Origin of the sequence: Abyssibacter sp. (assembly GCF_964229365.1) — a bacterium.
GTDB lineage: Bacteria > Pseudomonadota > Gammaproteobacteria > Nevskiales > OUC007 > Abyssibacter.
On sequence record NZ_CAXRDQ010000028.1, the window covers coordinates 1 to 44137 of the forward strand.

45 protein-coding genes are annotated in these 44137 nt (G+C 63.9%); 27 read left to right on the forward strand and 18 right to left on the reverse strand.

The genetic code is table 11. The features are described 5' to 3' along the window. Positions 1–392: AraC family transcriptional regulator ligand-binding domain-containing protein (locus tag ACE1EY_RS04055; protein WP_370299552.1), on the reverse strand; the 392-nt coding region annotated here is incomplete at its 3' end. A gap of 351 nt (positions 393–743) precedes the next feature. Here ACE1EY_RS04055 and ACE1EY_RS04060 point away from each other — a divergent pair. From ACE1EY_RS04060 to ACE1EY_RS04070, 3 genes are read left to right on the forward strand one after another with little or no spacing between them, the layout of a single operon-like run. Continuing rightward, positions 744–2798, forward strand: a complete 2055-nt coding sequence (locus ACE1EY_RS04060) for a DUF1302 domain-containing protein (RefSeq protein WP_370299553.1) — start codon at positions 744–746, stop codon at positions 2796–2798. Between the two features lie 24 nt (positions 2799–2822). Further along, complete coding sequence (locus ACE1EY_RS04065; RefSeq protein WP_291512264.1) at positions 2823–3044, forward strand: hypothetical protein; 222 nt, start codon at positions 2823–2825, stop codon at positions 3042–3044. Beyond that, positions 3041–3955, forward strand: coding sequence for a hypothetical protein (locus ACE1EY_RS04070; protein ID WP_291512265.1), 915 nt, complete (start codon positions 3041–3043; stop codon positions 3953–3955). The genes ACE1EY_RS04065 and ACE1EY_RS04070 overlap by 4 nt, the downstream gene beginning before the upstream one ends. Positions 3956–3959: 4 nt before the next feature. Here ACE1EY_RS04070 and ACE1EY_RS04075 read toward each other — a convergent pair whose 3' ends face one another. From ACE1EY_RS04075 to ACE1EY_RS04090, 4 genes are all read right to left on the reverse strand, one after another. After that, the gene (locus tag ACE1EY_RS04075; RefSeq protein ID WP_291512266.1) at positions 3960–4796 is read right to left on the reverse strand and encodes a DUF3014 domain-containing protein; all 837 of its coding nucleotides are present in this window, start codon (positions 4794–4796) and stop codon (positions 3960–3962) included. 123 nt (positions 4797–4919) lie between these two features. Next, entirely contained in the window at positions 4920–7205 is a 2286-nt protein-coding gene (locus tag ACE1EY_RS04080) for an acyl-CoA dehydrogenase (protein ID WP_370299554.1), read from the reverse strand. Positions 7206–7253: 48 nt separating this feature from the next. Then, positions 7254–9428, reverse strand: coding sequence for a 3-hydroxyacyl-CoA dehydrogenase NAD-binding domain-containing protein (locus ACE1EY_RS04085; RefSeq protein ID WP_370299555.1), 2175 nt, complete (start codon positions 9426–9428; stop codon positions 7254–7256). Positions 9429–9512: 84 nt separating this feature from the next. Continuing rightward, positions 9513–10718: an acetyl-CoA C-acetyltransferase gene (locus ACE1EY_RS04090; RefSeq protein ID WP_291512269.1), complete on the reverse strand. Its 1206-nt coding sequence runs from the start codon at positions 10716–10718 to the stop codon at positions 9513–9515. Between the two features lie 181 nt (positions 10719–10899). Here ACE1EY_RS04090 and ACE1EY_RS04095 point away from each other — a divergent pair, with 181 nt between their 5' ends. From ACE1EY_RS04095 to ACE1EY_RS04105, 3 genes are all read left to right on the forward strand, one after another. Continuing rightward, on the forward strand, positions 10900–11526 hold the full coding sequence (locus ACE1EY_RS04095; RefSeq protein ID WP_291512270.1) for a TetR/AcrR family transcriptional regulator: 627 nt from the start codon (positions 10900–10902) through the stop codon (positions 11524–11526). 90 nt (positions 11527–11616) lie between these two features. Beyond that, complete coding sequence (locus ACE1EY_RS04100; RefSeq protein ID WP_291512271.1) at positions 11617–13386, forward strand: AMP-binding protein; 1770 nt, start codon at positions 11617–11619, stop codon at positions 13384–13386. Between the two features lie 107 nt (positions 13387–13493). Further along, entirely contained in the window at positions 13494–15434 is a 1941-nt protein-coding gene (locus tag ACE1EY_RS04105) for an amidohydrolase family protein (RefSeq protein ID WP_370299556.1), read from the forward strand. Positions 15435–15452: 18 nt separating this feature from the next. Here ACE1EY_RS04105 and ACE1EY_RS04110 read toward each other — a convergent pair whose 3' ends face one another. From ACE1EY_RS04110 to cutA, 10 genes are all read right to left on the reverse strand, one after another. After that, entirely contained in the window at positions 15453–15734 is a 282-nt protein-coding gene (locus tag ACE1EY_RS04110) for a hypothetical protein (protein ID WP_291512273.1), read from the reverse strand. Positions 15735–15835: 101 nt separating this feature from the next. Continuing rightward, positions 15836–17407, reverse strand: coding sequence for a bifunctional phosphoribosylaminoimidazolecarboxamide formyltransferase/IMP cyclohydrolase (gene purH / locus ACE1EY_RS04115; protein WP_291512274.1), 1572 nt, complete (start codon positions 17405–17407; stop codon positions 15836–15838). Continuing rightward, entirely contained in the window at positions 17404–17655 is a 252-nt protein-coding gene (fis, locus tag ACE1EY_RS04120) for a DNA-binding transcriptional regulator Fis (RefSeq protein ID WP_291512275.1), read from the reverse strand. The genes purH and fis overlap by 4 nt, the downstream gene beginning before the upstream one ends. A gap of 220 nt (positions 17656–17875) precedes the next feature. After that, positions 17876–18772, reverse strand: a complete 897-nt coding sequence (prmA, locus tag ACE1EY_RS04125) for a 50S ribosomal protein L11 methyltransferase (RefSeq protein WP_291512276.1) — start codon at positions 18770–18772, stop codon at positions 17876–17878. Beyond that, positions 18760–20109: an acetyl-CoA carboxylase biotin carboxylase subunit gene (gene accC / locus ACE1EY_RS04130; protein WP_291512277.1), complete on the reverse strand. Its 1350-nt coding sequence runs from the start codon at positions 20107–20109 to the stop codon at positions 18760–18762. The genes prmA and accC overlap by 13 nt, the downstream gene beginning before the upstream one ends. Further along, entirely contained in the window at positions 20109–20564 is a 456-nt protein-coding gene (gene accB, locus ACE1EY_RS04135) for an acetyl-CoA carboxylase biotin carboxyl carrier protein (protein ID WP_291512278.1), read from the reverse strand. The genes accC and accB overlap by 1 nt, the downstream gene beginning before the upstream one ends. A gap of 1 nt (position 20565) precedes the next feature. Next, entirely contained in the window at positions 20566–21021 is a 456-nt protein-coding gene (gene aroQ, locus ACE1EY_RS04140) for a type II 3-dehydroquinate dehydratase (protein ID WP_291512279.1), read from the reverse strand. Positions 21022–21125: 104 nt separating this feature from the next. Next, positions 21126–21650, reverse strand: a complete 525-nt coding sequence (locus tag ACE1EY_RS04145; RefSeq protein ID WP_291512280.1) for a TlpA disulfide reductase family protein — start codon at positions 21648–21650, stop codon at positions 21126–21128. Further along, positions 21647–22066: a protein-disulfide reductase DsbD domain-containing protein gene (locus ACE1EY_RS04150; RefSeq protein WP_291512281.1), complete on the reverse strand. Its 420-nt coding sequence runs from the start codon at positions 22064–22066 to the stop codon at positions 21647–21649. Before ACE1EY_RS04150 ends, ACE1EY_RS04145 begins: the two co-directional genes overlap by 4 nt. Then, positions 22033–22362: a divalent-cation tolerance protein CutA gene (gene cutA / locus ACE1EY_RS04155; RefSeq protein WP_291512282.1), complete on the reverse strand. Its 330-nt coding sequence runs from the start codon at positions 22360–22362 to the stop codon at positions 22033–22035. Before cutA ends, ACE1EY_RS04150 begins: the two co-directional genes overlap by 34 nt. Positions 22363–22430: 68 nt before the next feature. Between cutA and yajC the strand changes: the two genes are divergently transcribed. The 5 genes from yajC to ACE1EY_RS04180 all read left to right on the forward strand — a co-directional run bounded on the left by yajC (position 22431) and on the right by ACE1EY_RS04180 (position 27640). Then, positions 22431–22760: a preprotein translocase subunit YajC gene (gene yajC / locus ACE1EY_RS04160; protein ID WP_291512283.1), complete on the forward strand. Its 330-nt coding sequence runs from the start codon at positions 22431–22433 to the stop codon at positions 22758–22760. Beyond that, positions 22760–24616, forward strand: a complete 1857-nt coding sequence (gene secD, locus ACE1EY_RS04165; protein ID WP_291512284.1) for a protein translocase subunit SecD — start codon at positions 22760–22762, stop codon at positions 24614–24616. Before yajC ends, secD begins: the two co-directional genes overlap by 1 nt. 3 nt (positions 24617–24619) lie before the next feature. After that, on the forward strand, positions 24620–25561 hold the full coding sequence (gene secF / locus ACE1EY_RS04170; protein WP_291512285.1) for a protein translocase subunit SecF: 942 nt from the start codon (positions 24620–24622) through the stop codon (positions 25559–25561). 151 nt (positions 25562–25712) lie between these two features. Continuing rightward, positions 25713–26855 carry an acyl-CoA dehydrogenase family protein gene (locus tag ACE1EY_RS04175; RefSeq protein WP_291512286.1) on the forward strand — a complete coding sequence of 381 codons (1143 nt, stop codon included), beginning with the start codon at positions 25713–25715 and terminating at the stop codon, positions 26853–26855. 98 nt (positions 26856–26953) lie between these two features. Then, on the forward strand, positions 26954–27640 hold the full coding sequence (locus tag ACE1EY_RS04180; RefSeq protein WP_291512287.1) for a hypothetical protein: 687 nt from the start codon (positions 26954–26956) through the stop codon (positions 27638–27640). Positions 27641–27674: 34 nt separating this feature from the next. On the opposite strand, the gene ACE1EY_RS04185 is transcribed toward ACE1EY_RS04180, so the two are convergent. Beyond that, the gene (locus ACE1EY_RS04185) at positions 27675–28472 is read right to left on the reverse strand and encodes an inositol monophosphatase family protein (protein WP_291512288.1); all 798 of its coding nucleotides are present in this window, start codon (positions 28470–28472) and stop codon (positions 27675–27677) included. Between the two features lie 79 nt (positions 28473–28551). Between ACE1EY_RS04185 and ACE1EY_RS04190 the strand changes: the two genes are divergently transcribed. Further along, positions 28552–29283, forward strand: a complete 732-nt coding sequence (locus ACE1EY_RS04190; RefSeq protein WP_291512289.1) for an RNA methyltransferase — start codon at positions 28552–28554, stop codon at positions 29281–29283. Here ACE1EY_RS04190 and ACE1EY_RS04195 read toward each other — a convergent pair. Continuing rightward, a complete protein-coding gene (locus tag ACE1EY_RS04195) occupies positions 29280–29594 on the reverse strand; it encodes a hypothetical protein (protein ID WP_291512290.1) in 315 nt (104 codons plus the stop codon). The two genes, ACE1EY_RS04190 and ACE1EY_RS04195, sit on opposite strands and share 4 nt — an antisense overlap. A gap of 49 nt (positions 29595–29643) precedes the next feature. Between ACE1EY_RS04195 and cysE the strand changes: the two genes are divergently transcribed. The 15 genes from cysE to der all read left to right on the forward strand — a co-directional run bounded on the left by cysE (position 29644) and on the right by der (position 43049). After that, a complete protein-coding gene (gene cysE / locus ACE1EY_RS04200) occupies positions 29644–30447 on the forward strand; it encodes a serine O-acetyltransferase (RefSeq protein ID WP_291512291.1) in 804 nt (267 codons plus the stop codon). Then, on the forward strand, positions 30444–30884 hold the full coding sequence (locus ACE1EY_RS04205) for an Rrf2 family transcriptional regulator (protein ID WP_291512292.1): 441 nt from the start codon (positions 30444–30446) through the stop codon (positions 30882–30884). The genes cysE and ACE1EY_RS04205 overlap by 4 nt, the downstream gene beginning before the upstream one ends. A 9-nt stretch (positions 30885–30893) precedes the next feature. Then, the gene (locus ACE1EY_RS04210; RefSeq protein ID WP_291512293.1) at positions 30894–32051 is read left to right on the forward strand and encodes a cysteine desulfurase family protein; all 1158 of its coding nucleotides are present in this window, start codon (positions 30894–30896) and stop codon (positions 32049–32051) included. Continuing rightward, entirely contained in the window at positions 32048–33190 is a 1143-nt protein-coding gene (locus ACE1EY_RS04215; protein WP_291512294.1) for a cysteine desulfurase family protein, read from the forward strand. Before ACE1EY_RS04210 ends, ACE1EY_RS04215 begins: the two co-directional genes overlap by 4 nt. Next, positions 33190–33588: a hypothetical protein gene (locus tag ACE1EY_RS04220; protein WP_291512295.1), complete on the forward strand. Its 399-nt coding sequence runs from the start codon at positions 33190–33192 to the stop codon at positions 33586–33588. The genes ACE1EY_RS04215 and ACE1EY_RS04220 overlap by 1 nt, the downstream gene beginning before the upstream one ends. Continuing rightward, positions 33585–33926 carry an iron-sulfur cluster assembly accessory protein gene (locus ACE1EY_RS04225; RefSeq protein ID WP_291512296.1) on the forward strand — a complete coding sequence of 114 codons (342 nt, stop codon included), beginning with the start codon at positions 33585–33587 and terminating at the stop codon, positions 33924–33926. The genes ACE1EY_RS04220 and ACE1EY_RS04225 overlap by 4 nt, the downstream gene beginning before the upstream one ends. Before the next feature lie 174 nt (positions 33927–34100). Then, positions 34101–34532 (forward strand): nucleoside-diphosphate kinase, encoded by a 432-nt coding sequence (ndk, locus tag ACE1EY_RS04230; RefSeq protein ID WP_291512297.1) that lies wholly within the window; start codon positions 34101–34103, stop codon positions 34530–34532. Between the two features lie 3 nt (positions 34533–34535). Then, the gene (rlmN, locus tag ACE1EY_RS04235; protein WP_291512298.1) at positions 34536–35642 is read left to right on the forward strand and encodes a 23S rRNA (adenine(2503)-C(2))-methyltransferase RlmN; all 1107 of its coding nucleotides are present in this window, start codon (positions 34536–34538) and stop codon (positions 35640–35642) included. Next, positions 35639–36427, forward strand: a complete 789-nt coding sequence (pilW, locus tag ACE1EY_RS04240) for a type IV pilus biogenesis/stability protein PilW (RefSeq protein ID WP_291512299.1) — start codon at positions 35639–35641, stop codon at positions 36425–36427. The genes rlmN and pilW overlap by 4 nt, the downstream gene beginning before the upstream one ends. Next, positions 36420–37364, forward strand: coding sequence for a helix-turn-helix domain-containing protein (locus ACE1EY_RS04245; protein WP_370299558.1), 945 nt, complete (start codon positions 36420–36422; stop codon positions 37362–37364). The genes pilW and ACE1EY_RS04245 overlap by 8 nt, the downstream gene beginning before the upstream one ends. Positions 37365–37407: 43 nt before the next feature. Then, entirely contained in the window at positions 37408–38490 is a 1083-nt protein-coding gene (gene ispG / locus ACE1EY_RS04250) for a flavodoxin-dependent (E)-4-hydroxy-3-methylbut-2-enyl-diphosphate synthase (RefSeq protein WP_291512309.1), read from the forward strand. Beyond that, a complete protein-coding gene (hisS, locus tag ACE1EY_RS04255; RefSeq protein ID WP_370299560.1) occupies positions 38484–39770 on the forward strand; it encodes a histidine--tRNA ligase in 1287 nt (428 codons plus the stop codon). The genes ispG and hisS overlap by 7 nt, the downstream gene beginning before the upstream one ends. 24 nt (positions 39771–39794) lie before the next feature. After that, complete coding sequence (locus ACE1EY_RS04260) at positions 39795–40451, forward strand: tetratricopeptide repeat protein (RefSeq protein ID WP_291512302.1); 657 nt, start codon at positions 39795–39797, stop codon at positions 40449–40451. Continuing rightward, on the forward strand, positions 40451–41596 hold the full coding sequence (bamB, locus tag ACE1EY_RS04265; RefSeq protein WP_291512310.1) for an outer membrane protein assembly factor BamB: 1146 nt from the start codon (positions 40451–40453) through the stop codon (positions 41594–41596). The genes ACE1EY_RS04260 and bamB overlap by 1 nt, the downstream gene beginning before the upstream one ends. A 22-nt stretch (positions 41597–41618) precedes the next feature. Then, positions 41619–43049, forward strand: coding sequence for a ribosome biogenesis GTPase Der (der, locus tag ACE1EY_RS04270; protein WP_291512303.1), 1431 nt, complete (start codon positions 41619–41621; stop codon positions 43047–43049). 10 nt (positions 43050–43059) lie between these two features. Here the strand turns inward: der and ACE1EY_RS04275 are convergent. Continuing rightward, on the reverse strand, positions 43060–44137 hold a 1078-nt coding region (locus ACE1EY_RS04275; RefSeq protein ID WP_370299559.1), incomplete at its 5' end, for a hypothetical protein.

A 44137-nucleotide genomic window follows, 5' to 3' on the forward strand; every position in this document is an offset into this window, starting at 1 on the left:
GAATCGATGGTCAGACTCGCGGTTTCACCGTCCAGGGAGAGACTTCCCATTGCGGCGCCGGACAGCAGCGCCTGATAACGCAACGCGCGATCCAGCCCCTCGCCGAAGGTCATGCTCGACAGAAACAAATACTCCAGCACCTCGCCGCCAAAGGTCGGCAGAAACCGGCCGACATGTAGCCCGATGTTGGTGTCGCCGGTTTCCTGCTCCAGGCGTTCCCAGAAGTGGGGAATGCGTTCGTGCAGGGTTCGGCGGTCGCGCTGCTCGATGGCTTCGGGGCTTAGCCCCAGTTCTGCCATGAAGGCCTCGGCATCAATGCCGGCGCGCTCCATGGCCTGGTAGACCTGGCGCGTCAGGGCATTCGAGTCGTGGTAGCTAGGATCTGTTGACATTTATTTCGCCGCAGTGCCGCCTGCCATGGTGACGCAGCTGGCAGCCCTTAGGGGCCGCACCGGCCCCCTGCTGCGCAGAGTCACAGAGAATTGCCCCATCGTTCTCCTTGTCCCAGATCCGATAGCAACCGGAGCGCAATGCGAATGCGCTGTTTGTTGTCGGGCTTTGCTGGTTGAGCGGCACGTCAAAATGGCGAATTGATCAGAGTGTCCTGTCACCCGCGTCGGCAAAGCCATTGCGGTGCGTTGGTTTTCAAAGCCAATATTACCGGCTTGAGCGAACGGGCTGCGTACTTGTTCGCCGATTACGCCACCGCGACCACAGGGATGCGGACAAAGTTGGAGGAGAAGATGCTTAGACGGTTGGTGTTATTCACCCTGATTTTCAGTGGTGGCGCTGCACATGCGGTGAGCGGGGAGATAGGTCCGGTCGAGTTCGACCTGAATACTCGGCTGACCAGCGGGTTGGTGTGGCGTGCCCAGGAACGAGACCCGGGATTAATCTCCAAGCTCGCCAACAACCCGGAGCTCTGCGTCGAGCATGACTGCATGTCATTCGCCGGAGACCCCGAGCCAAACCAGGAGCTTGTCGATGCGCGTGGCCTGTATTCAGGTGTGAACCTGGACGACGGCAACATCAACTACGACAAGGGCGATATCGTCTCGGCGACTACCTACGCCACACCGGAACTCACGGCCTACTGGGCCGGTTTCAAGTTCAAGGCGTCGGCGTTGGCGTTCTACGATCCCGAGAACGTCGATTTTGACGAGACACATTTTGACGACCGTTGGCAGGAAGCGTCCGTGCCGCGACCGGCGTACGTGGAACGCGATTTTGCATCGGATATCGAACTGCGCGAACTGTATATCCAACGCTACTTCAATATTTTCGACCGCGAGATCTCAGTGCAGATCGGCCGCCAGGTCGTACCCTGGGGCGAAGCTACACTGACCCTGTTCAACAGCGTCAATGAGCTCAACCCGCTGGATGCCACCATCGCCGGGTTTCCGGGTTTCGAACTCGGGCAGGTGAACCAGCCCGCCGGCATGGCCGTGTTCCAGACCGCATTGACCGACAGCCTCGCCGCGGAATTCGTCTACCAGTTCGAACACGTGCCGGTGCGCATCCAGTCGCCCGGCAGCTTTCTATCGACCAACGATCTGATCGGCGGGACCGACTACGCGATGATCACGCTGGGTCAGTTCAACGACGATCCGGATCGGCAGTACACACCTCCGGCGACGGGCGCGGGGTTGGTCTCCAGTTCGACGCGAACCGCGGCCGTGCGTCCGGAGAACGAGGCACGCAACCAGGGGCAGTTCGGCCTGCGCCTGTCGTACTTCGCCAGCAACCTGAACAACGGCACCGAACTGGGTTTTTACTACCTGCATTACCACAGCCGCCTGCCGGTTGTGAGCGCCTACGCGGCCGACCAGTCCTGCACGCGGGATGCGGCTGTGCCCGGCAATGTCGCAACCGCGCTGGTGGCCTGTAACGGCTTCAATGGCTCGATCAATGTCACCGGGCTTGGGCTGGAACCGCTGCCGGTCGACACCATGGCGCTACAGGTGGAGTACCCCGAAGACATCGACATGTTCGGCCTGTCATTCAATCCGAACATCGGAAACTGGGCCTTCTCCGGCGAGTTGTCCCACCGCCGGAATTTGCCCGTGCAGGTGAACCTGGCGGACGTGGTGTTTGCGGCATTGCAGCCGGCCTTTCCCGAAGAAGACATTCCGATCGGAGTCGGCGGCATCGGTCTGACCGTACCGGGCGCGAGATCGGCGGTGCCGGATCTGCTCACCCAGTACCGCGACATCACGGTGCAACCGAATCAGTACATTGCCGGCTACGAGCGGATCGACGCGTCGCAGCTATCGCTGGCAGGCCTGCGGATCTGGTCGAGCAACCCGTTCGGTGCGGATTCTGTGCTGTTCCTGCTGGAAGGCGGATTCTGGTATCACCACGACATGCCGGATCCCAGCGAACTGGCGTTTCTGGGCACGGGTGACTTCACCCACCCCACCTGGGGCGCAGACGGCACTGGCGAGGTGCCTGACGGCGTGGATCGCACGCTCACGTTGAACCCGACGCAGATGCGCGATGGCATACCCACGGAGTTCGCCTGGGGTTATCGCTCACTGCTGAGGCTGACGTACAACGAAGTGCTCCGGGGCGTGACCTATGAACCACAGCTGTTGTGGTTCCATGACGTGAAGGGCCAGACGCCGTCACCGATTCTGAATTTCACGGAACGGCGCAAGGCACTCACGTTCAACAACCTGTTCAAGATCGGGCAAAGCCTGTCGCTGGGCGCAACCTACCAGTGGTACATGGGCGGCGGCGATTACAACCTGGAACAGGACCGTGACTTCTACAACGTCTACGCCGTGTTCAATTTCTAATACACCGACTGATTCAGTGATTGCATGAACGAGACAACCCGAAACGCGCTGATGGCAGCCTCGGTCAGCGAGCCCGATCTCGATCGGCTGGCTGGTCTTGGTGCCGATGCGCAGCAGACCCTGGCGAGCCTGTTGCAGGCTGCCCAGGCGCAACAGGCACGTCAGCTCCAGCAGGCGATGGAGGGCATGTTGGATGCCATGCCAAGGCTGCTGCGCGGGCCGGTGAAAAAGCTGTTTGAACGATGAGTACGCTGCTACAGCAAGCCGAGCGCATCAAGCTCGCCCGGGTGCTCGGTTGTGATGCCTCGGATCTCGGTGCATTGGCCGCCTGCGAAGAATCCGAACTGCGTGCGGCACGCGCTGTCGCCTCCAACGCCTTGTTCGGCCGGCACCGGGGTCTGTTCGCCAAGCTGGCCAGCGCCACGCGCTTGTTGCCTACAGGGTTGTCAGCCCAGTTCACACAGAAATTCATCGGTCCGACCTTGTCCGGGCGAGTGGCCAGTGAAATGGAACCGAAGCAGGCGCTGGCACTGGCCGACAAACTGCCGGTGCCGTTTCTCGCGTCCGTCTGCCTGTCGCTGGACCCCGGCCGGAGCGGGCCGATTATTCGCGCCATGCCCGCAGCCCGGGTGGTCGACGTGGCCAAAGAACTGCAGCGCAATGGCGAACACATCGTCATGGCGCAGTTCGCCGATGCGCTGAGCGATGCTGTCGTCGCGGCGGTTATGGATGCGATCGATGCGCCCTCCGACCTGCTACGCATCGGGTTTTATATTGAAAGCAAGACGCGGCTGGAGACCATCATCGCCGGTATGGACGATGAGCGCCTGGGCCAGGCGCTCGTTGCGGCTCAGGCCGAATCGCTTTGGCCCCAGGCCCTGGCGATGGTGGACGGCACATCCGACACCTTGCGCGGGCGTATGGCGAACCTGATCGCGGCCCAATCTGAGGATGTCATCCGAGGTGCGTTCTCGGCCGCCCAGCAACAGGCGCTATGGCCGATGATGGCCGATGCGGTGATGTTGATGTCGCCCGACAGCCGCCAGCGCATCGCTTCGGTGCTGGAAGATGCCAACGCCGAGTGGAAAGAGGCACTCCAGTCGGCGCTTTCGGCTCAGGGGGCCAGCGACGAGTTGATCGCCGAACTGGCCGCCTGACGGCTCACTCGCCGCTGGCGCGAGACAGCAGTTCGTCGCGAATCGCGCGCAGCTGTTTTTTGACGGCATCGGCGTTGTCCGGCCCCATCCGAATCAAGGCCTTCTGACCCCAGGACAGCCGTTCCAGTCTCGGATCGGCGAACTCGAAGAACACCTTTGGCTGCTTGAGCGTGATCGGGCCATCGATGTCCGGTGTGGCGAGCAGGTGGTCGATCACCTGCACCACGCGGTCGTTGAAATAGCCGTCCGGATAGCCCAGGTCCTGGTAGCTTTCCTGGAACAGCGGGTAATAGCGTGAGTAGGTGTCGACGAGCGTGTCTGGTGCCAGGCTGATAAAGCCGCTGACCCAGGGCTCGTAGCGTTTGAAGTTGGCCGGATCGAGATGGATGGAGTCGCCGCTACGGACCACCGGCACGCTGCCTTCCACCTCCACCACCGGACGAAAGCGGCGTGAGACCGGATCGCTGTCCAGATTGTCGATGCTGACCACGGCCTTGCGGATCACCGAGTCCGGAACGAGAAAGCGTTCGATGGCCGTCGGGCCTGCGGCTTCGTCGACCGCGTCGCGGAATGCCTGGTCGCTGTCCGCCAGCGTGGGCAGAGGTGGTGGCTCGGACGCAGCCTCGTCGGTACCGGCCGCGGTGTCGGTGGTGGTGTCGCGCGCCGGCTGTCTCGGCTCATCGATTGGATACTTAGGCTCCGGTGGTTTCGGGGCCGGGGCTTCGGCGATGGTTTCTTCAGGTGCTCCCTTGCTCAGCTTGGCGCCGAACTGAACCAGCACCAGAATGGCGATCAGGGCTGTCGCCCCGAGGCCGATGGCTATCCATGCTCCGCGTTTCATCGCTAGTCCCAAGTGATCACGAGTTGCTGAGCGTAGCGAACCCGCACCGGAATGAAAACGCGCAGGCAACGAAAAGCGCCCCGGCCTGACAGGGCAGGCCGGGGCGCAGGACCAACGATCAGGCTAGGCCTGGCCGGAGGCCACCAACTTCGGGCGAGGGGCTTCCTTGCCGATGAAGCCTTCGGTGACATCGGTTGACGAGCCGATGCGCACATACTCCTCCGGCGTGAACTCATCGACCGCCCAGGAATTCAGCTGAACGCGGCGTGCGGTGCGGGCCTGCTCGGCCTCGTCGGCGGAGATCACCTGTTTTTCCAGCGCGAGGTCGATTAGCTCAGCCGGGTGACCCTTGGGCAGCGTCTTGGCCTTGCTCGCCGCGATGATCTTGGCGTGAACGGGCCGAACGGCGTGCAGCAGACGGAACGCGTGATAAAGCCGGCCGGCGCCGCGCTCAATATCCTGCGGCACGAACAACCCCGCCTGCTGGGCATCCAGACGTGCATCGGGGGTCTGCACGACCGCGGCTGCCGGCGCCAGCAGGTTGTCTGTCACGCCTTTGCCAATCGGGTTCAGCCGCAACAACCAGCCACCCACCGACTTGAACCACCAGCCCACGACCGGGGCTTCGAAGTTGGCGTAAACGCCTTCAAAACCGTCCTGAATCTCCTTGAGCCCGTAGTTCAGCGCGTAGTGCACCATGGGCAGGTCTTCGGCGCGTCGGCCCTCGGCCTCGAAGCGGCGCAAGGTCGCGGTGCAGAGGAATATCCACGACAGCACATCGGCCAGGCGACCGGTGAAGTTGCCCTTGGCCTTGAGCTTGGCGCCCATGAAGATCATCGCCAGATCGGACAGGATCGCGAACCGGGTGGAAGCCCAACCGAGCCGGCGATAGTAGGTCGCCGTTTCGCCGGAGACCGGTGAGCCGGCGGTAAAGCCACGGGTCAGGTAGCGGGCGATGCTGCGGCCGAAGTTGACGACCATGCCGCCCACCCAGCCGACCAGTGCGCTGCGAAAGCGGGTGGTGTCTTCCGTCTCCACCGACTCGACCAGCTTGCGGGCATAGGGATGCGAGCGATTCGCGCCCTGGCCGTAGATGATCAGCGTGCGGGTCAGGATATTGGCGCCCTCGACGGTGATGTTGATCGGCGCGGCGATGTAGGCATCGGAGACGATATTGTTCGGTCCCCGCTGTATGGCCGCGCCTGCCATGACATCCATCGCATCGATGGACAGCGAGCGCATCAATTCCGTGAGTTGCTGTTTCAGAATGGCCGAGACCACCGGTGGCTCATGTCCCGCGTCCACCGCGGAGCAGGAATACACGCGGGCCGCCTCCATTAGATATTGCAGGCCGGCGAGTCGCGCGACCTTGGCCTGCGGGCCTTCCATCAGGCCAATCGGCATATTGAACTGTTCACGGACCATGGAGTAGGCGCCGGTCACGGAGGCCAGCATGCGCGCGCCGCCCACGGCAGACGCCGGCAGCGAGATCGCCCGCCCACCGGCCAGCGATTCCATCAGCATCTTCCAGCCCTTGCCGACGTAGTCGATGCCGCCGATGGTGTTGGCCAGCGGGGCGACGACGTTCTCGCCGTAAATTGGGCCGTTGTGAAAGCTCACGCCCATCGGATCGTGGCGCAGCCCAATGGACAAACCGTCCATGCCCTTGTGCAGCAACATGACCGTGATGCCCAGATCCTCGCCTTTGCCGAGCAGATTGTCGGGGTCGCGCAGGCGTACAGCCAGCGAGATCAGGTTGGCGATGGGTGCCAGCGTGATATAGCGCTTGGAGAAACTCATCCGCGCCTTCAGATGACCATCGTCGTCGCGGAAAACCACGCCGTCGGCCTTGATCGAGGCGGCGTCGGAACCTGCGGTGAGTTCGGTCAGGCCGAAGCAGGGGATGTATTCACCCTTGGCCAGACGGGGCAGGTAGTGGTCCTTCTGCTCCTGGGTGCCGTATTTCTCGGTGAGTTCGGCAGCCCCGAGCGAGTTGGGAATCACCACAATGGCCGCGACGGCGCCGCCGGCGGCCTGGATCTTGGCCATGATCGTCGAGCGGGCAAGCACGGAAAAACCCTTGCCGCCGTACTTTTTCGGGATGAGCAGGGCGAAGAAACCGTTGTCCGCCATGTAGTTGAAGATGGCATCCGGAACCTGCCGGGTGCGTGACATCTCCCAGGGGTCACACATCTGGATCAGCTCTTCGCAGGGGCCATCCATGAACGCCTGCTCTTCCGCGGTGAGCTGGTTATAGGCCTCGCTCATCAATTTCTTGAAGTCCGGATTTCCGCCGAAGAATTCGCCTTCTGCCCAGACATCGCCGGCTTCCAGCGCCTGGCGTTCGGTGTCCGACAGCCGAGGCAGCATCCCGGCATTCTTCATGCCCATCATGATCGAGTGGAACATTGTTAACTCCTTGGTGAGAACACCAACGCAGAGGTTTAGGGAATGGGGCTAGCCGGGGACGCGCTCGAAGCTCTGGCCGGCATCGGCCATTGCGACCAGCCGTTCGGCCGGTGTGAACCGTTCGCCATATCGCTCGGCGAACTCGCGCAGGCGTACCACCGCCTTGTCCAGGCCATAGGCATTGAGGTATTGCAGCGGGCCGCCCTGGAATGGCGCGAAACCCCAGCCGAAGATGGCGCCGATGTTGGCGTCCCAGACCGACTCGAGCACGCCTTCCTCCAGGCAGCGAACAGTCTCGTTGGCCTGGGTTAGCAGCATGCGCTCGATGATCTCGGATTCAGGGATCTGCTCGGCCGCCACCGGCCAGTGTTCTGCGAGTCCTGACCAGAGCTGCTTTTTGCCACCGTCGGGATAATCGTAAAAGCCGCGGCCGGCCTTTTTGCCGGGGCGATCCAGTTCCGAAACCATCTTGCGGATCAGCGCATAGCCGGGTTGCTCCGGCACAGGCTTGCCGGCGGCCTCCAGGTCCTTGCGCGTCTGATCCATGATGTGCAGCGACAGCGAGAGCGAGACCTCATCGTGCAAGGCCAGCGGGCCGACCGGCATACCGGACTTGAGCCCGGCGACCTCGATGCGGCGTGGATGTTGGCCATCGGTCAGTAACGCGATGCCTTCCATGATGTAGGTGGAGAACACGCGCGAGGTGTAAAAGCCGCGCGAATCGTTGACCACGATCGGGGTCTTCTTGATCTGCTGGACGTAGTCGAAGGCGCGGGCCAGTGTCTCGGGGCTGGTCTGTTCACCCTTGATGATCTCCACCAGCGGCATCTTGTCGGCGGGCGAGAAGAAGTGCAGCCCGACGAACTGATCCGGGCGCGCCGATGGCTCCGCCAGGCCGGTGATCGGTAAGGTGGAGGTGTTGGACGCGAACACACCGCTCGCGTCCATCACCGCCTCCGTCTCCTGCGTCACCTTGGCTTTCAGCCCCCGGTCCTCGAACACGGCTTCGACGATCAGGTCGCAGCCGGTCAGGTCTTGCACATCGCCGGTGGGGAGGATCTTGTCCAGCAGTGTTGCGCCGTCCTCCTTGCTCATGCGGCCTTTGGAGACCGCTTTTTTCACCAGTGATTCGGAGTACGCCTTGCCCTTGTCCGCGCCGTCTTGCGACACGTCCTTGAGCACGACATCAAAGCCGGCCTTGGCGCTGACGAAGGCGATGGCCGAGCCCATCATCCCCGCGCCGAGAATGCCGACCTTGGAGAAGCGCGCGCGGTCATAACCGTCGGGTCGTGAGCCGCCTTTGTTGATGTGATTGAGCTGATACCACAGCGTGGTGATCATGTTTTTCGCTTCCGGCGACACGACGCAGGCCGCGAAATAGCGGGATTCGATCTTGAGTGCGTTTTCGAAATCGACCAGCGAGCCTTCGACGACGCTGGCCATGATGTGCAGCGTGGCGGGGAAGTTGCCGTGGGTTTTGGCCCGCAGCATCGACGGTGCGATCGCCAGCATCTGCGCCACGGCGGGATGCTTGGCGTCCCCGCCGGGGTATTTGAACTTCTTCTCATCCCAGGGTTGCGCTGCCTTCGGATTAACCTTCGCCCAGGCCTTGGCCTTGGTGATCAGGTCGTCCGGGGTGTCGGCCACTTCATCGATCAGGCCCTGTGCCTTGGCGGCATCGACACGCAACTCCTTGCCTTCCATCAGCAGGGGCAGGGCGGTTTGAATGCCGATCAGGCGCGGCAGCCGCTGGGTGCCGCCACCGCCGGGCAGTAGCCCCAGCTTGACTTCGACCAAGCCGAACTTCGCCTTGGGATTGTTCAGCGCAATGCGGTGATGGCAGGCCAGGGCCATCTCCAGGCCGCCGCCCAGCGCCGAGCCATTGAGCGCGCAGACCACCGGCTTGCCACCGGTCTCCAGCTGTCGTAGCAGCGCCTTGAAGCCGTCGGACATGGCCACGACCTCGGCTGGGTCGGTCATCTGGTACAGCCCGTCGATGTCGGCGCCGGCGAGAAAATCCCGCTTGCCTGACGTGATCACCAAACCTTTGACGGTGTCGTCGCCGTAGGCCTGCTCGACAACCGCCTGGAACGGTTCGGTCAGCGTCTCGTTGAGTACGTTCTGCGAGCGGCCGGGCATGTCCAGCGTGATCACGGCGATGCCATCGGCATCGACCTCATAGCGGATGGGGGACTCGGGATTGTCGTTCAGGTTGGCCACCATGACGGTTCGCCTCCGTTGGATGCTTTTATGGGGTCGGTCGAAGTCACGCCGTCCGCGCGACGCACGGCGTGGTCGGCAATCGGATCAGACGCGTTCAATGACGGTGGCGATGCCCATGCCGCCGCCGACGCACAAGGTGATCAGCCCCGTGGACTTGTCTTGCCGCTCCAGTTCGTCGATGAGCGTGCCCAGCAGAATCGCGCCGGTGGCACCCAAGGGATGGCCCATGGCGATGGAGCCGCCATTGACATTGACGGTCGCCGGGTCGATGTCCAGATCGCGAATGGCGCGCAGCACGACCGCAGCAAAGGCTTCGTTGATCTCGTACAGGTCAATGTCCTGCGGGGTCATGCCGGCCTTCTTCAGCGCCTTCAGTGATGCCGGGCCAGGGCCGGTCAGCATGATGGTCGGTTCGGTGCCGACCACCGCGGTGGAGACAATGCGGGCGCGGGGTTTCAATCCGAGTTCGCTGCCCTTGTCTTTGGAGCCGATCAGCACCACCGAGGCGCCGTCGACAATGCCCGACGAATTGCCGGCGTGGTGCACGTGCCGAATGGACTCGATGGTCGGGTACTTGCGCAGCGCCGTGGCGTCGAAACCCATCACCCCCATTTGCTGGAAGGACGGTTTCAGGCCGGAGAGGGTGTCGACCGTCGTGGTGCCGCGGATGGTTTCATCGTGATCCAGTACGGTCAGGCCCACATCGTCCGTGACCGGCACGACCGACCGCTTGAAGTGGCCGGCCTCCTGGGCGGCGGCCGCGCGACGCTGGGATTCAACCGCGAAGGCATCGACGTCCTCCCTTGAAAAGTCCTCCAGCGTGGCGATTAGATCGGCGCTAATGCCCTGCGGCACGAAATCCATCTTGGCGTTGACGCGTGGGTCCATGACCATGGCGCCGCCATCGGAACCCATCGGCCAGCGGCTCATCGATTCAACGCCGCCGGCGACGACCAGATGCTCCTCGCCTGATTTCACCTTCATCGCGGCCAGATTCACCGATTCGAGGCCCGAAGCGCAGAAGCGGGATTGGGTGACACCGGGCACTGATTCGTCCCAACCGGCGTAGATCACCGCGGTGCGGGCAATGTCGGCGCCCTGTTCGCCCACCGGGGTGACGCAGCCCAGCACCACATCGTCGACCTGGCTGGTGTCCAGCGCATGGCGGTCACGCAACTCCACCATCACGTTCTTGAGCAGATCGACAGGTGCGATCTGGTGCAGGGAGCCGTCTTTCTTGCCTTTGCCGCGAGGCGTGCGCAAGGCGTCGAACACGTAGGCGTCGGTCATGGGGATCTCCACGAGCTATGCTCGGCCGAATGGTAATATTGATTACCCATGTGGCTCGTCGCGAGTTGGCGCCAGCCGCATAGATGAGCTGGGCGAAAGCTATGCCATACGCTAGCGAATTGCAATGCGCGACAAGCGCGTATCTGGTGTCGCCAGGGTCAATCAGGTAATGTTTATTACCATGACGCCAGATAATGCGATTCCAGATCTCAGCGGCCTGGCCCCCAGGACACGCGAACGTATCGAAGAGGCCCTGCTCAACGTCTTTTCCACGCGGGAATTTCACAAGGTCGGCATGGCCGAAATCGCCCGCGAGGCGCGGGTGAGCCTGCAGACCCTCTACAAGTATTACGGCAGCAAGGAGGCGCTGCTGTACTCGGGACTGGATCACTGGATGGCGCAGGTGACCGAGCGCATGCTGGACCACCTGCAGGGCATCCAGACTTACAAGGACCGGTTGCGCAAGGTGTTCTGGGTGCTGCTGGACTTCTACGACCGCAATCCCAAGGTCGGCCTGTTGATGCAGAACGCGATTTACTTCAACGCCTGGAGCCGGGAGCCAGCGCTACGCCAGCCGCAGTTCACGCACGTATTCATCCAGGTGCTGACGGAGGGGCGGGCGGCCGGCGTGCTGACCGACGAAGTGGACGAGCGGGATTTGCTGGATGTTTTTTACGGGGTGGCCGCGCGGGTGATTTCACAATGGCTGAGTCGCGGCATGCGAGAACCCTTGGCGGCGCGGGCCGATGCCCTGTTCGAGTTGATCTGGCGGGCGATCGCCAAGCCGGGGGCCGAGGCGCCGGAATAATCCGCCAGGATTGACCCCGCCCAAGGCTCGGGTGACATTGCACAATAAGGCGGCATGCACGACCGCCAACAACTAGAGGTGGAGACAAGCATGAGTCGAACCGTGATGCAGGTGTTCGAGGAGACCGCCGCCCGTTGTGGCGATCTTCCGGCGCTCAAAACCAAGGTGAATGGCGTCTGGCAGGCCACATCGTGGACCGAATATCGCCGGAATGTGCGCCGCACGGCCCGGGCCCTGATCGGCGCCGGGTTGGAGCCTGGCGACGGCTTCGCGCTGCTGGCGGGTAACAGCGAGCACTGGGTGACGGCCTACCTGGGTGCTGTCGCGGCGGGGGCGGTGCCGGCCGGACTTTACGTGACGTCCAGCCCCGAGCAATGCGCCTACGTCATCGACCACAGCGACTCGTCCATGGTTCTGGTCGACTCCGAAGCGCAGCTGGCGAAAGTGCTGGCAGTCCGTGACCAATTGCCGAAGCTGAAGACGATCGTGCTGATCGGTGGCGAATCCGACGCGCCGGGCGTGCTGACCTGGGGGGCGCTGCAGACCTATGCCGATCAGGTCACCGAAGACAGCTTGCAACACCGGATCAATGCGTTGAAGCCCAACGACCTGGCCACGCTGATCTACACCTCGGGAACCACCGGGAATCCCAAGGGCGTGATGATGTCGCATCGCAACCTGACCTTTACCGGCGAGGCCGCGCGCGACGCCGTGGGCATCGAGCGGGGTCATGAGGTCATCAGTTATCTGCCGCTCTGCCACATCGCCGAGCAGAACGTGACCCTGCATGTCTCGCTTGCTGCCGGTCAGACCGTGTGGTTCGCCGAATCGCTGGATGCGCTGGGCGACAATCTCAAGGAGGTGCGACCGCATTTCTTTGTCGCCGTCCCACGGGTCTGGGAGAAGATCCAGGCCAAGCTGGAGGCCGGCATGGCCGAGGCGACCGGCGTCAAGAAGCACCTGTTGCAATGGGCTCGGGGGGTTGGGCGCGCATCGGCTCAGGCTGATCAGACGGGCGCACGCAGACCCTGGACCTATCCGCTGGCTGAACGGCTGATCTTCTCCAAGCTCAAGGCGGCGCTGGGCCTGGATCGATGCTTTTATGCGATGACCGGCGCAGCGCCCATCGCGCAGAGCACCGTCGATTTTTTTGCATCGCTCGGCATCACCATTCTCGAGGTCTACGGGCAGTCGGAATCCACCGGTGGCGGTACCTTGTCCATGCCGGGGTCGAACCGCTCCGGCTCGATCGGCCGGGCGCTGCCGGGGACGGAAGTGTCCATTGCGGAGGACGGCGAGATCCTGCTGCGCGGTCCGCAGGTGGCGTTGGGCTACTACAAGAATCCCGAGGCCACGGCTGAGACCATCGACGGCGATGGCTGGCTGCACACGGGCGACGTGGGTCACATGGACGATGACGGCTTCGTCTACATCACCGATCGCAAGAAGGAGCTGATCATCACGGCCGGGGGTGAGAATGTGAGCCCGCAGATGCTGGAGGGCCAGCTCGCCGGCATCCCGGGCGTCAGCCAGGTGGCGGTCATTGGTGACCGCCGCAAGTTCATGTCCGCCTTGTTCACACTCAATCCGGAAACGCTGGGCACGGCGACGCGTGCGGCGGGCAGCCCGGCCCGAACGCCGGCCGAGGCTACGGCCTGTCCGTTGTTCGTCAGCTGGTTCCGCAGTCAGATCGATGACGCGAATACGCGACTGGCGCGGGTGCAGGGGATCAAGCAGTTCACCCTGTTGGCGGAGGACTTTTCCGTTGAAGGCGGCGAGTTGACGCCGACAATGAAGAAAAAGCGCCGCGTGATTACGGAAAAATATGCTGCTGAGATCGAGGCGATGTATGCCGGCTGACGGTCAGCGTGCACGGGGTCGCTGGGCCGAATCTACGACAGCAGCCCAGGCATGGGGGCGCTAGAGTGCATTCCGTACCTTCAGCAGTCTGAGGCAAGGAGACCCTCATGAGTGAGACGGCACGCTGGGATACCCTGATTCGCAATGCGCTGGTGTTTGACGGCACTGGTGTTGCGCCCACACGCGAAGATCTGGCCATCCTCAATGGGCGCATCGCCGCCCGCGGTGCGGAACTGCCAGCCGAGCAGGCCGAGGTGGTCATCGACGCCGACGGCCGGTGGCTGATGCCGGGTCTGCTGGATATCCACACGCATTTTGACCTGGAGGTCGAGCTCGCGCCCGGCTTGCCGGAAGCCGTCCGCCATGGCACGACGACCGTGGTCTTCGGTAACTGTTCGCTGGGGCTGGCCTTCGGTTCGCAGCGGCGCAATGGCGAGGATCCGATTGTCGACTGCTTTGCGCGTGTCGAGAACATTCCCAAGTCGGTGTTAACCCGGGTGGTCGATCAGGTGCGTTGGAGCGATTCCGCGGGCTACCTGTCGCACTTCGATGCCCTGCCGCTGGGTCCCAATGTGGTTCCGTTGCTGCCGCACTCGATGCTGCGCGCCGAGGTCATGGGGCTGCGCGAGTCGGTCACGCGTTACCCGACGGAGGCTGAACTCGCGCGCATGGAGTCGCTGATCGAGCGGGCGATGCACGAGGGTTATCCGGGCTTTTCCACGGACGCGCTACCGTTTCACTACCTCGCCAACGACCCGCATCGACGGACGAAGATCCCGCGCCAGTGGGGCAGCTACAAGGAGCTGAAACGACTCACGCATGTCGTGCGCCGTCATGACCGCGTCTGGCAGGCGACGCCGCCCAAGGACAGCCCGCCACAGGTGCTGCGTAACTTCCTGCTGACCAGCGGCCGCTTGTTCGGGAAACCGTTAAAGATCACCGCCGTGGCGGCCTTGGACATCGCCACCAACAAAGGCATCGCCAAGCTCGGGCGTTTGCTGAGCCGGCTGCTCAACTCCAGGTTGCTGAAGGGGCACTTCCGCTTTCAGGCGCTGGCGGCACCGTTCAAGGTCTACTGGGATGGTCCGATCAATCCGCTGGCGGAAGAAATCGACGAGCTGCGCGAGCTCAACGAGCCGGATCTGGATGATCGTGACGCGCGCATGCGGCTGCTGAACGATCCCGCGTTTCAGGGTCGCTTCCGCAAGATGTGGAACTACGGCAAGTCCGGTTTCAACCTCGCGAATCTCGCGCGCCGTCTCCAGCGCGAACGCATGGCCTTCGGGCGCCGCCTGGAAGACATGGTGTTCGTGCAGGTGCCCGGCGATGTCGACGCCCTGTGGAAGGGCACGACATTTCAGGAGGTCTTTGACCGCCTAGCGCGCTGGCAAGCCAGCCAGGAAGGTGCGCGGTCTCAGGCCGAGGCCGATGTGTTCGCAGCCTTTCCGGCGCCCATCGGCAGCGAAGCCGACTTCATGTTGCATCTGTTCCGCACATACGACCTCGACCTGCGCTGGTACGTGGTTTCGGCCAATCGTGACCCCGCCGTGGTCAAGGACTTGCTGTTCAATCCGCTGGTGCTGCCCGGCTTCAACGATTCGGGCGCGCATCTGACCAACATGGCCTTTTACGACGCCAACCTGCGGGGGCTGCAAATGGCTCAGCAAGATGGGCTGGATCGGGTCGCCTGGCATGTTAAACGGCTGACGCGGGACCCGGCTGATTTCTTCGGGGTGCGCGCCGGCCGGCTGGACGTCGGCGAGCAGGCGGACGTGATTCTGGTCGATCCCGCGGCGCTGCAGGCCTATGACTCCGACGCGCATACGCGCCGCATTCATCGCGATGCCTTCCAGAACGACCAGATGGTCAATCGCTCCGACGGCGTCGTGACGCTTACGCTCATCGCCGGCAAGGTGGCCTGGTCCGGTGCTCAGCACGGCGACACGCTCGGCCTGGAGCAGATGGGGCGTGTCCTGCGCCATACCTCCTGCGAGCCGGAAGCCAAGGCGGGTTCGAAGGCCGGCGCCTCGCTGGCGACCGCTGCCTGAGCTAGGCCGCCGGCCTGTTCAGCCGGTGGCCGCCTCGGCGTCCGTTGCGTCGCTTTTCGGCTTGTCCCGGCATTCCGGCAGCGCCGTATCGGCGCGGCGCGGCGCGCGCTGGATGGCTTGAGCCACGGTGAGGGCGCCCGAACGTTCGAGATCATCTCGAGTGATGACCTTGACGTTGTGTGCGCCACAGGCCTCGCCGGACTCACGGTCGATACGCGAGCCGGTGGTCGTGGCGGCGAATGAGGCGGTACAGGCAACGGCCAGCACGCTGCCGATCAGAAGGGTGTGCAATCGAGCCATGGGGGGCCTCGCTAGGGTGACAGTCACCGTTCAGGCTACGCCACCACCCCGGTGGTTGTCAGTCCCCGTTCAGCGCGCATGACGCCGGTGCTCCGAATGCGTCAGTGACGGAAGTGACGACGCCCCGTGAGCACCATGGCGATGCCGTGCTCGTTGGCCGCGCCGATGACTTCATCGTCCCGGATCGAGCCACCCGGCTGGATGATCGCCTGGACGCCTGCGGCTGCCGCCGCGTCGATGCTGTCGCGAAATGGGAAGAAGGCATCGGAGGCCATCACCGCACCTTGCACGGTCAGTTCGGCGCGGGCGGCCTTGTCCACGCCCAACCGCGCGCTGTCGACCCGACTCATCTGCCCCGCGCCGATGCCGATGGTCCGGGCGCCGCGCGCGTAGACAATGGCGTTGGATTTCACGAACCGGGCCACGGTCCAGGCGAAGCCGAGATCCCGGAAGGTGTCGGCGTCGGGCTGTAGATCGGTGGCGACGCTCCAGTCAGTCTGCGAGCCGGCGCTGTCCAGGCTTTGCACCAGCAATCCGCCGGCCACGCGCTTGTAGTCCATGGCGGCGGCTTGGGGTGCGGCCTCGCCCAGCGCCAGCGCGCGAACATTCTTCTTGCGCGTGAGTACGTCCACTGCTGCGGCGGTGAAGCCTGGCGCGGCAATGACTTCGACGAACTGGCGGTCGAGGATGGTCTCGATCATCGGCGCGTCGACGGTTTGATTGAACGCGATGATCCCGCCGAAGGCCGAGGTGCTGTCGGTGGCATACGCTGCCTCGTACGCGTCTGCCTGTGTTCCCGCCACGGCCACCCCGCAGGGGTTGGCGTGCTTGACGATGACGCAGGCCGGCGTCGCGCTGTCGAACGCCTGTACACAGGCGACAGCCGCGTCGCAGTCGGCGACGTTGTTGAAGGACAGGGGCTTGCCCTGGAGTTGCTTGGCCGTGGCGAGCGTGCCGCCCGGTGCATGGCGCTCGCGGTAAAACGCCGCGAACTGGTGCGGGTTCTCGCCGTAGCGCATCGGTTGCACGCGCTCGAACTGCAGCGTCAGCGTGCTCGGCAGTTCGGTCTGGGCATCGTCGCCCGCGTCGCGGGTCAGGTACCCGGCGATCGCGCCGTCGTAGCGCGCCGTCAGGGCGAAGGCCTTGGCGGCCAGAGCGCGGCGCATGGCTTGGTCGGGTCCGCCCGCAGGCAGGGATTCGATTAATGCCGCGTAGTCGGCAGGGTCGACGACCACGGTGACATGCGCATGGTTCTTGGCGGCCGCGCGCAGCATGGCGGGCCCCCCGATGTCGATGTTCTCGATGGCATCGACATCGCTAACGCCCGGTCGCGCGATCGTCTGCTCGAAGGGGTAGAGGTTCAGCACGACCAGATCGATGCCGGTGATGCCGTGCTCCGCCATGACGGCGTCATCCTGACCACGCCGGCCGAGAATGCCGCCGTGAATCTTGGGATGCAGCGTCTTGACGCGGCCATCCATGATCTCGGGGAACCCGGTGACCTCGGACACGTCGGTCACCGGCAAGCCGGCCTCCCGAATCGTCCGGGCGGTACCGCCGGTGCTGAGGATTTGGATATCGCGCGCTGCGAGTTCCCGGGCCAGATCGACGATGCCGGTCTTGTCGGAAACACTGAGCAGGGCGCGCCGCACAACAGTGGGCGCTAAGGTCATTGATGGAGTCCGTGTGCCTTGAGTTTTTTGCGCAGGGTGCCCCGATTCAGGCCGAGGATTTCGGCTGCACGCGACTGATTGCCCTCGGAGTATTCGAGCACGGCCTGGAGCAGGGGTGCCTCCACCTGGTCGAGTACGATCTGGTAGAGGTCGCAAGGCGCGTGGCCGTTCAACTGGCCCAGGTAGTGAGCCAGGCTATCCGCCACGTGTTCACGCAGCGGTCGGAGAGGTGCGGAGCCGTTTTTCATGGAGCCAAAGCGGTCGGGCAGTTCTCAGCAGGCGATGAATCAAGGAGTGCAACAACCCGCAAAGGGCGTGCCGAACTCCCCGCTCGGCATCTGAGGGTCATTGCGGAAAAGACGGCGGATCATAGCGCTGCAGATGGTGAGCGCAAGCGTGATCCGGCCAGTGGTTTTTACAGGGCGAGGCCCATGCGAAGAATGCGTAGGCAGGTCAGCGTCTTGGCGCTCATTTGTCGATGTGACCTTGCAAGCGCGCCCAGCCATCGTGCACCGCACCAATGCGCAGCGGCAGGTAGGGCGCATAGGCCGCGATGACATCCTCGGCCTGGGATTCGAGCAAACCAGCCAGCACCAGGTGTCCCCCAGGGCGGAGGCGTGCGGCCAACGCGGGCGCCATGGTGATCAGTGGCGCCGCCAGAATATTGGCGATCACGATGTCGTAGCGGCTGTCCGTCGGGGCATCCTTAGGCAACCAGGCCTGCACCGTCACCGCATTGCGCTGCGCGTTGTCGCGGGTGGCCTGCACGGCCTGAGGATCGATATCCACGCCATCGATACGGGAGGCACCCAGCCGTGCCGCGGCGACGGCCAGCACGCCGGACCCACACCCCATGTCCAGCACACTCGTGCCTTCGCAAGCCATGCCGTCCAGCCAGCGCAGACACAGGGCGGTCGTGGAATGCGTGCCGGTGCCGAAGGCCAAGCCAGGATCCAGGTGGACCGCGACGGCGTCGGCCGGGATATCCGCTTCGCGGCCGGTGGGGCAAATCCACAGGCGTTCGCCGAACGTCATCGGGTGGTAGTGATCCAGCCAGGCGCGGACCCATTGCCGATCTTCCAATCGGGAGGCCGACCAGGGGCCGATCTCGGTCTCGGGGATCAGCGTGCGCACACTCTCCAGCACTTGGCTTTCGTCGGCGTCGGCGCCGAACAGGCCGGTCACGCAGGTGCTTGGCCAGGTGGGATGGGTGCCCAACTCGGGTTCCAGAATCGGCACATCAGCCGCATCCGTCAGCGTGACGGCCAGCGCGCCGGCGTCCAGTAACGCATCTTCCAGGGCTTCGGCGTCGGCGCCGGTTGCGGTGATCTCCAGCCAGCCGCGCGACGTGCCTAGTCCTGCCACTGGCGCAACAGCGTTTCGAGGTGGTGGATGTGGACGCCGCCAGCGACGAAGCCGGGATCGCGCATGATCTGCTCATGCAGTTCGAGGTTGGTCTGGATTCCTTCCACGACCATCTCGGATAGCGCCTGACGCACGCGGGCGAGGGCGGATTCACGCGAGTCACCATGCGCGATCAGCTTGCCGACCATGGAATCGTAATGCGGAGGTACGCGATACCCCGAGTACAGATGCGAGTCGACGCGGATCCCGGGACCGCCGGGCGGGTGGTACATCCGAATCTCGCCGGGCGAGGGCACGAAGGATCGCGGGTGTTCGGCGTTGACTCGGCATTCGATGGCATGCCCGCGCATGCGGATGTCGTCCTGGGTGAAGCCCAGCGGTTCGCCGGAGGCCACGCGTAACTGTGCGCGGACCAAGTCCACGCCCGACACCATTTCGGTGACCGGATGCTCGACCTGAATGCGGGTGTTCATCTCGATGAAGTAGAACGACCCGTTCTCGTAGAGAAACTCGAAGGTGCCCGCGCCCCGATAACCGATGCGCTTGCAGGCCTCGGTGCAAAGAAAGCCGATCTCCTTGCGTTGGGCGTCGGTGATGCCGGGTGCCGGGCATTCTTCGACCACCTTCTGGTGGCGGCGCTGCAGCGAACAGTCGCGTTCACCGAGATGCACGACGTTGCCATGATTGTCTGCCAGCACCTGAAACTCGATGTGACGGGGTGTCTGCAGGAATTTCTCCAGGAACACCGCGCCATTGCCGAACGCCGCCTGGGCTTCCTGGCGGGCCAGGTTTACTGAGGAGATCAGCGCCGCCTCACTCTGCACCACGTGCATGCCACGACCGCCGCCACCTGCGGCGGCCTTGATCAACACCGGGTAGCCCACGCGCTCCGCGATCGTCTTGATCTGGTCCTCGTCCTCCGGCAGCACGCCATCAGAGCCCGGCACGCAAGGCACGCCTGCCGCCTGCATCTCGGCGATGGCCGCCGTCTTGTCGCCCATCGTGCGGATGACGTCAGCGGTCGGCCCGACGAAGATGAACCCGGAGCGTTCGACGGATTCGGCGAAATCCGCATTCTCCGACAGGAACCCATAGCCGGGGTGGATGGCCGTGCAATTGGTGACTTCGGCGGCGCTCATCAGCGCAGCCATGTTCAGATAGCTCCCGGTCGCACTGGCCGGGCCAATGCAGACCGCTTCATCGGCGAGCAGCACATGCTTGAGATCCCGGTCGGCCGTGGAATAGGCGGCCACCGGCTGGATGCCGAGCTCGCGGCACGCGCGCAAGATGCGCAGCGCGATTTCCCCGCGGTTGGCGATCAGTAGCTTCTCTATCATTACTCGATGACGAACAGAGGCTGGTCGAACTCCACCGGCTGCTCGTTCTCGGCCAGCGCTTCACGGATCACGCCGGACCGGTCCGCCTCGATCTGATTCATCATCTTCATCGCCTCAATGATGCAGAGCGTCTGCCCAACCTGCACCGTTTGCCCGACCTCGACAAAGGACGGGGCGCTGGGTGATGGGGAGCGGTAGAACGTGCCGACCATCGGGGCCTTGACCATGTGGCCGGTGGCCACGGCGGGCTCCGCGGCCGGCGCTGAAGCGGCTTCAGGCGCGGCTGCTGGCGCGACCGGGGCGGCCTGCATCGCCGGCATATGCACGGCAGGCGCGGCCTGGGTGGTGGAGTAGCGGCTAATGCGCACCGACTCTTCACCTTCGGTGATTTCCAGCTCGGCGAGGTTGGATTCCTCCAACAACTCGATCAGTTTCTTGACCTTGCGAATATCCATGTCAGCCCTTGGGGTTGGCAGTCTTCAACTGGACGATGGCGGCGCGCAGCGCCAGGCTGTAGCCAATCGGCCCCAGCCCGGCGATCACACCAACCGCGATATCGGAAAGAAAGCTTGTATGCCGGAACGCTTCACGGGCGTGAACGTTCGACAGGTGTATCTCGATGAACGGAATGCCCACGGCGAGCAAGGCGTCGCGCAACGCGATGCTGGTATGGGTCAGCGCCGCGGGGTTGATCAGGAGGAAGTCGACCCCCTCGCGCACGGCGGCATGGATGCGGTCGATGAGCTCGCCTTCGTGGTTGCTCTGGAACGTCGCCAGGGCGTGCCCAGCCTGCGTCGCCTCATCAATCAGCGAGGCTTCCAGCTGATCAAGGGACTGGTCACCATAAATCCCAGGCTCGCGAGAGCCGAGCAGATTCAGATTTGGACCATTAAGCAGTAGCAACGTGGCCACGTGCACCCCCGAGCAATTTGCATCGAGTGTGCCTGAGCGGGAATGCGATGTGAACCCTTTTCAGGGAGATATGGCGAATTTCGCAGACAATCGCCGCAAATTTCCTACATGCCGGTGGGCAGTTTCAGTCGTGACTCGATCTCGTCGCCGGTGACGGCCCCTTCATGGCGCAAGGCCACGCGGCCATCGGGGTGAATCATGACATTGAACGGCAAGCCGCCGATCTGCGCCCCGTAGGCATCCATCAGGTCGAAGCCGTCTGCCCCTTCGACCACCAGCACCGGGTAGTTCATGCCGATCCGGGCTGCATATTCGGCAACGCGCGCTCGGTCGTCCAGCGCAATACCCAGGATCTGCAAATGATCCTCGCCGTACTTGTCCTGAAGTGCAATGAGTTCGGGAATCTCGTCTCGGCAGGGTGGGCACCAGGTGGCCCAGAAGTTGATCAGCACCGTTTTACCCGGAAAGTCGTCTGGCGTGACCGGCTCGCCGCCAAGGTCGGCAATGCTGAAACTGGGTAGGGCGGCCTGTGCTGGCAGGGCGTCGGGCGCCTGCATGGATTGTTGCAGCGCGAAGCCGCCAGCAGCAGCGATGACCGCGATCACGAGCAGGACGATCCAGGTTTTCATGGTGGCGGCAAAGTGAAACTGCGTTGCGTGGGGGGATAGCACAGGCCGGCATCGGCGCAGCCCTGATAGTGAACTGTCAGGGTGCCGCGCGCAGCCTCCGGCGGCAGCGCCACGAACAATTGGTCGCGGTAGATTGAGACATCACCAAAGTGTTCATCCCGGTAGGGTTCGCCGGCCGGGATGCTGGCCTGCAAGGTCGCCCCATCCAGCTCGAACGCCAGGGCATGACCGTAGAGATAGTAGCCGGGCGCGATCTGCCAGGCGACGGTCGCTTGCTCGCCGTCCATCCAGACGTCTGCCACGAATGCCTGATCTGCGGACAGAAACGCAGCCTGGCTGTCCGCGCCAAAGTCATTCGCCGCCGACAGCGCGCTGAAGCTGATCAACGCGATGCTGATGAAGAGTCGTGAACCCATTGCAGATAGTCAGGAAGGCCGCGGGCCGATTCGACCGCGATGATTTCGGGGAGTTCGTACGGATGAATCTGACGGATGGTGGATTCTAGCGCCGAGTAGGCGGCTTGTGTGGTCTTGATCCAGAGCAGGGCCTCGTCGTCGCATTCGACTTGTCCTGCCCAGCGATAGACCGAGCGGATGGCGGGCAACACATTGACGCAGGCAGCGAGATGTTCGCCCACCAGTTGCCGCGCGATGGCCTCGGCACTGGCGGAGTCGGGGCAGGTGCAGAACACGATGAGGACGGGTTCGGTCACGGGGCAGGAGCATGGTTGGGTGTTCTGGCATACTACGCCGCCTTTCGCCTACCCAAGAACTCGGAAATATGGATTTTCTGATCTCCGCCGCACACGCCCAGCAGGGCGCCGGTGCCGGCCCCAACGCCTTCGTTCAGCTGCTCCCGCTGGTCGGTCTGATCGTGTTGTTCTACTTCATGCTGATACGTCCTCAGATGAAGCGAAACAAAGAGCACAAGCAACTGATCGCCAGCCTGTCCAAGGGCGATGAGGTCATCACCGCAGGCGGTGTTGCCGGCGCCGTGGCCGAAATGGGCGATGAGTACATCAAGCTGCAGGTGTCCGAGGGTGTGGTCATCACGGTGCAGCGCCAGTCTGTCTCCAGCGTGTTGCCCAAGGGCTCGCTGAAGTCCGTCTGATGAATCGAAACAGCCTGTGGCGGTGGTTGCTGCTCACCGCCGTTGTGGTGGTGGGCGTGCTGTTCGCGCTGCCGAATCTCTTCGGCGAGGATCCGGCAATCCAGGTGTCTTCGGATTCCGGGGACGTGCTGGACGAGTCCTTCGTGTCTCGCGTGGATGCCATCCTCTCCCGAGCCGATATCGAAGCGCTGTCGGTCGCCATCGTCGACGGGCAGCTGCTGGCCCGCATGCCCGACGACACCGCTCAGCTTGCGGCGGCCGAAAGTCTGCGAGAGGTGCTGGGGCGTGACTACGTGGTCGCTCTCAGCTTGGCGCCGCGCACACCTGGCTGGCTCGTCGGCCTGGGCGCCGAGCCGATGTCGCTAGGGCTGGATCTGCGTGGTGGCGTGCACTTCCTGCTGGAAGTCGATGCCCAGTCGGTCCGCGAGACCGCGATGGAGCGTTATCTGCAGGAAATACCGGCGTTCTTGCGGGCGCGTGACCTGCGCTACACCTCGCGCAAGATCGAGGATGGCTCGCTGATCATCGCGTTTCGAGATGCCGCAACCCTGGACGAGGCCCAGTCGACGCTGAACCGAGAGTATCGGGAGCTGTCGGTCGAAGATGCCAATCAGTCGAGCAACGCACTGGTGCTGGCCCTGACCGAGGAAGAAGAACAGCGAATTCTGGACTTCGCGGTCAAGCAAAACCTCACCACCTTGCGCAGTCGTGTCAACCAGCTGGGCGTCGCCGAGCCTGTGGTGCAGCGCCAGGGCGCCAGCCGCATTCTGGTGCAGCTGCCGGGCGTGCAGGACACCACACGCATCAAGGACGTGCTCGGTGCGACAGCGACGCTGGAATACCGGGCTGTCGCGCTGGAAGGCGACCCGGATCGCGCAGCCCGCACCGGCATCGCCCCGGCGGGCACGCAGCTGTTCTTCGAGCGTGACACCGACCGGCCCTATTTGCTCAAGCGCGACATCATTGCCACCGGCAACGAGTTGGTGGACGCGGCAGCGACTGTGGATCAGGAAAGCGGCACGCCGGCCGTGTCGGTGACGCTCGATGGTCGCGCGGCCAAGCGCATGTTCGAATTCACCGAAAAGAACGTGGGCAACCCGATGGCCGTGCTCTACAAAGAGACGATCATCACGACAACCTACGACGAGAACGGTGAGCCGCAGTTCGATCGCGAGCAGATCGAGGAAATCATTTCCGTGGCGACGATTCGCGGCGTGTTCGGTAAGCGCTTCCAGACGACCGGCCTGACCAGCAAGGAAGCCCACGACCTGGCGCTGCTGCTGCGTGCCGGCGCGCTGGCCGCTCCGATTGCCATCGTCGAGGAACGGACCATCGGACCCAGCCTCGGACAGGACAACGTGGAGCAGGGCCGTAACGCGACCATTCTCGGATTCGCCCTGGTCGTGTTGTTCATGGCCATGTACTACAAAGTGTTCGGCCTGATCGCCAACGCTGCGCTACTGCTCAACGTTGTGATGATCGTCGCCGTGTTGTCCATGCTGCAGGCCACGCTGACCTTGCCCGGCATCGCCGGTATGTTGCTGACGGTGGGCATGGCGGTGGATGCCAACGTGCTGATCTTTCAGCGCATCCGCGAGGAACTGAAAGCGGGCGCCAAGCCGCAGGAAGCCATTGCCGGCGGTTACGACAAGGCGTTCTCGACCATCGCCGATGCCAACATCACCACGTTGATCGCGGCTGTGGTGCTGTTCATCTTCGGCACCGGGCCGGTTAAGGGCTTCGCGGTGACATTGTCGATCGGCATCATCTCGTCCATGTTCACGGCAATCTTCGGCACACGCGTGCTGGTCAATGCACTGTTCGGCGGTCGCCGACTCTCCAAGCTCCCGATCTAAGCCATGAAATTTTTCAGCCAAACGCCGAATTTCGACTTCATGGCCCAGCGCAAGCTTGCGCTGCTGATCTCGGCCGTACTGATCATCGCCTCCATCGTCTCGCTGGCGACACGCCAGCTGAATTTCGGTATCGATTTCACCGGTGGCGTCATCGTCGAAGTCGGTTATCCCGAAGCGGCGGATCTGGATGCGATTCGTGGTCAGCTGGCCGATGGCGGTTTTGGTGACGCTATCGTGCAGTACTTCGGTGCCCGCAATGATGTGATGATCCGCCTCGCCCCGCGCGACGGGGAGAGCAACGCTGACCTGTCGACAGAGGTGCTCAAGGCGCTGCGGGCGGACGGCGCGCGACCGGACCTGCGCCGGGTGGAGTTTGTCGGCCCGCAGGTGGGTGAGGAGCTCACCGTCGATGGTTCGTTGGCAACCATCATCGCGTTGCTGCTGATCTTTGCCTATGTCTGGTTCCGGTTTCACTGGAAGTTCTCGACCGGCGCCGTGGCTGCGCTGGGGCATGACGTGATCATCACGCTGGGATTCTTCTCTTTCCTCCATCTGGAATTCGACCTGACCGTGCTCGCGGCGGTGTTGGCCGTGATCGGCTACTCGCTCAACGACACCATCGTCGTGTTCGACCGCTGCCGTGAGAATTTCCGGCGTGCTGCCGCGGGTGATGCCAAGGCGACGATTAATCGCTCGGTGAACGAGAACCTGTCACGGACGCTGGTGACCAGCCTGACGACGCTGCTGGCCCTGATCGCACTGCGCTTGATTGGCGGTGAGGTCATGGCCGGATTCTCGACCGCGTTGATCGTGGGTGTGGTGGTCGGCACCTACTCGTCGGTTTACGTCGCGAGCCCGGTGTCCATTGCCCTGGGCGTATCGCGTGAGGACGTGATGCCGCCCAGCGATGACGATGACCGCCCGGCGGATGGCGCGGTGGTCTAGTCGCGGCAGTCTTAGGTGGCGCACCGTCGCCGCCACACCGCGAGCCGGTGGTCTGTCTGGACCATCGGCTCGCGTTCGTTATAGGCGCATGCTCGAATATCGATCACCATAACTGGCCGACCGCACGCGGTCGCCGCGATCGAGAGGAGACATGATGTCCGCATTCTGGGAGACCGACGAGCACCGGGCGTTCCGCGAGCAGGTCCGGCGCTTCACCGCCGAGCAGATCGTTCCGCAAATCGATGCGTGGGAGGCTGACGGCGAACTGCCGCTGTCGTTGCACGAGCAGGCCGCGGATGTTGGCTTGCTCGGCGTCGGCTTTCCCGAAGCCTATGGCGGTTTGGAAACGCCCGACAGCTTTTATCCCCTGATCGTCATCGATGAGCTGTGCCGTGCCGGCTCCGGGGGCTTGATCGCGTCGCTGCTATCGCTGGGCATTGGTTTGCCGCCGATCGTGGCGCTGGGCAGCGACGCGCTCAAGCGGCGTGTATTGCCCGACGTGCTGGCAGGCCGCAAGGTCTCGGCCCTGGCCATCACCGAACCTTCGGGCGGCTCTGACGTGGCGAACCTGAAAACCCACGCCCGGCGTGATGGCGACCACTACGTGCTCAACGGTAGCAAGACGTTCATCACCAGCGGTATGCGGGCCCACTGGATGACCGTGGCCGCGCGAACGGGTGACGCAGGCATGCAGGGCATTTCGCTGTTTGCCGTTCCCGGCGATGTGCCGGGGCTCGGCCGCACGTCGCTGGACAAGATGGGCTGGCGCTGCTCGGATACCGCGACACTTTATTTCGAGGATTGCCGGGTGCCGGCCGATTGCCTGATCGGTCAGGAAAACGCCGGCTTTCTCGGCATCATGCGCAACTTCAACGGTGAGCGGCTGGCGCTTGCAGCGCAGGCGGTAGGGCTGGCGCAGTGCGCCTACGACGAGGCCCTCGACTGGGCGCGGCAACGCGAGACCTTTGGCCGGCCGCTAAGCCAGCGACAGGTGATTCGGCACAAGCTCGTTGACATGCTCACCGCGATCGCCAGCCAGCGGGCGCATCTGAATGAACTCGCCTGGCGTTGTGAGCAGGGTGAGGCACCCATTGCCGAGCTTTGCATGCTCAAGAATGGCGCGACGGCGATGCTGGAGCAGGTCGCCGGCGAGGCGGTGCAGATTCTTGGGGGTGCCGGTTACCTGCGTGGGTGCCGGTCCGAGCGCATTTTTCGCGAGACCAAAGTCTTGTCGATAGGTGGCGGGGCGTCGGAAGTGATGAAAGACCTCGCTGCCCGGCAACTTGGCTTGTAGGGTCCGTGATGCAGGTGATGCAGCGGCTCCAACGGGGCGGTATGCTCACCCGCATCGGCCGGCGGAGACCGGCTGTTCACGTGCGTCAGGGAGACACCATGCGATCGATTATCTTGCCGGCCCTGCTGGCCACTGTGGCAAGCCTCACGGCGCTGCCAGCGGCAGCGGAGACCTCCATCGTCTACACCACGGTCGGCGTCAGCTACACCCAACTGGATTTCGAGACCTCCGGTTCCGGCCTGGATCAGCCCGAAGCCGTGGACCTGACGGGTGACGCAGACGGTGTGACCTACGATGTGTCTCTGGCCGTTCGCAAGTTCGGTCCGGTCGAGGCGATGTTCATTGCAGGGCGCTACACCGATGGCGAGTACGACGACGGCGGCGTGGGCGTGTCGTCAACCCGTATCGGACTGGGCAAATATTTTATCGGCGAGAGTGGGGTGGGGCGTCTGTCGTTCAACGGCCGTCTCAACTACGAGGAATACACCTTCGGGGACGACGACGAGATCACCGAAGACGGCTACTCGATCACCGGCGAGTTGCGGGCGTACATCGACGAATACTGGGAAATCGGCATCGGCGCCGGCTGGATCGATCTCGGCGAGCCGCAGGGCTTCCGGGCCACGCTCAGCACCGCGATCGAACTGCCATGGCAGTTCTTCCTGACCGCGGAATGGGAAACCCAGTCACTGAATCAGGACTTCGATCGCCGCACCAGCGACGATCTGCAGCATGATCAGTCGAATGTCCGGATCGGCCTGCGCAAGGACTTCAACCTGTTCTGAACCGGGCCCGGTCTCCAGCGCGTTCCGACGGCGCTCAGCTCGGCTTCTTGGTGCGCAGATGGCGCATGATGGTGCCGCCCAGCGCCTCGTAGACCTTGGGGTTGCCAACGACAATGTTGCCGCTGTTCATGGGGTCGCCGCGCCCGGACATCTCGCCGACCATGCCGCCGGCTTCACGCACCAGCACAATGCCGGCGGCCATGTCCCAGGGCTTCAGCCCCAGTTCCCAGAAACCGTCGAGCCGGCCGGCGGCCACAAAGGCCAGGTCTAGCGCGGCGGCGCCGGCGCGGCGTACGCCGGCGGTCTTGCGCATGATCTCCGAGAACATCGCGATGTAGCCGTCGACGTCCTGATCGTCGCGAAACGGAAAGCCGGTGCCGATCAGGGCGCCTTCCAGGCTGTTGGCGCGGCTCACGCGAATGCGGCGGCCGTCAAGGGCCGCGCCGGCACCGCGCGAGGCGGTGTACAGCTCCTGCGAATACGGGTTGTAGACCACGCCGTGTTCCAGCTTGCCGCGGACCTGAATGCCGATGGACACCGCGAACTGCGGAAACTGGTGCAGAAAATTGGTCGTTCCGTCTAGCGGATCGATGATCCAGACGACTTCATCGTCACCACTGGCGCCGGTTTCCTCGCCGAGAATGGCGTGGTTGGGGTTTGCCCGGTGAATATGCTCGATAATGCGCGCCTCGGCGGAGCGATCGACCTCGGTCACGAAATCGTTACGCTGCTTGGTGTGCACACGTAATTCGTCCACGCGATCGTAGTGCCGCATGATCAGGTTGCCGGCCGAACGGGCCGCGCCAACTGCAATGTTTAGCAATGGGTGCATCGTTAGTGTCTTGTAAAGAACGGAAAACGACCCGAAAACCGGGGACGCTGGGCGGCGCGAGATTATCACGGGAACAGCCATGCGAGACCTGAGCGCCATTCGCATCGTCCTGGTCGGCACCACTGATTCCGGCAATATCGGCGCCGCGGCGCGTGCGATGAAAACCATGGGCCTGTCCGATCTGGCACTGGTGGACCCGCGAGAGTTCCCCAGCGACAAGGCCGTGGCGAGGGCTTCCGGTGCCGGCGATGTGCTGGAGCGGGCACTGGTGGTCGAGCGGGTCGAAGACGCCATCGCCGACTGCAATCTGGTGATGGGCGCCAGTGCGCGCCTGCGGGCGATCACGGTGCCGGCCGACACGCCACGAGAGACCGCCACGCGCATCGCGACCCTGCCGGATGACAGCCGTATCGCCTTGCTCTTCGGGCGGGAAAAGACCGGATTGACCAACGCCGAGCTGGATCTTTGCCAGCGGCTGATTCACGTGCCGGCGAATCCCGAATACAGCTCGCTGAATCTCGCGATGGCCGTGCAGGTGATGGCATACGAGCTGCGCCAAACGCTGCTGGCCCCCGGCGTGGAGACCCCATCCGATGTGCCGCCGGCCACCCAGGCAGCCATGGATGGGTTGTTCGAGCATCTAGAGCGTGCGCTCATCCACCTGCGGTACCTCAACCCGGACAATCCACGGCTGCTGATGCGGCGTCTGCGCCGATTATTTCACCGAGCCACGCCGGATTCCGATGAGGTGAATCTCCTGCGCGGAGTGCTGACCAAGATCGAGCGCTGCACGCCTCCGCAACGCGATTAGTCGTCGCTTCCGTCGGATTGGAGCTTGTCCAGCGTCTCGGCCCAGTGGCGCTGATTGTCGGGATGCGTGGCCTGGATGCCGTCACCGGTCAGGCCCAGCGCTTCCAGGGTCTCGTCCACGGCGGTGGGCCGCTCGTTGGCGCGGGTGTCGAGTTGCGGCAGCGTCTTGCCGATTTCGCGGATGCGGCGCTCGGCTTCGTACATGGGGTCGGTTTCGCCGTAGATCGTCAGCGGGTCGAGTTCCAGCAGGTCCTCGTCGTCGGCCGCTTGCAGGCTGCCGATAACCCCTGCGAGCAGGAGCGTCTGTGCCACCCGTGATCGACGGCGTATAATCCCTAGTAGTTCAGTCGGAATAAACAGCATGTTCCAACGCCTGCGTGAAGACATCCGCATCGTGTTCGACCGAGACCCGGCCGCACGCCATGCGCTCGAGGTTTTGACAGCCTACCCCGGCTTGCATGCCATTTGGGGGCATCGGCTTGCGCACTGGTGCTGGCGGCATGGCCTGAAATGGCTGGCCCGCGTGTTGTCGCATCTCGGTCGCTGGTTCACCGGTATCGAGATTCATCCCGGTGCGCGGATCGGTCGCCGCTTTTTTATCGACCATGGCATGGGCATCGTCATCGGTGAAACCGCGGTGGTCGGAGACGACTGCACGCTTTATCACGGTGTCACGCTGGGTGGCACGTCCTGGTCGCCGGGCAAGCGGCATCCGTCATTGGGCAACAACGTGGTGATCGGCGCCGGCGCCAAGGTGTTGGGACCGTTGAACGTGGGTGACGGTGCGCGCATCGGCTCCAATGCCGTGGTCGTGTCAGACGTGCCAGACGGCGCGACGGTGGTCGGCATCCCCGGCCGCGTGGTCAGCGAGCGCAAGCAGCCATCGCGCGAAATGCTGGCCATGGCGGAGAAGATGGGCTTTGACGCCTACGGCATGACCCGTGAGATGCCGGACCCGGTGTCCAAGGCCATCGGGTCGATGTTGCACCACATTCACGTGCTGGACGGACGCGTCGAACAGCTTTGCAAGGCCTTGCGCGAGCATGTCGACGCCCAGGATTTGCCGCGGCTGGACGTGCCGGAATTCGCTCGGGATGAAGCCGAGCAGGCGGCCGAGACCATCGTCGAAGCGTCCAAGCAGCGGGCGGCGAACAAGCCATCATGAAACTCACGACGCGCGGCCGCTACGCGGTCATGGCCATGGTGGATCTGGCCGAGCATGGCGGCGAGGAACCCGTCTGTATCGGTGACATCGCCGAGCGGCAGAATCTGTCCGTCGCCTATCTGGAGCAGTTGTTCGCGGCGCTGCGCCGCGCCGAACTGCTGTCCGCCCGCCGCGGTCGTTGTGGTGGCTATGCGCTGACCCGTCCGGCTGACCAGATTTCCGTGGCGGCCGTAATGGCCGCGCTGGACGAGGACATGGATGCCACGCGCTGCGGGGGGCAGACTGCCTGCACCGGCAACGGTGAGCGGTGCCGCACGCACGGTCTTTGGATGGCCTTGTCGGAACAGGTGCAGGGCTTTCTGGCCGACGTCTCGCTGGACGATGTGGTCGCCGGCCGGCTCGACGTGCGTGAATCCGTCGTGACCTTCGCAGCCTGATTCGGGACGATGACGCTTTACTTCGACTACAACGCCACGACGCCGCTGGACCCGCGGGTGCTGGAGCGGATGCTGCCAACCTACGCTGCGACGTACGCCAACGCGTCCAGCTTGCACCGCAGCGGTCGTAACGCCCGCGATGTGGTCGAACAGGCTCGGGCTCAGGTTGCCGCACTGGTCGGCGCGCGGGCCGAGGCCGTGGTGTTCACCACCGGCGGCACCGAGGCCGACAACCTCGCGCTGCGCGGGGTCATGGCCGGCCAACCGGGTCGCAAGCTGTTGATCGGCGCAACCGAACACCCCGCGGTGCTGGAATGTGCTGAGGCGCTCCAGCGCGAAGGGGTGCCGATGGAGCGCATTCCGGCGGGTCGGGACGGCCTGCTGGATCTGGCCTGGCTGGACGGTCGACTGGGGGGCGGCGACGTGGCGCTGGTTTCGGTCATGTTGGCCAATAACGAAACGGGCGTGATCCAGGACATTCCCGCCATCGCGAAGCAGGTGCATGCCGCCGGCGCGTGGCTGCATTGCGATGCGGTTCAGGCGGCCGGCAAGCTCCCGCTGGTCTGGAACGATTTGGGTGTGGATCTGCTGTCGCTGTCCTCGCACAAGCTCTACGGTCCCAAGGGTGTGGGCGCCCTGGTGCTGGGCGAACGGGTGGTGCTGCACCGGCAAATGCACGGTGGCGGGCAGGAGGCCGGCTTGCGTGGCGGCACCGAGAATGTGCCCGCTATCGCCGGTTTCGGTGCGGCGGCGGTGTTGGCCGCAGACGAGCTGGCGACCCGTATCGCAACCCTGCAGCAGCTGCGCGAGCAACTGGATGCCGGGCTGGACCAGATTCCCGGTGTCACCCGCTTTGCCGCGGCTGCGCCGCGTCTATGCAACACCACCCAGTTCCGACTGGCCGGCTTCGACGGCGAAAGCCTGCTGATGGCGCTGGATCAGGCCGGCTGTGCGGTGTCTTCCGGCTCGGCCTGTGCCAGCGGCAAGGGTGAACCCAGTCATGTCCTGCTCGCAATGCATATTCCGCCCGACGAGGCCAAGGGCGCGATTCGTGTCAGCCTGGGTGTTGGAAATACGGCGGAGGACATCGAGACACTGCTGGCCGAGCTGCAGCGCCTGAATCCGGCGACCTCCCGGCTGATGCGTTCGGTGGGGTTGGGCGCATGAGCGATCAATCGATTTATCTGGACCATGCGGCGACGACGCCAATCGATCCGGTGGTCGCGGAGCAGATGGCTCAGGCCCTGCATCTGGCCAATCCGGCATCGGCACATTCAGCCGGCCGCCTGGCTGCAGAACGGGTCGAGCAGGCGCGAGCCACAGTGGCCGGCCATGTAGGCGCCGCCTCGGAGCAGCTGATCTGGACGAGTGGCGCGACCGAGGCCGACAACCTCGCGATCCTCGGCGGGCTTGCGCAGCAGGCTCCGGCACATATCGTCACGGCCCGCACCGAGCACAAGGCCGTGCTCGACCCGATTCGGCAGTTGGAGCGCGGCGGCTGGCGCGTGACCTGGCTCAAGCCTGGCGCGGACGGTGTGGTTGCGGCGGCCGATGTGCTTGCTCCGGTGCAGGCCGATACGCGGTTGGTGTCGGTGATGCATGTCAACAATGAGACCGGCGCCGTGCAGGACATTGCCGCGATCGGCCGACAGCTGGCCGATCACCCGGCGCTGTTTCACGTTGACGCCGCCCAGTCGCTGGCTTGGTTGCCCATCGACATCAACGCCATGGGTATCGATCTGCTAGCCCTGTCCGCGCATAAGTGCCACGGGCCGCCAGGCATCGGTGCCCTGGTGATGCGCCGGGGGCTTGTTCGCCTCCGGCCGCTCATGCATGGAGGCGGTCAGGAGCGCGGGTTGCGCCCGGGCACGCTTGCGCCGCACCAGATTGTCGGCTTTGCAGCCGCCGTGCGCCGCCTGCAGGTTTGTGCGGATGCGCCGGACCGGGTCCGCGCACTGCGCGAACATCTGTGGGCGGGGTTGTCACGGATTTCGGGCGTGATCCGCAACGGTCAGCCACAGAGCACGGCGCCGCATATTCTCAATGCGACCTTCGCGGGTCTGAACGGTGAGAGCCTGCTGTTCGGTCTGCCAGGGTTGATGGTGTCGCAGGGCTCGGCCTGCACGTCGGGCGGGCAGGAGTCTTCCTATGTCCTGCGTGCCCTGGGGCGCAGCGACGCCGAGGCGCGTGCCAGCCTGCGCCTGAGCCTGGGGCGCACCACCACAGTCGCCGAGATCGACGCCGCGGTGGCGCAGATCAGCAACGCGGCCGCGCGGCTGACGGCGCTGCAGCCGGAGGCTGCTTGATGGAGACGTTACGTGCGCGCTTCGAAACCTTGCGCTGGGCGCGCGGGGCCGACGAGCCAATCACCGAAGCCACCGCACGGGCGACGACGCCGGCGAGTGACGACGTGGTCGAGATCAGCTTGCGATTCTGTGATGGCGGCATTGAATCTGCGCGGTTTCGGGCCCATGGTTCGCCCGCAACGCTATGCGCGGCAGACTGGGCTTGCGAGTACGCGGAAACGGGCGGGGCGGATGTCTTGACGCTCTGCGCCACTGACGTGGCGGAGGCCCTTCACTTGGCGAGAATTCAAATGCCGGCGGCGTTGATGGCGGTGGATGCGCTGCAGGCCGCCTACCGTCGATGGCAGGATGTCGGCGCGCAGGAACACCAGTCGCAACAGACGGTCAGCACAGTATGAGCAAGACAACGAACATCGAGATTACCGAGGCGGCCGCCGGCCGCATTCAGGAACAGCTCGCCAAGCGTGGGCACGGCCTGGGCTTGCGTGTGGGGGTTCGGACCTCCGGTTGCTCCGGTTACGCCTATGCGCTGGATTATGCCGACGCCGTGGGTGAGGACGACGTGAGCTTCGAGGCCTACGGGTCCACCGTGGTAATCGCGCGCAAGCATCTGGAACTGCTCGAGGGATTGCGTCTGGACTTCCGCCGGGATGGGCTGAATCAGATGTATCACTTCGAGAATCCCAACGTGGTCGATCACTGTGGCTGCGGCGAGAGCTTTGCCGTCGCCAGTTGATCGCTGTCGTGGGCGCGGGCGTGTTGCATTGCCGCATGCCCCGCCGGTCTTTAGAATAAGCGGGTTAACGCCGTCCCTCGTGACGGCGTTTCTTTCTGAAAAGGGTGGCTTCGTACTGATCGCAAGCCCCTTAAAGCCGCTGACACATACATATCGTTACGCGTAGGAGCACGCATGGCCGTCGAGCAAACCATTTCCATCATCAAGCCGGACGCCGTTGGTAAGAACGCGATCGGCGACATCTACAGCCGCTTTGAAAAGGCGGGGCTGCGGATCATCGCCGCGAAGATGAAGCATCTCTCCCGCAAGGAAGCCGAAGGCTTTTATGCGGTTCACGCAGAACGCCCGTTCTTCAAGGATCTGGTCGATTTCATGACCTCCGGTCCGGTGATGATCCAGGTGCTGGAAGGCGAGGATGCGATTGCGAAGAACCGCGAACTGATGGGCGCGACGAACCCGAAGGACGCTGCGCCCGGCACGATCCGTGCTGACCATGCGGAATCCATCGATGAGAACGCCGTGCACGGCTCGGATGCTGCAGACACCGCGGCCGTAGAAATTGCCTACTTCTTCAGCACGACCGAAGTCTGCCTGCGTACGCGATAAGCCATGTCCAACCCGGTCGCACAATCTGTGAACCTGTTCGGTCTCGATCGCGCGGCCCTGGAAGCGTTTGTGCATTCACATGGCGAGCCCGCGTTTCGGGCTCGCCAGTTGATGCAATGGCTTTATCAGAAACGGGTCACGTCCTTCGAGGACATGACCGATGTCAGCAAGTCATTTCGGGCACGCCTGCCTGGCATTGCTGACGTTCGGTTGCCGGCGCTGGAAGCGGCGCAGCTGTCGGCTGACGGCACCCGCAAGTGGGTGCTGCGGCTGGAGAGTGGCGGGGCGATCGAAACCGTGTACATCCCCGAAGCGAACCGCGGCACGCTTTGTATCTCCTCCCAGGTGGGCTGCGCACTGGACTGTGCGTTTTGTTCCACCGCGCAGCAGGGCCTGCAGCGCAATCTGACCGCGGCGGAGATTGTCAGCCAGGTCTGGTTCGCGATCCGCACCCTGGTCGATGAGTTGGGCAAGGAGCGGCCGATCTCCAATGTCGTGTTCATGGGCATGGGTGAGCCGCTGGCCAACTACAACCAGGTGATCACCGCGATCCGGTTATTGCAGGACGACCTTGGGTTCGGCCTGTCCAAGCGCCGGGTGACGGTGAGCACTTCGGGGCTGGTGCCGTTCATGGATCGACTCAGTGCTGATGTCGACACCGCCCTGGCAGTGTCGCTGCATGCTCCGAACGATGCGCTGCGCAATGAACTGGTGCCGATCAACCGCAAGTACCCGATCGCCGACCTGATCGCTGCCTGCGGTCGCTACACCCAGCGCGATCGCAAGATGCACATCGTCTACGAGTACGTGATGCTCGATGGCGTGAACGACAGTGATGACAACGCCCGCGAGCTGGCACGGCTGCTTCGGCACATGCCGGCCAAGGTTAATCTCATCCCCTTCAACCCGTTTCCTCAGACCCGGTTCCGCCGGTCCAGCCCCGAGCGTATCGAAGCGTTTGCGAACATTCTTCGGCGCAACAAGCTGATGGTGACAACGCGCCGCACGCGGGGCGATGACATCGATGCGGCCTGCGGGCAGCTGGTCGGCCGCGTCGCCAGCCGGCAGCAACGCCGTTTGTCGGACATCCCTGTGCGGGTCGCACCTTGATCGCACGCCAACGGATCATCCGCGGTTGGTTATGGGCGGGCGTAGTGCTCGCAACCTTGACCGCCTGCGTCACCGAATCGCCAGACGGCACCTATGCCCGATCCGATGCCGATTACACCGAAGCGGCTCGCATTAATACGCAGCTCGGTATCGACTACATGCGCAAGGGTGAAACCGACCGTGCGTTGTCCAAGCTGCAACGGGCGGTCGAGCAGGACCCTTCTCTGGCGCTGGCCCATGCCAGCATCGCCTTTGTGTATCAGAACAGGGGTGATCGGGTGTCCGCGGACCGCCACTATCGCCGGGCGATTGCGCTGGCTCCGAATAGCCCGGACACCCAGAACAACTACGGTGTGTTTCTCTGCGGACAGTCGCGGTACGATGAGGCCTTGCTGGCTTTTGATCGTGCGTTACGGGTGACCGGCTACCGGACACCGGAAGTGGCGCAGACCAATGCCGGGGTCTGTGCCCGGAAAGCGGGGCTGGATGCACGGGCCGAAGGTTATTTCCGCGCCGCGCTTCGGGAGAACAGCACGTTCCCCAACGCGTTGGCGCAAATCGCGCTGCTCTCGTACGACCGCGGGGAGTATCTTCTCGCCCGGGCGTTTTTGCAGCGCTATTCGCAAGCTGCCCCGCACAGTCCGCAGACCCTCTGGTTGGGCGTGCGGACCGAACGTGCCTTGGGGGATGTTGCGGCCGCTCGTCGATACGCCACTCAGTTGCAGCAGCAGTTTCCCGAAGCCGAAGAAACGTACTCATTGTTGAGATCAGAACGGAATGGCTGAAGAAGAGCCGATGGATCTACCCGGGCGGCAGGAACCGCTGCAACCCAAACCGGGCGGATTGCTGCGGGCAGCGCGGGAAGAGCGAGGTCTGAGCCTCGACGAGATGGTCGTGCAGACCAAACTCCCGCGTTCGATGCTGGACGCCATCGAGAATGACAATTTCGAGTTGTTGTCCGAACCCGTCTACGTGCGCGGTTATTACCGCAAATATGCGCGGGTGGTCGGTGCGGACGAGGCCGCGGTGATCGCCGGGTATGAGGCCCATGCTGGCGGCCAGCTGCCCAAGCTCGAGATTCCGGTGCTGCTGCAGGACGAGCCCCTCCGTGAACGGCGCCGCGCGCCGGTCCTGCTGGTCTTTCTCGTGATCATCGTTGCCGCCGTTGCCGTGGGCTGGTGGCTGCTATCCGCGGCGCCGGAACCGGTGTCTGCAGGCAACTCGTCGACGCCGCCCAGTGTGGCGCGGCAACAAGCATCGCCACCAGCTGCGCAGGCTCGTCAGCCGGCTGCTTCGGCACCCGGCGCGGAACGCCCAGCGACGGGCAACCGGTCGACGACCAGCGCGGGAGGCCCGCGCCGCCTGGCGCTGGAAACGACCATGGCGGCCGCTCCGGAGACAGCCCAGAGCGACGATCAACCCGCGGCGGAGGCCGGCGTAACAGGCGAACCCGCGGCGGAACCGGCCGAAGCGGTTCAGGTGCCGGCGGCGCTGGTGTTGGAATTCAACGAGGCATCCTGGGTTCGGGTCGAGGATGGCAGCGGGCGACGCGTGCTCAATGGCTTGATCCAGGGTGGCGAAACGCGGGCCATTGACGAGACCGGGCCGTTTTCGGTGTTTCTGGGGTATGCCCCAGGCGTTGATGTGTCGTTTCAGGGCGAGTCTGTTGACGTGTCGCAGCATATGCGCGGGAACAACACCGCGCGTTTCACGGTCGAGTAGCCAGCGAATTCAGCCACGCAGCTGATCGAGTTTTCTCATGGCGATGCAAAGCAAGCACAGAATCACGCGACGGGTGTCGCGGCAGATCCATGTCGGCAATGTGCCGGTAGGCGGTGATGCGCCGATTTCCGTGCAGAGCATGACCAACACCGAGACCGAGGATGTCGACGCCACGGTCGAACAGATCCAGCGTATCCAGAAGGCCGGCGCGGACATCGTCCGTGTCTCCGTGCCCACGCTGAAGGCAGCCGAAGCGTTTGGCGAGATTCGCCGGCAGGTGGACGTGCCGCTGGTCGCCGATATTCACTTCAACTGGAAGGTCGCCCTGGCCAGCGCGAAAAATGGCGCTGATTGTCTGCGGATCAATCCGGGCAATATTGGTGGCGAGCACCGTGTGCGCGAAGTGGTCGCCTGCGCGCGGGATCACAAAATTCCGATTCGGATCGGGGTGAACGCCGGCTCGCTGGAGCGGGAGCTGCAGGAGAAGTACGGCGAGCCCAATTCCGACGCCCTGGTCGAATCGGCCATGCGCCACATCGACATCCTCGATCGCCACGACTTTCCGGATTTCAAGGTCAGCCTCAAGGCCTCCGAGGTGTTCATGACCGTCGAGGCCTACCGCAAGCTGGCCGCCAAGATCGAGCAGCCGTTGCACCTGGGAATCACCGAGGCCGGGGGCGTACGCTCGGGCGCGGTCAAATCTTCGATCGGGTTGGGCATGCTGCTGGCCGATGGGATCGGCGACACCCTGCGCGTGTCGCTGGCTGCCGATCCGGTCGAAGAGGTGAAGGTCGGCTGGGATATGCTCAAGTCGCTGCACCTGCGCACGCGCGGCATCAACCTGGTTGCGTGCCCGTCCTGCTCGCGTCAGAACTTCGACGTGATCAAGACGGTGAACGAACTGGAATCGCGCCTCGAAGACATCGATGCCCCGCTGGACCTCGCCGTCATCGGCTGCGTGGTCAATGGGCCGGGCGAGGCGCGTGAGGCACATGTCGGGGTGACTGGCGGCAAGCCGAACTCGATCTTCATCGACGGCTCCATACAGCACAAGACCAACAACGAAGAACTCGTGGATACGCTGGAAAAGCTGATCCGCAATCGTCTGACCGAACCGACATCGTGACCATTCAAGCCATCCGCGGCATGCCGGACTTGTTGCCGGACGCCTGCAATATCCAATCGCAGTTGATCCGAGCCGCGGCCGACGTGGTCGAAAGCTACGGGTTTCGTGAGATTCGCCTGCCGCTGATGGAGAAGACGGAACTGTTCGCCCGTTCCATCGGCGAGGTGACCGACATCGTCGAGAAGGAGATGTACAGCTTCGACGACCGCAATGGCGAGTCGATGACCTTGCGACCCGAAGCCACGGCCGGAGTTGTTCGTGCGGTGATCCAGCATTCGCTGGCCCATGCCGGCCCTCAGAAGCTGTGGCTGGCCGGCCCGATGTTCCGTTACGAACGTCCACAGAAAGGCCGGTACCGCCAGTTCGACCAGTTCAACGTCGAAGCCTTCGGGCTGGCCGGTCCGGACATCGACGTGGAATTGATCGCCATCAGCGCGCGCCTTTGGCAGCGGCTGGGGGTCACGGACTCACTCACTCTCGAACTGAATTCGTTGGGTGACGGCGCGGGTCGGCAGCGGCATCGTGACGCATTGGTTGACTACCTGCGGGCGCACGCGGACGTGCTGGATGCGGATGCGACACGGCGGCTGGAGTCCAATCCGCTGCGCGTGCTCGACTCGAAGACACCGGCCATGCAGCCGATGCTGGCGGCCGCGCCCCAGTTGCCAGATTACTGGGACGATGAATCTCGGCAGCATTTCGAAACGCTCACGCAACGCCTGGACGCTCTGGGCATTGCGTGGACGCTAAACCCACGTTTGGTTCGCGGACTGGATTACTATTCGCGCACGGTGTTCGAGTGGACGACGACCGAGCTGGGTGCGCAGAACGCTGTTTGCTCGGGCGGGCGATATGACCGCCTGGTCGAACAGCTGGGTGGCAAGCCCACACCCGCCGTCGGATTTGCCATCGGGGTCGCGAGGCTAGCGGCGTTGATGGAGGCCCGCGGTGTGACGGCTCAGCCGGTGGCGGATGTTTATCTCGCCGCCTTGGGTGAGGCCGCCGAGGCCGAAGCCGTGGTGCTGGCAGAGCGGCTGCGGGATGCCTTGCCGGGCGTGAAGCTGGTGGTGAATGCGGGTGGCGGCAGTTTCAAATCGCAGCTCAAGCGCGCGGATCGCAGTGGCGCGCAGTACGCGCTCATCCTCGGCGAGAGCGAAGTCGAATCGGCAACCGTGCAGGTCAAACCGCTGCGGGTTCGAGACGATCAACAGGCGGTCGCGCAAGCTGCGCTGGCCGGAACCCTCCGTGAGCGTTTGCAGGCCTCAGAGGCTGCGGCGTAGGCACGACAGGAAACAGGAAGACACGTGGAACAGAGAACAGACGAAGAGCAGGTCCAGCGCCTGCGCGAGTGGGTTGGCGAATACTGGAAGCCCGTGGTGGGCGGCGTCATCGTTGGCCTTGCGGCCGTGTTCGGCTGGCAGGGCTGGACCGGGCATCAGGAAGGTCAGGCACTCGCCGCCTCCGGTGCATACAACGCCCTGACCCAAGCGATCGAGACCGGTGATCTCGATGCCGCAGCTGGCAGCGCGGATACGCTGGGGAGCGAGTACAAGGGCACGCTTTACGCGGCGCTGGGCCATCTGATGATTGCCAAGGCCTATGCGGACGAAGCCCGGTATGACGAAGCCGCCGAGTCCCTGAGCTGGGTTGCAAACTACGCTGATGATGCGCCCACCCGGGCATTGGCATCGCTGCGTCTGGCGCGCGTGCGCTGGACCCAGGGCGACCCGGATACCGCGTTGAGCGTGCTCAATGACGCGACGCCGCCGCAGGCTTTCGAGGCGGCGTTCTTCGAACTCAAGGGCGACATTCTGATGACCACCGACGCCACGGAACAGGCGCGCGAGGCCTATACCGCGGCCTTGGCCGCGATGGATCTGCGCGCGCCGACGCGCTCGGCGGTTGATCGCAAGCTGGCGGAACTGGGCCAGCCGGACGAACAGGACGAGCAGGCATCGTGATGCGCATCGGAATCGTCACCCTCGCCGCCGTGCTGTTGGCTGCCTGCGCGAGTAACGAGGTCGCCAACAAGCCGGCCGAACTCGCGGACGTCGAAACGCCGGAAGTGAAGTTCAAGCGCGCCTGGTCCAAGGACGTCGGCGCGGGCTCTGCTGGCAAGTTCGCGGCACTGGTACCGCTGGTTGTCGACACGCGGGTCTTTACCGCCGACGCCAAGGGGCGGATTCGCGCGCTGGATACTGGTGCCGGCGCCACCTTGTGGTCCAAGTCCACCGACTACCGGTTTGTCGCTGGTCCTGGGCTGGGCAACGGTCAGGTCCTGCTCGGTACGCTGGACGGCGAAGTGGTCGCCTTCGACACCGTGACGGGCGAAGAACGCTGGCGCACCGTGGTCGACGCCGAGGTTCTCGCCGCTCCGGTCGAAGGGGGCGGTCGGGTGGTGACGCGCACGGTGGATGGTCGTGTCTTTGGTCTGGATGCAGACAACGGCGAGCGCGAATGGGAGTTCAACCGCGCCGCGCCCGCACTGACGCTACGTGGTTTGTCCGATCCGCTGGTGCGGGGAGGCAACACCATCATCGGTCTGGACACCGGGCATGTGATCTCGCTGGACACCCGTACCGGCGACGTGGACTGGGAGCAGCTGATCCGTGAGCCCACCGGCCGCTCGGAACTGGAGCGCATCGTCGATGTGGATGCCCAGCTGCTGCTGGATGATGGCCGCCTGTTCACCGCCAGCTATGGTGGTGAGCTCGTCGTGCTGTCGGCCGTAACCGGTCGCGAAATCTGGCGCCGCAACCTGCAGAGCTACACCGGCATGGCGGTCAACGGCGACCAGCTGTACGTCACCGACGCCGCTGGCACGGTCTGGGCGCTGGACGTGGTGACCGGTGCTGCGATCTGGGACCAGTCGGACCTGTCGTACCGTGGCCTGACCCAGCCCGTGTGGTTTCGCGGCAACCTGATCGTCGGTGACTACGAAGGCTATCTGCATGTGCTGTCGCCGGCCGATGGTCGCGTGATCGGTCGCAGCCGACCGGCACGTGACGCGATCCGTGCGACGCCGCGCATCGAAGGCGAGCGGCTGTACGTCCTGGCCACCGATGGCACGCTGGCGGCGCTGGAAACCGTCCCGGTTGAGCCATAGCGATCGAGTCTGACAAGTACCCATGACTGACACACCGGCAGAATCCGGCGCGCTGCCGGTAGTGGCCCTGATCGGGCGGCCTAACGTCGGCAAGTCCACGCTATTCAATCAGCTCACCGGCACGCGCGACGCGTTGGTCGCCGATCTTCCTGGCCTCACGCGCGATCGCCAGTACGGCATCGGCCGTCTCGAACACCAGCGCTTCATCGTCGTCGATACAGGCGGGATTGGGCCGGACCAAGATCCTGACTTCCGCGAAATGACCGAAGCGCAGGCGACGGCTGCGCTTGAAGAGGCCGATGTCGTCGTCTTTCTGGTCGATGCGCGCTCTGGCCTGAACCCCGCCGATCAGGAGATCGCGAGGCGCCTGCGCCGGCAGGATCGGCCGGTGGTTCTCGCTGTCAACAAATCCGAAGGACTCAGCGCGGTCGAAGCCAATGCCGACTTCTACGCGCTGGGGATGGGCGATCCGTTGCCGATCGCCGCGGCACACAACCGCGGTCTGGTGTCGCTGGGCGAGCGTTTGGCCGAGCACCTGCCAGCGTTCGGGCAGGGTGAGCCGCCGCCTCCGCGCGATCCCGGCATCCCGCGCATTTGCGTGATCGGGCGCCCGAATGTGGGCAAGTCCACCCTGGTTAATCGGCTGCTCGGCGAAGAGCGCGTGGTGGCGGCCGATGCGCCGGGCGCAACGCGCGACAGTGTTGAAGTCGGCTTCGACTGGCAGGGACGCACATTTCGTCTGGTTGATACTGCCGGTCTGCGGCGGCGTTCCAAGCGCGATGGCATCGCCGAGAAGTTCAGTGGCGTGAAGACGCTCCAGGCGATCGAGCAAAGTGACGTGGCGATTGTTGTCGTCGACGCCCGCTCTGATATCGGTGCCCAGGATGCCCGTGTGCTGGGTCTGGCAGCGGCCGAGGGCCGCTCGATCATTGTCGCCATCAACAAGTGGGACAAGCTCGAGGAAGCGGTTCGCAAGCAGATTCGCGAAGAGCTGGACTACAAGCTGCCGTATCTGGATTTCGCACCGGTGCACACGATCTCGGCTCTACGTGGTTCGGGGCTGGGTGAGCTGATGCGCTCGGTGGTCCGGGCATCGGATTCAGCGAACGCCAACCTGACGACATCGGCCTTGACCAAGGTGCTGGAAGACGCCGTTCGCGCCCACCAGCCGCCGGCCGTCCATGGCCGCCGGATCAAGCTGCGTTACGCGCATCAAGGCGGCCGCCGGCCCCCGAAGATCGTCATTCACGGCAACCAGACCGCCCGCGTCAATACCGACTACAAGCGTTATCTCTCGAATCGCTTCCGCGAAGCGTTCGACCTGTATGCCACGCCGGTCGAGATCCTGTTCAAAAGCGGTGACAATCCCTTTGAAGGACGCCGCAATACGCTCACGCCCCGGCAGGAGCGCAAGCGCAAGCGGCAGGTCAAACGCTTCGGCAAGAACAAGTAACCACGCCGGGCTACTGTCGCCAGGCGTCCGTCGCTTCCCACATTCTCAGATAGCCTTCCGCGGACGAGAACAATGCCCGCAATGCGTTGTTCACTTCGTCGGTGCTACGGTCCTCGGTGAACTGCTGCATGTCGGCGATCTGGTCCGGGTACAGGCCGTAATGCGCCACGCCACGGCCGTCGTAGAGCCCGAACTCATGATCTCCGGTGACCTGCTTGTCGAATTCCACGCGTCCATCCACCGAGAGGAATGGGTAGAGCGGGGTATCGGCCGGGTTGCTGTTGCCGGGCAGTGATGCGATGCCGTTGACGTCGCTGGCCATGCCGGTCGGGATGATGCCGCCAACGCGTAGCGTCGCCGGCCGCTCGCCGGCCCGTAGCAGCTTGTCCACCCATGCGGCCCGCGAGCTGGCAAAGCGGCTGATTGTGCCGCCATCGGCCACCACGCGGTCCAGCAACTCCTCCGAGTAAAGCCAGTCGTGGCTGCTGGTCACGCCGGGGTACCCGTTGGTTTCCGCGATTTCCAGAATACGGTCAATGACCGCACGGGCGCTGTGATCAACCTCGATCACCATATTGCGCCGCATCAGTTCCTCGATCAGGAACTGACCCAGGTCGGTGATGCCCTGCAGGTTGCAAAGACCGTGTTCCGACTGTGGAACCAGCGGCGGGACCGGCAGCGCCTGACTGAGCTGGCCGTTGATGTACTCCAGTTGCAGCAGCAACTGATCGATCACGCCCAGCGGGTTGACCGAATCCGGTGATTCGATGGACGGGTCGCTGAACTCTGCCGGGCAGGCCTCGTAGAGTAGGGGTGTTCCGGTCTCGATCAGGTTCCCGACATAGAGAATCGTGCCGATGCCCAGGGCTTCGTCCGGGACCACGCCACCAAAGGCATTGTCGAACTTGTGGATCGGGAAGATGTGGCGCACGCCCATGTCGTAGGCCGCATCCAGTCGCTGCACCAGTTCCTCGCGTGTGCATTCGGCCACGCCGAGGAACTCGCCGCAGTTGAACAGCTTGGAGATCTCGATGCCCAGCACCACGGCCAGCTTGCCGTCCTCGACCACCGAGCGAGCGTCGGTCGGA

Bases quoted from the DNA above. Each gene is read 5' to 3' on its own strand.
- ACE1EY_RS04060 (WP_370299553.1), top strand. From the start codon at position 744: ATGCTTAGACGGTTGGTGTTATTCACCCTGATTTTCAGTGGTGGCGCT.
- ACE1EY_RS04065 (WP_291512264.1), top strand. From the start codon at position 2,823: ATGAACGAGACAACCCGAAACGCGCTGATGGCAGCCTCGGTCAGCGAG.
- ACE1EY_RS04070 (WP_291512265.1), top strand. From the start codon at position 3,041: ATGAGTACGCTGCTACAGCAAGCCGAGCGCATCAAGCTCGCCCGGGTG.
- ACE1EY_RS04075 (WP_291512266.1), bottom strand. From the start codon at position 4,796: ATGAAACGCGGAGCATGGATAGCCATCGGCCTCGGGGCGACAGCCCTG.
- ACE1EY_RS04080 (WP_370299554.1), bottom strand. From the start codon at position 7,205: ATGTTCCACTCGATCATGATGGGCATGAAGAATGCCGGGATGCTGCCT.
- ACE1EY_RS04085 (WP_370299555.1), bottom strand. From the start codon at position 9,428: ATGGTGGCCAACCTGAACGACAATCCCGAGTCCCCCATCCGCTATGAG.
- ACE1EY_RS04090 (WP_291512269.1), bottom strand. From the start codon at position 10,718: ATGACCGACGCCTACGTGTTCGACGCCTTGCGCACGCCTCGCGGCAAA.
- ACE1EY_RS04095 (WP_291512270.1), top strand. From the start codon at position 10,900: ATGACGCCAGATAATGCGATTCCAGATCTCAGCGGCCTGGCCCCCAGG.
- ACE1EY_RS04100 (WP_291512271.1), top strand. From the start codon at position 11,617: ATGAGTCGAACCGTGATGCAGGTGTTCGAGGAGACCGCCGCCCGTTGT.
- ACE1EY_RS04105 (WP_370299556.1), top strand. From the start codon at position 13,494: ATGAGTGAGACGGCACGCTGGGATACCCTGATTCGCAATGCGCTGGTG.
- ACE1EY_RS04110 (WP_291512273.1), bottom strand. From the start codon at position 15,734: ATGGCTCGATTGCACACCCTTCTGATCGGCAGCGTGCTGGCCGTTGCC.
- purH (WP_291512274.1), bottom strand. From the start codon at position 17,407: ATGACCTTAGCGCCCACTGTTGTGCGGCGCGCCCTGCTCAGTGTTTCC.
- fis (WP_291512275.1), bottom strand. From the start codon at position 17,655: ATGAAAAACGGCTCCGCACCTCTCCGACCGCTGCGTGAACACGTGGCG.
- accC (WP_291512277.1), bottom strand. From the start codon at position 20,109: ATGATAGAGAAGCTACTGATCGCCAACCGCGGGGAAATCGCGCTGCGC.
- accB (WP_291512278.1), bottom strand. From the start codon at position 20,564: ATGGATATTCGCAAGGTCAAGAAACTGATCGAGTTGTTGGAGGAATCC.
- ACE1EY_RS04145 (WP_291512280.1), bottom strand. From the start codon at position 21,650: ATGAAAACCTGGATCGTCCTGCTCGTGATCGCGGTCATCGCTGCTGCT.
- ACE1EY_RS04150 (WP_291512281.1), bottom strand. From the start codon at position 22,066: ATGGGTTCACGACTCTTCATCAGCATCGCGTTGATCAGCTTCAGCGCG.
- yajC (WP_291512283.1), top strand. From the start codon at position 22,431: ATGGATTTTCTGATCTCCGCCGCACACGCCCAGCAGGGCGCCGGTGCC.
- secD (WP_291512284.1), top strand. From the start codon at position 22,760: ATGAATCGAAACAGCCTGTGGCGGTGGTTGCTGCTCACCGCCGTTGTG.
- secF (WP_291512285.1), top strand. From the start codon at position 24,620: ATGAAATTTTTCAGCCAAACGCCGAATTTCGACTTCATGGCCCAGCGC.
- ACE1EY_RS04175 (WP_291512286.1), top strand. From the start codon at position 25,713: ATGATGTCCGCATTCTGGGAGACCGACGAGCACCGGGCGTTCCGCGAG.
- ACE1EY_RS04180 (WP_291512287.1), top strand. From the start codon at position 26,954: ATGCGATCGATTATCTTGCCGGCCCTGCTGGCCACTGTGGCAAGCCTC.
- ACE1EY_RS04185 (WP_291512288.1), bottom strand. From the start codon at position 28,472: ATGCACCCATTGCTAAACATTGCAGTTGGCGCGGCCCGTTCGGCCGGC.
- ACE1EY_RS04190 (WP_291512289.1), top strand. From the start codon at position 28,552: ATGCGAGACCTGAGCGCCATTCGCATCGTCCTGGTCGGCACCACTGAT.
- cysE (WP_291512291.1), top strand. From the start codon at position 29,644: ATGTTCCAACGCCTGCGTGAAGACATCCGCATCGTGTTCGACCGAGAC.
- ACE1EY_RS04205 (WP_291512292.1), top strand. From the start codon at position 30,444: ATGAAACTCACGACGCGCGGCCGCTACGCGGTCATGGCCATGGTGGAT.
- ACE1EY_RS04210 (WP_291512293.1), top strand. From the start codon at position 30,894: ATGACGCTTTACTTCGACTACAACGCCACGACGCCGCTGGACCCGCGG.
- ACE1EY_RS04215 (WP_291512294.1), top strand. From the start codon at position 32,048: ATGAGCGATCAATCGATTTATCTGGACCATGCGGCGACGACGCCAATC.
- ACE1EY_RS04220 (WP_291512295.1), top strand. From the start codon at position 33,190: ATGGAGACGTTACGTGCGCGCTTCGAAACCTTGCGCTGGGCGCGCGGG.
- ACE1EY_RS04225 (WP_291512296.1), top strand. From the start codon at position 33,585: ATGAGCAAGACAACGAACATCGAGATTACCGAGGCGGCCGCCGGCCGC.
- ndk (WP_291512297.1), top strand. From the start codon at position 34,101: ATGGCCGTCGAGCAAACCATTTCCATCATCAAGCCGGACGCCGTTGGT.
- rlmN (WP_291512298.1), top strand. From the start codon at position 34,536: ATGTCCAACCCGGTCGCACAATCTGTGAACCTGTTCGGTCTCGATCGC.
- ACE1EY_RS04245 (WP_370299558.1), top strand. From the start codon at position 36,420: ATGGCTGAAGAAGAGCCGATGGATCTACCCGGGCGGCAGGAACCGCTG.
- ispG (WP_291512309.1), top strand. From the start codon at position 37,408: ATGCAAAGCAAGCACAGAATCACGCGACGGGTGTCGCGGCAGATCCAT.
- bamB (WP_291512310.1), top strand. From the start codon at position 40,451: ATGCGCATCGGAATCGTCACCCTCGCCGCCGTGCTGTTGGCTGCCTGC.
- der (WP_291512303.1), top strand. From the start codon at position 41,619: ATGACTGACACACCGGCAGAATCCGGCGCGCTGCCGGTAGTGGCCCTG.